The 57,671-nt window shown below is 41.5% G+C and carries 54 protein-coding genes, 1 tRNA gene and 4 pseudogenes (2 of these 59 cut by a window edge); 32 read left to right on the forward strand and 27 right to left on the reverse strand.

Features of this window, described 5'->3' with window-relative positions; translation table 11 throughout:
* The 6 genes from AAEY88_RS10505 to AAEY88_RS10530 all read left to right on the forward strand — a co-directional run.
* Nucleotides 1-933, forward strand: partial view of a TerC family protein gene (locus tag AAEY88_RS10505; RefSeq protein WP_350562181.1) — the 3' portion only. It extends 624 nt beyond the left edge of the window; 933 of the gene's 1,557 nt are visible here — the last part of the coding sequence; the start codon falls outside the window, past its left edge; the stop codon is at nt 931-933.
* A 438-nt stretch (nt 934-1,371) separates the two neighbouring features.
* Nucleotides 1,372-3,132 (forward strand): potassium transporter TrkG, encoded by a 1,761-nt coding sequence (locus tag AAEY88_RS10510; protein ID WP_350562183.1) that lies wholly within the window; start codon nt 1,372-1,374, stop codon nt 3,130-3,132.
* 53 nt (nt 3,133-3,185) lie between these two features.
* Complete coding sequence (locus tag AAEY88_RS10515) at nt 3,186-3,887, forward strand: TrkA family potassium uptake protein (protein ID WP_350562185.1); 702 nt, start codon at nt 3,186-3,188, stop codon at nt 3,885-3,887.
* Nucleotides 3,888-3,985: 98 nt separating this feature from the next.
* Nucleotides 3,986-4,528, forward strand: coding sequence for a DUF3124 domain-containing protein (locus tag AAEY88_RS10520; protein ID WP_350562187.1), 543 nt, complete (start codon nt 3,986-3,988; stop codon nt 4,526-4,528).
* A gap of 192 nt (nt 4,529-4,720) precedes the next feature.
* Nucleotides 4,721-5,068 (forward strand): extracellular solute-binding protein, encoded by a 348-nt coding sequence (locus AAEY88_RS10525; protein WP_350562189.1) that lies wholly within the window; start codon nt 4,721-4,723, stop codon nt 5,066-5,068.
* 569 nt (nt 5,069-5,637) lie between these two features.
* Entirely contained in the window at nt 5,638-5,883 is a 246-nt protein-coding gene (locus tag AAEY88_RS10530; RefSeq protein WP_350562191.1) for a hypothetical protein, read from the forward strand.
* Nucleotides 5,884-6,302: 419 nt separating this feature from the next.
* Here AAEY88_RS10530 and AAEY88_RS10535 read toward each other — a convergent pair whose 3' ends face one another.
* From AAEY88_RS10535 to AAEY88_RS10585, 11 genes are all read right to left on the reverse strand, one after another.
* On the reverse strand, nt 6,303-6,512 hold the full coding sequence (locus AAEY88_RS10535; RefSeq protein ID WP_350562193.1) for a hypothetical protein: 210 nt from the start codon (nt 6,510-6,512) through the stop codon (nt 6,303-6,305).
* Nucleotides 6,513-7,572: 1,060 nt separating this feature from the next.
* Nucleotides 7,573-7,812 carry a hypothetical protein gene (locus AAEY88_RS10540; protein ID WP_350562195.1) on the reverse strand — a complete coding sequence of 80 codons (240 nt, stop codon included), beginning with the start codon at nt 7,810-7,812 and terminating at the stop codon, nt 7,573-7,575.
* 1,040 nt (nt 7,813-8,852) lie between these two features.
* Nucleotides 8,853-9,521, reverse strand: a complete 669-nt coding sequence (locus AAEY88_RS10545; RefSeq protein ID WP_350562197.1) for a YceI family protein — start codon at nt 9,519-9,521, stop codon at nt 8,853-8,855.
* A gap of 236 nt (nt 9,522-9,757) precedes the next feature.
* Nucleotides 9,758-10,456 carry a VIT family protein gene (locus tag AAEY88_RS10550; protein WP_350562199.1) on the reverse strand — a complete coding sequence of 233 codons (699 nt, stop codon included), beginning with the start codon at nt 10,454-10,456 and terminating at the stop codon, nt 9,758-9,760.
* Nucleotides 10,457-10,542: 86 nt separating this feature from the next.
* Entirely contained in the window at nt 10,543-11,280 is a 738-nt protein-coding gene (locus AAEY88_RS10555; protein ID WP_350562200.1) for a ferric reductase-like protein, read from the reverse strand.
* A 95-nt stretch (nt 11,281-11,375) separates the two neighbouring features.
* Nucleotides 11,376-12,524 (reverse strand): FAD:protein FMN transferase, encoded by a 1,149-nt coding sequence (locus AAEY88_RS10560; RefSeq protein WP_350562202.1) that lies wholly within the window; start codon nt 12,522-12,524, stop codon nt 11,376-11,378.
* 60 nt (nt 12,525-12,584) lie between these two features.
* Nucleotides 12,585-12,905 (reverse strand): hypothetical protein, encoded by a 321-nt coding sequence (locus AAEY88_RS10565; protein WP_350562204.1) that lies wholly within the window; start codon nt 12,903-12,905, stop codon nt 12,585-12,587.
* The gene (locus AAEY88_RS10570; RefSeq protein WP_350562206.1) at nt 12,898-13,491 is read right to left on the reverse strand and encodes a hypothetical protein; all 594 of its coding nucleotides are present in this window, start codon (nt 13,489-13,491) and stop codon (nt 12,898-12,900) included. The genes AAEY88_RS10565 and AAEY88_RS10570 overlap by 8 nt, the downstream gene beginning before the upstream one ends.
* Nucleotides 13,492-13,572: 81 nt before the next feature.
* The gene (locus tag AAEY88_RS10575; RefSeq protein ID WP_350562208.1) at nt 13,573-15,063 is read right to left on the reverse strand and encodes an ATP-binding protein; all 1,491 of its coding nucleotides are present in this window, start codon (nt 15,061-15,063) and stop codon (nt 13,573-13,575) included.
* A 160-nt stretch (nt 15,064-15,223) separates the two neighbouring features.
* On the reverse strand, nt 15,224-15,898 hold the full coding sequence (locus AAEY88_RS10580) for a response regulator (RefSeq protein WP_350562210.1): 675 nt from the start codon (nt 15,896-15,898) through the stop codon (nt 15,224-15,226).
* Nucleotides 15,899-15,917: 19 nt separating this feature from the next.
* Nucleotides 15,918-16,526, reverse strand: a complete 609-nt coding sequence (locus AAEY88_RS10585; protein WP_350562212.1) for a cytochrome b/b6 domain-containing protein — start codon at nt 16,524-16,526, stop codon at nt 15,918-15,920.
* A gap of 162 nt (nt 16,527-16,688) precedes the next feature.
* Here AAEY88_RS10585 and AAEY88_RS10590 point away from each other — a divergent pair.
* A pseudogene (locus tag AAEY88_RS10590) lies at nt 16,689-17,168 on the forward strand (manganese efflux pump MntP family protein); the annotation flags it as partial.
* 5 nt (nt 17,169-17,173) lie between these two features.
* Here the strand turns inward: AAEY88_RS10590 and AAEY88_RS10595 are convergent.
* Entirely contained in the window at nt 17,174-17,923 is a 750-nt protein-coding gene (locus tag AAEY88_RS10595; RefSeq protein WP_350562214.1) for a PAP2 family lipid A phosphatase, read from the reverse strand.
* A 341-nt stretch (nt 17,924-18,264) separates the two neighbouring features.
* The gene (locus tag AAEY88_RS10600; RefSeq protein WP_350562216.1) at nt 18,265-19,257 is read right to left on the reverse strand and encodes a glutathione S-transferase family protein; all 993 of its coding nucleotides are present in this window, start codon (nt 19,255-19,257) and stop codon (nt 18,265-18,267) included.
* A 108-nt stretch (nt 19,258-19,365) separates the two neighbouring features.
* Here AAEY88_RS10600 and AAEY88_RS10605 point away from each other — a divergent pair, with 108 nt between their 5' ends.
* From AAEY88_RS10605 to AAEY88_RS10615, 3 genes and pseudogenes are all read left to right on the forward strand, one after another.
* On the forward strand, nt 19,366-19,767 hold the full coding sequence (locus tag AAEY88_RS10605; protein WP_350562218.1) for a DUF2511 domain-containing protein: 402 nt from the start codon (nt 19,366-19,368) through the stop codon (nt 19,765-19,767).
* Nucleotides 19,768-20,165: 398 nt separating this feature from the next.
* A complete protein-coding gene (locus AAEY88_RS10610; RefSeq protein WP_350562220.1) occupies nt 20,166-20,597 on the forward strand; it encodes a hypothetical protein in 432 nt (143 codons plus the stop codon).
* A gap of 329 nt (nt 20,598-20,926) precedes the next feature.
* Nucleotides 20,927-21,380, forward strand: a pseudogene (locus tag AAEY88_RS10615) (transposase); the annotation flags it as partial.
* 1 nt (nt 21,381) lies between these two features.
* Here the strand turns inward: AAEY88_RS10615 and AAEY88_RS10620 are convergent.
* Nucleotides 21,382-22,088, reverse strand: a pseudogene (locus AAEY88_RS10620) (IS5 family transposase).
* 118 nt (nt 22,089-22,206) lie between these two features.
* Between AAEY88_RS10620 and AAEY88_RS10625 the strand changes: the two are divergent.
* Both AAEY88_RS10625 and AAEY88_RS10630 read left to right on the forward strand, forming a co-directional pair.
* Nucleotides 22,207-22,921: pseudogene (locus tag AAEY88_RS10625) on the forward strand (IS3 family transposase); the annotation flags it as partial.
* A 92-nt stretch (nt 22,922-23,013) separates the two neighbouring features.
* Nucleotides 23,014-23,763, forward strand: coding sequence for a DUF2334 domain-containing protein (locus tag AAEY88_RS10630; protein ID WP_350562222.1), 750 nt, complete (start codon nt 23,014-23,016; stop codon nt 23,761-23,763).
* On the opposite strand, the gene AAEY88_RS10635 is transcribed toward AAEY88_RS10630, so the two are convergent.
* Together AAEY88_RS10635 and AAEY88_RS10640 are read right to left on the reverse strand one after the other, a co-directional pair.
* Nucleotides 23,729-23,974 carry a hypothetical protein gene (locus AAEY88_RS10635; RefSeq protein WP_350562224.1) on the reverse strand — a complete coding sequence of 82 codons (246 nt, stop codon included), beginning with the start codon at nt 23,972-23,974 and terminating at the stop codon, nt 23,729-23,731. The two genes, AAEY88_RS10630 and AAEY88_RS10635, sit on opposite strands and share 35 nt — an antisense overlap.
* Before the next feature lie 469 nt (nt 23,975-24,443).
* Nucleotides 24,444-24,534 (reverse strand) — tRNA-Ser (locus AAEY88_RS10640).
* A gap of 306 nt (nt 24,535-24,840) precedes the next feature.
* Between AAEY88_RS10640 and AAEY88_RS10645 the strand changes: the two genes are divergently transcribed.
* The 3 genes from AAEY88_RS10645 to AAEY88_RS10655 all read left to right on the forward strand — a co-directional run bounded on the left by AAEY88_RS10645 (nt 24,841) and on the right by AAEY88_RS10655 (nt 26,589).
* On the forward strand, nt 24,841-25,662 hold the full coding sequence (locus AAEY88_RS10645; protein WP_350562226.1) for a DNA/RNA non-specific endonuclease: 822 nt from the start codon (nt 24,841-24,843) through the stop codon (nt 25,660-25,662).
* Between the two features lie 96 nt (nt 25,663-25,758).
* Nucleotides 25,759-26,022 carry a hypothetical protein gene (locus AAEY88_RS10650; protein ID WP_350562228.1) on the forward strand — a complete coding sequence of 88 codons (264 nt, stop codon included), beginning with the start codon at nt 25,759-25,761 and terminating at the stop codon, nt 26,020-26,022.
* 183 nt (nt 26,023-26,205) lie between these two features.
* Nucleotides 26,206-26,589 (forward strand): DUF2147 domain-containing protein, encoded by a 384-nt coding sequence (locus AAEY88_RS10655; RefSeq protein ID WP_350562230.1) that lies wholly within the window; start codon nt 26,206-26,208, stop codon nt 26,587-26,589.
* 119 nt (nt 26,590-26,708) lie between these two features.
* Here the strand turns inward: AAEY88_RS10655 and AAEY88_RS10660 are convergent, their stop codons facing one another.
* The 4 genes from AAEY88_RS10660 to AAEY88_RS10675 all read right to left on the reverse strand — a co-directional run bounded on the left by AAEY88_RS10660 (nt 26,709) and on the right by AAEY88_RS10675 (nt 31,444).
* Nucleotides 26,709-27,962 (reverse strand): ammonium transporter, encoded by a 1,254-nt coding sequence (locus tag AAEY88_RS10660; RefSeq protein ID WP_350562232.1) that lies wholly within the window; start codon nt 27,960-27,962, stop codon nt 26,709-26,711.
* A gap of 90 nt (nt 27,963-28,052) precedes the next feature.
* Nucleotides 28,053-28,391 carry a P-II family nitrogen regulator gene (locus tag AAEY88_RS10665; protein ID WP_350562234.1) on the reverse strand — a complete coding sequence of 113 codons (339 nt, stop codon included), beginning with the start codon at nt 28,389-28,391 and terminating at the stop codon, nt 28,053-28,055.
* Between the two features lie 536 nt (nt 28,392-28,927).
* A complete protein-coding gene (locus tag AAEY88_RS10670) occupies nt 28,928-29,782 on the reverse strand; it encodes a universal stress protein (RefSeq protein ID WP_350562236.1) in 855 nt (284 codons plus the stop codon).
* 162 nt (nt 29,783-29,944) lie between these two features.
* Nucleotides 29,945-31,444: a SulP family inorganic anion transporter gene (locus tag AAEY88_RS10675; protein WP_350562238.1), complete on the reverse strand. Its 1,500-nt coding sequence runs from the start codon at nt 31,442-31,444 to the stop codon at nt 29,945-29,947.
* Between the two features lie 616 nt (nt 31,445-32,060).
* Between AAEY88_RS10675 and murD the strand changes: the two genes are divergently transcribed.
* Both murD and ftsW read left to right on the forward strand, forming a co-directional pair.
* Nucleotides 32,061-33,482 (forward strand): UDP-N-acetylmuramoyl-L-alanine--D-glutamate ligase, encoded by a 1,422-nt coding sequence (murD, locus tag AAEY88_RS10680; protein WP_350562240.1) that lies wholly within the window; start codon nt 32,061-32,063, stop codon nt 33,480-33,482.
* Nucleotides 33,483-33,839: 357 nt separating this feature from the next.
* Entirely contained in the window at nt 33,840-35,036 is a 1,197-nt protein-coding gene (gene ftsW, locus AAEY88_RS10685) for a putative lipid II flippase FtsW (protein WP_350562242.1), read from the forward strand.
* An 85-nt stretch (nt 35,037-35,121) separates the two neighbouring features.
* Here the strand turns inward: ftsW and gluQRS are convergent, their stop codons facing one another.
* The 6 genes from gluQRS to AAEY88_RS10715 all read right to left on the reverse strand — a co-directional run bounded on the left by gluQRS (nt 35,122) and on the right by AAEY88_RS10715 (nt 40,904).
* The gene (gluQRS, locus tag AAEY88_RS10690; RefSeq protein WP_350562244.1) at nt 35,122-36,162 is read right to left on the reverse strand and encodes a tRNA glutamyl-Q(34) synthetase GluQRS; all 1,041 of its coding nucleotides are present in this window, start codon (nt 36,160-36,162) and stop codon (nt 35,122-35,124) included.
* A 260-nt stretch (nt 36,163-36,422) separates the two neighbouring features.
* Nucleotides 36,423-36,863: an RNA polymerase-binding protein DksA gene (gene dksA, locus AAEY88_RS10695; RefSeq protein ID WP_350562246.1), complete on the reverse strand. Its 441-nt coding sequence runs from the start codon at nt 36,861-36,863 to the stop codon at nt 36,423-36,425.
* A 534-nt stretch (nt 36,864-37,397) separates the two neighbouring features.
* Entirely contained in the window at nt 37,398-38,276 is an 879-nt protein-coding gene (locus AAEY88_RS10700; protein ID WP_350562248.1) for a metallophosphoesterase, read from the reverse strand.
* 286 nt (nt 38,277-38,562) lie between these two features.
* On the reverse strand, nt 38,563-39,396 hold the full coding sequence (locus AAEY88_RS10705; protein ID WP_350562250.1) for a metal ABC transporter permease: 834 nt from the start codon (nt 39,394-39,396) through the stop codon (nt 38,563-38,565).
* A 71-nt stretch (nt 39,397-39,467) separates the two neighbouring features.
* Nucleotides 39,468-40,217, reverse strand: a complete 750-nt coding sequence (locus AAEY88_RS10710) for a metal ABC transporter ATP-binding protein (RefSeq protein ID WP_350562391.1) — start codon at nt 40,215-40,217, stop codon at nt 39,468-39,470.
* Nucleotides 40,218-40,337: 120 nt separating this feature from the next.
* Nucleotides 40,338-40,904 (reverse strand): transcriptional repressor, encoded by a 567-nt coding sequence (locus AAEY88_RS10715; RefSeq protein ID WP_350562252.1) that lies wholly within the window; start codon nt 40,902-40,904, stop codon nt 40,338-40,340.
* 216 nt (nt 40,905-41,120) lie between these two features.
* Here AAEY88_RS10715 and AAEY88_RS10720 point away from each other — a divergent pair, with 216 nt between their 5' ends.
* The 12 genes from AAEY88_RS10720 (at nt 41,121) to AAEY88_RS10775 (ending at nt 53,822) form a co-directional block, all read left to right on the forward strand.
* The gene (locus AAEY88_RS10720) at nt 41,121-41,972 is read left to right on the forward strand and encodes a metal ABC transporter substrate-binding protein (RefSeq protein ID WP_350562254.1); all 852 of its coding nucleotides are present in this window, start codon (nt 41,121-41,123) and stop codon (nt 41,970-41,972) included.
* A 347-nt stretch (nt 41,973-42,319) separates the two neighbouring features.
* A complete protein-coding gene (locus AAEY88_RS10725) occupies nt 42,320-42,718 on the forward strand; it encodes an ATP synthase subunit I (RefSeq protein WP_350562256.1) in 399 nt (132 codons plus the stop codon).
* Between the two features lie 708 nt (nt 42,719-43,426).
* A complete protein-coding gene (atpB, locus tag AAEY88_RS10730) occupies nt 43,427-44,296 on the forward strand; it encodes a F0F1 ATP synthase subunit A (protein WP_350562258.1) in 870 nt (289 codons plus the stop codon).
* Nucleotides 44,297-44,329: 33 nt separating this feature from the next.
* The gene (gene atpE / locus AAEY88_RS10735; protein WP_025651437.1) at nt 44,330-44,578 is read left to right on the forward strand and encodes a F0F1 ATP synthase subunit C; all 249 of its coding nucleotides are present in this window, start codon (nt 44,330-44,332) and stop codon (nt 44,576-44,578) included.
* Nucleotides 44,579-44,671: 93 nt separating this feature from the next.
* Entirely contained in the window at nt 44,672-45,142 is a 471-nt protein-coding gene (locus tag AAEY88_RS10740; RefSeq protein ID WP_350562260.1) for a F0F1 ATP synthase subunit B, read from the forward strand.
* A gap of 17 nt (nt 45,143-45,159) precedes the next feature.
* Nucleotides 45,160-45,783, forward strand: a complete 624-nt coding sequence (locus AAEY88_RS10745) for a F0F1 ATP synthase subunit delta (protein WP_350562262.1) — start codon at nt 45,160-45,162, stop codon at nt 45,781-45,783.
* Nucleotides 45,784-45,866: 83 nt separating this feature from the next.
* Nucleotides 45,867-47,411: a F0F1 ATP synthase subunit alpha gene (gene atpA, locus AAEY88_RS10750; RefSeq protein WP_350562264.1), complete on the forward strand. Its 1,545-nt coding sequence runs from the start codon at nt 45,867-45,869 to the stop codon at nt 47,409-47,411.
* 254 nt (nt 47,412-47,665) lie between these two features.
* The gene (gene atpG / locus AAEY88_RS10755) at nt 47,666-48,547 is read left to right on the forward strand and encodes a F0F1 ATP synthase subunit gamma (RefSeq protein WP_350562266.1); all 882 of its coding nucleotides are present in this window, start codon (nt 47,666-47,668) and stop codon (nt 48,545-48,547) included.
* Nucleotides 48,548-48,585: 38 nt separating this feature from the next.
* Entirely contained in the window at nt 48,586-50,019 is a 1,434-nt protein-coding gene (gene atpD / locus AAEY88_RS10760; RefSeq protein ID WP_350562268.1) for a F0F1 ATP synthase subunit beta, read from the forward strand.
* Between the two features lie 131 nt (nt 50,020-50,150).
* On the forward strand, nt 50,151-50,567 hold the full coding sequence (locus tag AAEY88_RS10765; protein WP_350562270.1) for a F0F1 ATP synthase subunit epsilon: 417 nt from the start codon (nt 50,151-50,153) through the stop codon (nt 50,565-50,567).
* Nucleotides 50,568-51,091: 524 nt separating this feature from the next.
* Nucleotides 51,092-51,808 (forward strand): response regulator, encoded by a 717-nt coding sequence (locus tag AAEY88_RS10770; RefSeq protein WP_350562272.1) that lies wholly within the window; start codon nt 51,092-51,094, stop codon nt 51,806-51,808.
* A gap of 325 nt (nt 51,809-52,133) precedes the next feature.
* Nucleotides 52,134-53,822 (forward strand): ATP-binding protein, encoded by a 1,689-nt coding sequence (locus AAEY88_RS10775; protein WP_350562274.1) that lies wholly within the window; start codon nt 52,134-52,136, stop codon nt 53,820-53,822.
* A gap of 246 nt (nt 53,823-54,068) precedes the next feature.
* On the opposite strand, the gene AAEY88_RS10780 is transcribed toward AAEY88_RS10775, so the two are convergent.
* The gene (locus AAEY88_RS10780) at nt 54,069-55,553 is read right to left on the reverse strand and encodes an ATP-binding protein (protein ID WP_407074450.1); all 1,485 of its coding nucleotides are present in this window, start codon (nt 55,551-55,553) and stop codon (nt 54,069-54,071) included.
* A 399-nt stretch (nt 55,554-55,952) separates the two neighbouring features.
* Here AAEY88_RS10780 and rpsP point away from each other — a divergent pair, with 399 nt between their 5' ends.
* The 3 genes from rpsP to trmD form a co-directional block, all read left to right on the forward strand.
* Nucleotides 55,953-56,222: a 30S ribosomal protein S16 gene (rpsP, locus tag AAEY88_RS10785; protein WP_350562278.1), complete on the forward strand. Its 270-nt coding sequence runs from the start codon at nt 55,953-55,955 to the stop codon at nt 56,220-56,222.
* A 181-nt stretch (nt 56,223-56,403) separates the two neighbouring features.
* Nucleotides 56,404-56,937, forward strand: coding sequence for a ribosome maturation factor RimM (gene rimM / locus AAEY88_RS10790; RefSeq protein ID WP_350562280.1), 534 nt, complete (start codon nt 56,404-56,406; stop codon nt 56,935-56,937).
* A gap of 59 nt (nt 56,938-56,996) precedes the next feature.
* Nucleotides 56,997-57,671 carry the 5' portion of a tRNA (guanosine(37)-N1)-methyltransferase TrmD gene (gene trmD, locus AAEY88_RS10795; RefSeq protein WP_350562282.1) on the forward strand. 90 nt of this gene lie beyond the right edge of the window, so only the first 675 of its 765 coding nucleotides appear in the window; its start codon is at nt 56,997-56,999; its stop codon lies beyond the right edge, outside the window.

A 57,671-nucleotide genomic window follows, 5' to 3' on the forward strand; every position in this document is an offset into this window, starting at 1 on the left:
CATATTCCTAAAGGTTACTTATATGCTGCCATTGGTTTTTCTATTCTTATCGAAGCCTTTAATCAATTTGTCCAACGGAATCGTACCAAGTACGAAGATCAAATCCCCTTGCGAGATCGAGCAGCCGATAATATCTTAAAGCTAATGGGCGGAAAAACACAAGAAAACAATCATGATGATACCTTAGTAGAAAATAATACCTTGGTACCACCTTTGCCTTTTGCTCAAGAAGAGCGCTATATGATTAGTGGCGTTCTTGCTCTTAGTGAACGAGATGTACAAACCATTATGACCCCGCGCTCAGAGGTATCTTGGGTTGATATTACTGGTAATTTAGAAGCGATTCGCCATCAAGTATTGGCGACCCCGCATAGTTTGTTACCTATCTGTCATGAACGGTTAGACAAGGTCTTAGGGGTGGTGCGTGCTAAAGATATTTTAGCAGCACTTAATAACAACCCTAGCGATGTTCATGCCGCGTTGCAGCCTTTACTCACCAAACAACAACCAGTTTTTGTCTCTGATACTATCGACAATTTACGTCTTATCAATCTATTAAAAAATGCTAAGGGTAACTTAGCAGTAGTGATAGATGAATATGGACAACTGGCGGGGTTGGTTACGCCCTTAGATTTGTTTGAAGCCATTGCCGGTGAGTTTCCCGATGAAGATGAAACCTTAGAGATCGTACAACAAGAGGACCACTGGATAGCCGAAGGTACTGTCAGCTTAAACCAACTACGCCTTGAATTACATGAGCCTGATTTACTATGTAATGTTGAACAGCTAACGATTGGTGGCTATATAAACTCGCAACTAAAAGGTGCTGCCCAAGTTAACGACCACATTAGTACTGAAGGTTATAATTTTACAGTTTTAGAAACCCTATCATCAAGAATTTTATTAATAAAGATTGAAAAAATAAGCCTATAAGTATGGACCAAAAACACAGTCAGCCTAATATAAAATGGTTGCAAGCAAAGAGACAGTTAATACAAAATAAAATAGATACACTAATAATTACCTGTGGCTGGTAAAAAAATTCTTGCTTGCTGTGCGGCTTCACCACTCCAGAGGCGGTAAAAATTTCTTCTAGCCACACCGTATCCGTTTTAAAATGAATCAACTATAGATACTGAAGCTAAACGACCCCAATCATATTGAAGACTGTCTTATTGTGGTCAGGCAGCAAACAAGGCTCTCTTATAGTGATCATTTCTTATAGTGGGATCGATACGTTTATATTATTACTGCATTATGTTTTATATATATAGCTGAACCAGCAGTATACTGCCAATCGTTTTATCTTAAGAGCCTATACTATCTCAAAAGTCTAGTTGGAATTAACCACCCCTTTAAGGGACTCAGGCTATGCACGCAGCCCTACCGTATCGGTTGTTAAATAAGTTTACCATTGTCATTAGTATCATCGGAGTCGGGGTCGCCTTAGTCGATAGTGGTTTTACGCTATCGACGTGGTTACAGCACATCTTTCATATCTTCTATTTAGCCATTATTTTATTAGGGTTTGTCGCCACAGTAGGGCGTTATATTCGCTCAAAAACGCCGTTAGTAGTCAATAAAGTAGCGATTTTTGATTCGCTAACGGGTTTGGCGATCATTATTTTGCTTTTAGTTCATTTTACAGCTTTACTGCAATCAGGACTATCGATGCCAGTTGATGGCTTTATTGCTATTAAAATTGCGGTATTCGTCACTTTTATCCGTGAAATATCCGATAACAACTTTAGTCTCAATCGTGCTTTTTTAAACCCAGGTCAATTTTTTATCTTGAGTTTTTTATCGGTGATATTAGTGGGGGCGTTGCTACTAATGATGCCCAATGCCACCACCCAACCCATATCATTTGTTGATGCCTTATTTACCGCCACCAGTGCGGTCTGTGTCACCGGCCTTATTGTGGTAGATACAGCGACCCGTTTCACTACCTTTGGACAAGTAATTATTATAGGATTGATTCAAATTGGTGGCCTAGGTATCCTAACCTTTGTGACTTATTTTAGTTATTTTTTTAAGGGCGGTGTCAGTTATGAAACTCAGCTAAGTATGGGCGAGATGACGTACTCAAGGCGGATGAGCGATGTGGTTACCACCCTTAAGTCTATCTTATATGTGACCTTTGGGGTTGAGGCGCTGGCCGCCATCTTGATTTATATTAGCATTTATGACTTACCGGGAATGACTCTAACTGACCGCCTGTTTTTTTCGGCTTTTCATGCGATTTCTGCGTTTTGTAATGCAGGGTTTTCTACCTTTAGTGCTGGTTTATATGATGATTCGCTACGCTTTAATTATCCTCTCCAACTGATTATTAGCACTACCTTTTTGTTTGGCGGCATGGGCTTTGTGATTGTGGTCAATCTGCTGCGCTACCTGCGTCACCGTACCCAGCAGGCGCTCTATCGCAATGACCAGCGTTATACTTATCAGCCGTGGCTACTCAGTATCAATAGCCGTATCACCTTAATTACTTCCGGTGCTTTACTGTTAATAGGGCTAGTGGGGGTTATGATGTTTGAATACCACGGCATACTTGCTGAGCATCGTAGCTTTTATGGCAAGCTAATAACAGGGTTATTTACGGCTGCCACGCCGCGAACTGCTGGGTTTAATATTGCCGATATGGATGCGCTGGCGTTCCCAACCATTATGTTGACGATATTTTTGATGTGGATTGGCGCATCTCCAAACTCGACGGGCGGCGGTATCAAAACCAGTACCTTTGCGATTGCGCTATTAAATACCTTGAGTCTTGCACGCGGTCAGGCTAGAGTTGAGGTGTTCCAGCGTGAGATTGCTGACATCTCCATTCGTCGAGCGTTCTCTATTATGTGGCTATCATTATTGGTAATTGGTACGGGTGTGACACTGATCAGCTACGACCAGCCTGAGCTTGATTTGATTAAAGTGGTTTTTGAGTGTTTTTCTGCTTATAGCACGGTGGGACTCAGCTTAAATCTGACTGCTGATTTATCGACCTTTAGTAAACTTGTGGTCTCAGGGATTATGTTTGTTGGGCGGGTGGGCATGCTGACTATTTTTATTGCGTTACTCAAAAATATGCGTCAACGTAATTATCGTTATCCCACTGAAGAGATTACGATTAACTGATCACGCTGTTGTTATCGCTATACGCTACCGCTGCTTTATGCACAAGGAACATTATGAAATATATTATTGTGGGTTTAGGAAGTTTTGGCTCATCATTAGGCATAGCGCTCACCAGCCAAGGCCATGAAGTGATTGCTATCGATAGCAGCATGCAAAAAGTTGAAGCTTATAAAGAGGTCATCTCGCATACCATCTGTATGGATGCGACCGATGAGTATACGGTCAAGGGCTTACCAATTATCGATACGGATATCGTAGTGGTGGCGATTGGTGAAGACCAAGGCGCTAATGTCATGGCGACTGCACTATTTAAAACCCTAAAAGCACAGCGCTTAATCAGTCGCAGTATCAATCCTTTACATGAAACGGTCCTACAAGCGATTGGGGTCGATGACATCTTTCATCCCGAAAAAGAATCGGCGATACGCTGGGCCAAACGGCTATCGTTACGCTATTTTGTTGACTCTTTTTCTTTGACTGATACCTTTAGTATGGTCGAGATTAGTATTCCAGCTGCCTTGATTGGCAAAACAGTTGATGAACTACAGCTGGAACCTAAGTTTAATATTAAGCTGCTGAGCACCATGCGCTATGAGCACTATGAAGACAGTTTTGGTCGCGCTCAAAGTAAGCCCAGTATTCAAGGCTTAGCTGCTCCTGAGCAAGTGTTACAGCATGAGGATGTGCTGGTTGTCTATGGTGCTAACAAACATATCAATCAGTTTTTACGTAGTGTTGGGGTCAAAGTACATTAATTGGCTGGCATGTTAATTGATAGCTGTTTGAAATAATAGCTGTTCGACCTAACGGTTATTTGAAACAATAGATACATAAACTGATAAAGGGGAACGTTATGAACAAGTGCCGCGTATCCGTCCTATGTATTGCGGTCTTGGCATTATTGTCAGGCTGTGATCAATCGGTACAAAACCCAAATACTATGTTTTCGGAGAAGCATCAAGACCCTATTAAAGAGCTTGAAGTGACTACTAAGATCGATCGTAGCCAGTTTCGCTATAAACAAACTTTTTATGTACCGATTTACTCAGATATCTATACCGATAGAGAAAATCGCAAAGTCTTGCTATCGGCCACCTTAAGCGTACGTAATACCACTCTAAAAAAATCACTATATATTAATAAAATCGATTATTACGACACCGATGGTGACTTTGTAAAGTCGTATGTCAAAAATCCAATTGAGCTACCAGCAATGGCAACCCTCAATTATATCGTCGAAAAAGAAGAGGATAAAGGCGGCTCAGGTGCAAACTTTATCATTGAAGTCGAAGGTATAGATGATACGGTTACTCCCGTTATTGAGGCGGTCATGATCGGTAATTTTAGTAATAAAGCCTTTTCATTTAGTACAGAAGGGACGCCGGTTGTGCATTGATTGAGATGTAATTATTAAGAGCGACAGGGTTACGTCAAAAACTAAATTAATTCAGGTAGTTGTCTTCTAAATGTTGATTGTTTTCTAAATGATGGTTGTCTTCTAAATGGTAGTGTAGACTAAATACAGCACTATAATCGACTATGTCCTGGGTCGATTGTCTATCTGTTTGTCTTATCGAGGAGAGATATCGTGCTATATCTACCATCGTCCCATTTATCTGCTCGCCCCTTTGGCCATACTTCTATTCGATTGATCTCAACAGCATTATTATGTACGGCTATGGGGTTGACGCTCTCCAGCTGTAGCAACTCTAATAATGCGACTCCTGACAGTACCGCTACCAGCACTGAAGCCCTCAATATCATTCCCAAAAATGCTAAGCAAGTAGAGGCAGCACATCAGTTTATCAATTACTTAATACGCCCTGAAAATGCCAAAATCGTTAGTGAAGAAATTGGTTATGCCTCTCCTAATTTAGCAGCCCGCACGTTGATGATTGCAAATAAGAGGAATAATTCGGTAATTTATCTCAACTAAGATATTGTAGACAAAGGCGAATCGTTAACTGCGCTATATTAAAAAATGAAGGCAATATGATAGGCTCAGTTCTTAGTATAGTCAGTTCAAAATAAAAGGAAGTTGTTCATACCAGCAGCACTATATTGTTTTTAAATTGGAGCGACTATATGGTCTTTAGGATTGGCTCTATTAATTTGAATCGTACCCACTATGTAGAAGCGGCGCCTTTATATTCAATCATAGCTATTTTTACAGGGAGTGAGTAATTAAAAGCGACACTCTTTACCCATCAAAAATCTTGAAATAATACAAGCTGAGGTAGCGTTATAAACAGGTCATAAGTTTGTTATTGGACAATTTGTAATCGTACAATAATTGTACCGTTCATCCTAAAAATAAGGCTATTCGTATAATATTTACTAGATAGAGTAGCAAAGTTTATAGAATATAGAGCGATACCCATTTGTCGTACCGTCATAATCGGTAACGTTTCAGAGAGGGTCAAGGGATTACATCTATAAAAAGGCTTTATTATCGACGCTCTTTTATAGTTTAATAATTATAGCCAGTCATTAGGAGTTATCAGGGTGAATAATAAACTAACAGGCAGTGATTTAACTCGTGCCATGCTAAAACGTGGCGATCAACAAATATGGTGCGCCGTAGAGGATAGTAGCGATGAGGAAGCGATGGCCGATCAAATCAACAATGATTTCACCGCTCGTATTGTGTCTTTTACTGATGGCAGTTTTTTCTGTACCGGTGGTATGGCATGGTTGTTCGCGGTACCGATTAAGATAAGCGCAATGAGCTTAGGTGAGGCAGGGTTCTAAATAGCTTGCATGAGTAGTTAAAGGTTAAGACCTATAATCTATAATAATCATCGACAACAAAGTTACTTTATGTCTGACTTTCTCAAGTTTTTGCATACGGAGCGTTTCTCTACCGTAGGGCACATGCCCCCTATTTTTTCTTAATTCTACGACAACAAACTTAAAAATTTTGGTTGGCCTATAATTATGAAGTCAGTTTTGGCTCGCCTTAACCAAGACAACAAAGCGTACATTTATTCCTAATCGCTACTAAGATGAACGTCAATAACATCAAAAGCATTATCTCAAATCCGTTATATTTATTTTTAAAAGAAAACTAAAAAACCTGAACCTATTAATATAATTTGAACGACAGTCGATCGCTTAATGTTTCGTAGAGGTATCAATCTTATAGATAGACACACATCTCTAATCTCGATTTAAATCTCCGATAATTTTTTCTGAATTGAATCAATGGCACTTAATTGTATTTTGTCATAATCACCAACCCAAATTTCATCCCCTTCTGCAGTGACTTCTTTTAGAGATCTAAAACGATTGACTAAATCTCTTTGCAGGTTATTTAATGAGGTATGTATCAGTGATACTTCGTGATCTGTTAATAATATACCATGCATATTTTTTTGCATTTTCTTATATTCCTTTATTAAATTTATATAAGTGAATATACACTATAAGAATGCGTATAGGAACTGTCTTATATAACTAATCTACTAAATTATATCTTCGACTACTGCTTATACGCATACTTTAGAGTATAGACACCAAACCTAAAGTCTGTCAAAAAATTTGTATACACAAATGTAGTGACGAATAGCTATTAACCCTTCAATCATAGTCAGACAGATAACCACCAGGTAAAAATAGCCGTTAAAGGTACGGGTATCAAGCTATAGAAATTACCTCTTAAGATAACCATCATAGCGCTCTAAGGCTAAGGTAATATAAAGGTAGCAGGCAAGCCTTAAAGACACTCAGGCGACAACTGACAGTGAGCGATAGACATTGGTATACGAGCCCGCTATATTGATTACAACAGCAGGTAGTTTGATATTGCTTATCACGATGACATAATACAAGATTTTAACTGACTGTTACCAATGAATTTGTTGGGAGTAACCACACTATTTAGAGAGGTATGTATCTTAGACAGGCATATATCAGAAATGTTCAATGGTCAGCGAGCAGTAAACTTCGCATTCTTTTATACACTCTATTAGTTGAATATCTGATATTAAAAATATAATTGATAATAGTAGGAATATAAAAATATGGTATTAGAGGAGATTTGACTGATCAGTTAAGCATAAAATAGTGCATTAGAACGTGAGCATGAAGGGTATTCAGAATGCTGTGTATATAGTACATACTAAATAAAACAGAGTCAGCATATCAACTCATAAGGCTAACAAAATTTTCTCGCTTGCTGTGCAGCTTAGCCATTCTAGAAGCTTAGAAAATCTCCCCTAGCCATGCTTGCTGTAGTGATTTTAGAGTGGATTAATTATAGTATATCAAATCTTCTTGATGATTTTCTCTGTTAAATATTGGTAGGTTTACTGCTATAACACTCATAGTAAAAACATCAAGGGTAATGAAAAGATGACTCAGTGCAAAGCTAATGCAAGAATAAGTCATCATAATTTCTAAGCAATTGAATAGAATTAATTACTATTGCTACCTTTGTTTTTAGGTATAAATATCGTTATCTATCTGATTAAACCAAGCATCACTATAATCATCTTTCATAATATTAAAGCGGACATGGATACCCTCATCATCCATGGTGGCATACCAATGATCGTCAGCGCAGCCCGTCAATAATTCAAAGTATTTTCCATTGACAAAACTGCCTACCGTGTAGGTTTTCCCTTCTACATAACAATCATTGCCATCCGTACATAGGAGTTTATCGCCAGTTTTTATCATATTCTTTTTCTTCAATTTATTTAGTGAATAAGTATTTAAATAATTCCACATTATGGATAGAGACTTTTAAACATGAATATTTTCTTAGGCACAACAGGACATAGCCGATTATCTTTCAGCATACATTTTGAGTATATATTTATAGGTATTTAAAATTCTATAGCGTTATTTTGCTTTCTGCATATTAAGTAAAAAAAGAAGGCTACCAAATATTATTTTGCTTGGCGAGTTTGGAGATGGATGGATATCCATTTATCTAATAATTAAGGCAATGTTGTCTCTAATTGTTTAATTATAATTGCCAAGTATAAAACCAATTCAGTTAAGGTTAATAATCAGATCCTGATAAACGTCGCCACTGAGTTTGACGAAATACCATTAAGTGCCATTATCCGCAAGATGAAAGTAGCCATCAACTGACAGGGTTTATAATAAACGACATTAAAATAGGTAAATTGAAGCGTCAAGAAGACTTAGGATAAGCCATTTGCTTACAAAAATAAATTAAGAAGATGATGAACGGTCAAAAATTCATACTCAGCGGTATATTACTAATTATTGCATTTAGAAACTACAAGATTTTCATCTTAAAGTTTGATATTGGTGAACATCAAGATCGTCCTGTGTAGAGGGCGCCATCGGTGAGAATTTAAGTTAGAGCGATAAGGAATAAACCAGTAATCAAAAATACGATGGCCGGATATATAGCATGGTTTTTGAATGCGTTTTGAATAAAAAACAGACGTTATTGAAATCTAATTATCTGATAACCTCGTTATTAATGGCTTTAGCCCAGTCTTTATAGTTTCTAAGGTTTGGCCTGTACATAGCTGTCTTTAGTATTTTCAACACATAGAGACGCTCAATGCTTCAATAAGCATAAAGGTGCGCGCTCTTTAATCTCAGGGTAGTTTCGTGCAGTCTAGTAGAATAAGATCATAACGGCCAAATTATTGAACTGGTGTCAGCCATACCGATTTGATAAATCAGATAAGGTTTTTGTGTCTCCAGTCCATGTCTATCAAACCAGTGTTTTTTAGCTATAGCTTAGCCGCTTCGACTTGGATATTTAAAGTCAGGTTTTTAGTTATTCCCAGTAGGGTATATTTATTGATATTCCATTTCGTCCGATCAATCGTAGTAATAAAATCCCCACCGCAGACTGATTTTTTGACAATCGGACTAAGATAGCAATTAAATTTGGTCGCCGTTAAGGTAACCGGATGGGTCTCTCCATGTAGGGTTAGTTTGCCATCAACTTGTGTGACCTGCGGACTCGCTTGGTCATTAGTAAAATACCATTTGGTAGATTTAAAATAAGCCAGTGGAAATTGCTCCATATCAAAAAATTTAGAGCTGGTTAGCTTAAGGTCGAACTTTTTATTACCTGTACTTAAGGAGCTTATGGGGATAACCAGGGAGATATTGCCTATTTTTGCGCGCGGGTCATATTGCAGCTGCCCTATGACGTTGTAGACGCCACCGGTATTGGTAGCGTTTTTGAAGTAGTCAATAGTAAAGCGTACATTAGTACGAGCAGGATCGATGACGTAGTTGGCGGCATAACTACTAGCAGCACAATTTACCATCAATAACACTACTATTAGAGGGGAACGAGGATAGGATACGACTTGGTTAAACAACAAACGATTCATCGCTACATTCCTTTGCTGGATGTTCCCTGTAGGAATATCTTCCTTGACCATCATGATTTCTGCCACTACATAGTGGCGAGTAAATAGCCATGAATCAATTTATATTTTGTTTTTAAATATTCAATAAAGTGAGTTTGTTAGTACAATAAATATTGGATAATATTTAAATGTCAGTATCAAGTTCTAGCTAAATCTCTACTACTATAATTAGCCAGCCGTTAAGATAATGTGAAGACAACGGGACAATACGAGACGATTTCACGAGATAATTTTTAAAAATAAAATATAGGCTAAACAGCCACACCAAATAAGCGCCCAATCAAGGAGGTTGCAAGCATTGCTAAAACCCCCCAGACCACTACCCGAGTAGTAGCAGGGATAACAGGCGCACCGCCCAAGCGTGCGGAAACTATACCAAGCAGGATTAAACCGACTACGGTCAACGATGCTAGTGACCAAATCAGTGTCTGCGCTGGTAATATCAAAATACCAATAACTGGCAATATGGCGCCAGCAATGAATGATAATCCCGAGGCCACTGATGCGTGAATCGGTTTTGCTTGGCTGAGGTCCGTCAAGCCTATCTCGTCACGGGCATGAGCTTCAAGCGCATCGTGCTCGGTCAAAGCCACCGCAACTTGATGGGCCAAAATAGGATCAAGTCCGCGTGTCTCATAAATTTTTGTCAGCTCGATAAGCTCACGCTCAGCATTATAAGTCAGCTCATGAAGTTCTTTATCCAAATCTGCCTTTTCGGTATCCGCTTGTGATGATACCGAGATATACTCACCAGCAGCCATCGATAAGGCGCCTGCTGTTAACGCTGCCATCCCTGTCAGTAGTAATGTTTGGCTACTTGGATTTGCTGCAGCGACACCAACTAATAAACTGGCCGTTGAAATCAGTCCATCATTCGCACCTAATACAGCTGCTCTTAACCAATGATTACGATTGCTCAGATGGGCTTCGTCATGAATAGAATGGTGCATATATACCCCCAAACGGTGTCGACATGAATTAGAATAGGTCAGTGTAGCCTATAATGTCACACCATTTCATACAACTTGATATACGGTCACTTGGCTTGTTTTAACGCTACTAATCGATAGGTCATCAATAAAAAAACCAACGTCTGACTACCAGCATAAAACAATAATAAAGGCAGTGCCCGACTGTCCGATCCGACCATAAACACGTGAATACTAATGAACATATAAGCCATAAAAGTTAAAAAGTGTAGCCATCGCCATACTGACTGACCAATATATTTTTTAATATAAAAGCTAAATGCGCAGATAAGTAATAGCCAAAACCCTAACTGCCCTAATGCAACACCCACACGGTCAGTCTGAAAACCAAAGGGTAATAAAATTTGCCATATACTGAGATTAAGATAGTTATCCGCTAATAAAATACCCGCATGAAAAGCGGCAAAACCTACTGCAATCAGACTTAAGTATTGATGTAAGGCAAATACCCTGGCAGCATTAAAGTACTTGCCTAGACGCGTACTCAACAACAAGCCAAAAACGACTGCTAACCAAAATAAAGTATACGCAATAACACCGCCTGCACGTGATAAATACCAAAAGTGTTTATCAGTGGCTGTCAATAGTTGAGAAACTGTCTCTCCCCACATTAAAAGCGCATAGCTGCCAACTCCAATAGCAATACTCAAGATTAATACAATTCCTAGAGCCTGAGCAATTGTTTTTGTCAATTTGGCTGTCAATGTAGTGGCTCGCTTATTAGGCTTCAGAAGACGCTGAGTATTAGAGTCAGTATGATTGTCGGTAGAAATGTCGGTGTGCATGGCTAAGCTCCTATGAATGCCTCTACTTGACGTGTTTGTTTTTGGAATGCCTATCTTTTAGCGCCCCTATTCTTTAACGTAGTCATTTTAATAAGTTAAATAGCCATTAAGTTTGGCTGGACTAAATTTGGCTGGATTAAATTTAGACGGATAGCAGGGGATGCCATTACCTTATTATCCGTATCGATCAAAATCGCAGCAATATGATGCTTGTTAAGCCATGTCATCGCTTCCTTAACCCCAAGGAGTACGCAATATTTAGCGTATACTTCCGCCGTCATGGTGTCGGTAGCCAGTACGGTTGCGGTTAGGACATCGCTTGTTACCGGACGATTGTAATGAGGGTGAATCAAATGATGTTGCCAGCGGCCTTCATGCCACCAGCGACGGTAGTCTTGCCCAGATGTGGCGACGGCGCCAGAGCTGAGAGTAAGGATTGCGACATCTTCTTCATCTTGAACCTGCTCACCATCAATGAGGCAAGGTTTAGCGATAGCAACTCCCCAAACAATTGGGGTAATTGGTTTATCTACGTTTTGATTTTTTGGAACACCAATGGCCATATCACCGCCCATATCTACTAAGCAGGGGAGTTGCCAGTTATGAACTTGACTGATCTGTTCAGCCAACTGCATAGCGCACCACCCTTTAACATACCCATTCAAATCCAGCGCTATGCCAGCTGGAAGATATATTTGATGCTGCCCGCCAGCCAATGTACGAAGCTGAATATCTACTATGTGCTGACTGGCTTGATTCGTAATGGGCGCATCTTGCAAATTTGGAGTGGCATTTGAGGTAACACTTGAGGTGGCATTTGAGCTAATAACGGGTGCGGATGGCATAGACACTTTCGGCAAGGTCTCAAATGACTGTTTATAACCAGCTGCCCAAAGGGATTTTAGTAAGGTCGGTGTTACTAGACCTTCAGTCTTTGAGACGAAGTGAATAGCACGCTGTAAGACCTCGAATAATTCTGCACTCGCCTCAGTCCATTGGTCGGTATGATGGTTGAGTCTCATCAGCTCACTGGTCTCATCAAAACGACTAAAGATGCGCTCCCAGTAAGTTAGCCGCTGCTGAACGTCGCTTGTAAGCAAGGCAATCTGTTGGTCTATTGTCGCCTGTGAATACTGCAGGTGCAGTTTTGTGATATTCAAGCTGATTTGAATGTGGCAACCCATCGCCGACAGTTTAAAGGTCATTAGATGGGGCGTAGTTGTATTAGGTGCGTCATTTTTCATTCTAAGCCCTTACCTTTTTAAGAGAAAAACTAAGCTTATTATCCGTTAGCTTTTTCTCATTTATTGAGAAGAACGCGTACGGGCGACCACCCTTATAGCCTCAACAGGTGCGCTTGCCACTTCATTGACCTGTCGCAACTGGTTAATATCAACAATTGGCGTTGGCGCAATAGCCATCTCACCATTCTCAGAAATCGCAGTGCTTAAAATAGCGGTGTTTACAGGTGGACTGTTTGTTTCTTGATTAAGTAGTAATAGCCATCCCGCCATGGTGCCAGCGATCGAAACCATCATAATGCCGCTTTTAAGAGAGGCAAAAGGATCCGCTTTTTTAGCAGTCTTAGTAGTGACTTTAATCGGATGTGATTTGGTATTAATCATCGTATTCATCCTCATCATGCTGCTGATAGCTCGTAGCGATTAAACGACCCTTCTCTTTATAACGCTTGTCGTCGTGTTTTTTGCTGCTATGTTTATCCTCCTTATGTTTGTCGTCATCGTGATGATCATCTTTATAATCGTCGTCATCAAAGCCCTCAACACGATAATTATAGTTAGCGACTGGATTTAGGATGGTACCGAGGTTGGCGTCAATATAAGTAGTGCCGCTGTCTAATCTCACCTCATAAGCAACCGTACCGTTATAGTTGATGAGCTCTGGGGCAGACTGCAATAGCGCATTAGGAGCGTCTTGTTTGGCAAGCATGGTTGCTTGCACGGCTGTGAGTGCAGCCAGTGATGACGGCTGAGCAGATGGAGATGACGTGAAAGGATTTGCGACGGCTTTAAAAGACGATAGATAAGACGAAGGAGAGGCAATGTCAGTACTTTGACTCATAGAGTCCGCTGCTGATAAGGCGCTAGCAGGCTTAGGCGCCTGAGCAGACAAGGCAATGACCCCGCCAAAGAACACTAATGAAGTAGCACCAACAGTCAATAACAAAGGTTTTAGCAAGGGTAGGCTCATAGGTTGTACTCCGTATAATATTATTAGGGAATACAAGTAGCATACGCAATGAAGATTAACTCAAGCTTAAGACAGTGCCGTTTAATTTTTGATGGTGTTTTTGATAGTATTTTTGATAGTGACGATGAAGCCCGTTTCCGGTGCAGAGCGGTTGGTAAACGCTAACGTAAGACCATGAAGCTCGGCAATTCGATTGACGATTGATAAACCTAAGCCGCTACCCAATTGGCTTTGACCGGCTGGACGGTAGAAGCGTTCGCTTAGCCGCGCTAACTGCTGAGGTTCTACGCCCATGCCATTATCGACCACTCTAATGGCATTGGTGTCTAACTGCAGTTCAATCAAAGACCCCTCTGGACAATAGCGAATGGCATTGTCTAAAAGGTTGCGAATTAATAATTTGAATAAGATTGGATTGATAAGGATGGGTAAAATATCGGCAGGATTGTCGCAATGTACTGTGCGCTTTAATTGAATATGCTTTTCACGAGCCAAACGGTTAACGTCACTGAGCACAACGTCTGTTAGCATAAGCCAGTCTACTTTTTCTAATTGCTCAGGAGGTAATTGTTGTTGCGGCTCTATTTTGGCTAAAATTAGTAATTGTTCGACCAAATGAGTGGCGCGCTCAATGCCTTTGCTAATCTGTTGGGTATGATAAAACAGCTGGCTATCATCTTCTATGCCTGATAGCTGTAATATCTGCTGCTGCAACAAGTCAGCTTGTAATTTTAAGGCGGCAAGCGGGCTTCTCAGCTCATGCGAGGCATCAGCGGTAAAACGTTGCTCGCGCGCTAGGGTGTCAGCTACTTTCACAAATAAGATATTTAAGGCAGTTACCAAAGGCTGAATCTCTTTTGGCACCTCTGCTGTGACAGGGCTATCATCTTGCGGCTGACGTTGTTCAAGCTCAGAGCTAATCTTGGTTAAGGGCCTAAATCCGCGTCGAATCAACCAAACAACCAAACCTATAAACGCCAGTAGCCCCACTAGCATCGGCAGTACCTGCACGGACATAGCATCGACAATCATTTTCTGGCGAGAATCAAGGTTCTGACCGACGGCAATCACCCGACTTTCATGCTTATGGGAGTGTTCATCGTGAATATAAAACAAACGCCAGCGTTTACTAAAAGGATTAAGGCGCTGATAGGTATGATCATCTTCTTCTAAAAACCCGTGCTGGTCGGGCAGAAAAGCAAATGACTGACCATTTTCATCGGCCATTAATAGGCGTCCCTCCTTATCCCAGATAGCAAAGCCCATATAGTCATCTTCAGCATCCCCAAGGTCGCCTGACAGCTGCTTACTTTTTAGGTTATAAATTTTGGCAGTGTGCTTTTCTTTATTTTCACCCTGTTTATCATCATAGTCATAATCGTCTTTATCATTATCATTATCTTCATCAGCGGATACGCCTATTAAGTAACGGGCAACTTGCGTGATTTGGGTGTCATTCATCTCATTGATTTCATGCCACAGTCGCCACGCAATAAAGCTCGATGTGAGTACCCATAATAGAGGTAGACCAATCAATAAGGAGGTTAATAGCCGTTGCTGGATACTTTTCATAGGCTCACAAATTAGGGAATAAAGTGAATGATCTAAACGTAGACATGCAAATTACGATACTGTCGGTTCAAAATAATTTGGCTATCAGAAAGACGAATGACAGTGCCACAAACAGTAGACTAAATGAGCATGACGTCGTAGCCAAATTATATTAGATTGACTATAGACGATTATATACTGGATTGAGATAGTAGCCGACGCCGCGTTTGGTCAAGATAAAGTCATTGCCCAGCTTCTTACGTAAATGATGAATATGCACTTCAATGGCATTACTTTCGATGTCTTGTTGCCAGCCATACAGCTTGTCCTCTAAACTCGCTCGGCTATGGATTTGCTTAGGATGGGTTAGCATTTGTTCTAATATTGCCACTTCTTTGATGGTCAATTCAACGATTTGGCCTCGATGCGAGACTTGCTGATTGTGTGGCTGATAGGCTACCTCGCCATAACGAATCTCAGGTTGACTACGTCCCTGACTACGCCGCATCAATGCTTGCAAGCGCGCGATAACTTCGTCTAATGCAAATGGTTTAACCAAATAATCATCAGCGCCTGCATTGAGTCCGGCCACGCGATTGGCAATTGCATCGCGCGCAGTAATAATCAATACGGGCGTATCTATCTGTTTAGATCGCCAGTTTCGGAGCATGGTCATACCGTCACCTTTTGGTAAGGTTAAATCAAGCAGTACTGCATCAAACATACCGTCTTGCAAGGCCATTTCACCTTGCTTGGCATCACTAAACCAATCGACCATCATGCCATGGCTTTTTAAGCCAAGGATTATGCCTTCAGCGATGGTACTATCGTCTTCTATTAATAATATGCGTGCCATATTTATTCCATTGCCATGTTTATTGTAAATTGGAAGGCTTATCTGTCACTGTTTTATTGCCGGTTATCATCGATTTAATCAAATTCTGCCGCTGCCAATAACTCATAGCAATGGCAGCTATGATATGTAGAGGCACGAGCAGGTACAAACTATTTGCCAGTAACTCATGCGCTTCTTCAAGCAAGTCTTTATTACCGAGGAGTCCTGATTCCATCAAATAACCTGTTATCCCTAAGCCTATAATAACGGCCCATAACGATAATATCATAATGGCTGCTAATGGATTATGACCAAGATGCTGCTTATCAACGTGGCGGGTACTTAGCTCAGACAAGTGGCGCTTAACACGCCTAGGTGTGGGGAAAAAATCGCTAAAGCGGGCATAGTGAGTCCCGATCAAACCCCAAAGCAAGCGCGTGACTACTAAGCCTACAACGGTATATCCTACGTATTCGTGCAGCTCGCCACCGTCTTCTGTAAAGAGTAAATTTGCAATAATACCAGCAGCGACTGCCCAATGGGTAATCCTTACTAAAATGTCCCAAACCCTCACTTGCCTAGTTTTAGGATTGTTTGAAAACGGTATACTAGAGCTGTCGATCAAACTAGTCGTGTGTTTTTGGCTCATGGTCGTCACTCGCTTAACAGTATGTTTAACCGTTATTACAACAAATAAAACTTAAGGCGAGCTTAGGGAGCTATAAATTTTTAAACACTTAAACAGTAAGTGATAGGTAATGACATCTACAGAAAGTACTACTATAGAGAAGACTATTTTATTATGTTATAGATACTATTGTTAGCTTTAGCACTCGTAGCCAATGCATTTATAGCATCAATTGGTCTTGGTTCTACGCATCGGCATGATGCTAAGCTACAGTTTCTAAAAATAGCCTTACTCATTGGGGTGTATTTTGGTTTTGCTTAGGTAGTGATGCCGCTGATTGGTTACGCGCTGGGGTATACTATGCTTGGCTGGTTTGCTGAAGGGGCTTCTTGGGTTGCTTTTTTAATACTGGTAGCGCTTGGACTCAAGCTACTCTATGAGTTGCGCTCCGATAATGACGATGATATTTGAATTAATGTGAGTCATCGAACGTTGCTGCCTTGGGCTATAGCTACCAGTATTGATGCCATAGCCGCTGGTTTTACGTTAAATCTATTGGCAATTAATGCTTATCTGGCCTGTCTGATTATCGCGCTCACGACAGGTGTTTTAAGTATGGTAGGTGTTTATATAGGACGCCAGTTAGGAACCTGGTTTGCTTCAGTGTGTCATACCGCTGCATTGAGTATCTCCGTATTTTTTACCTCAGTTTTAGTAAAAAAAATGATAGCGATTCCGCAAGCTAACGTCCACGATAGCAGCATCGACACTAAGGTATGACTAAAAAAATGATCACCAATGAACATTTTGTAAAGCCCCATAGTCCAGCCTAAAATACTCGCTACGACAATGACGTTACCTCGGTGCCGCCGTAGACTTGGCAAATATGCAAATCCGTATAAAGCAAATCCAGCACTAGCGTGGGCAGCAGGAAAGCATTTTGCGTCAGTTTTAGCGAGGATATTCTGCCAAATACTGAGATACGGTAAATCACCATTAAACAAATATAAATGATTGGGACAACTGACGTGAGTAACCCCTTTAAGCGATGCAATAATGGTAGGTACAGCTATTAATGTGATTAACAAATAGCCTATCTCACGACTGGACAAAATTGTAAGTAGCCGTGAAAAGGTAGATTTTGTAGTGGCAGTCATCGAATTCTGGCTTTGCCTATATTTGACGATTAAGGCAATTAATAAGTAAATACCGAATAATATGAGTAATGCTTTGGGGAAATCGTAGAAGATAAAGGCGTAAGGTTGGGCGTCTTTTTCGAGCAGCCAGTGACCATTTTCATAAAAAATCTCACTGATGCGAAGGTCTAATTGACTGTGCTCAAACGTCAGCGTAGACAGGATAGCCAGCGTTAATAAGGTCAGCCATTGCCTAAACAGCCGCGTATTCATTTGATTCATTGACACACCTTATCATCCACCATATAAATCTCGTTACACCAAAAATAACAGTTGGTATCAGCTGTGATGCAGAACAGCCCAACCGTTATTATTAAGTTTTGGCGATATTTATGTCATCATAACGTAGGGGGGCGTTAAGATAGTGTGAAGACAATTAATGCTATTAACGTTATTTTAAAGATCCTTCTGTTAGGGTAAGTATTTCATACTAAGTTTAGGCGCGCTCACATAACGAACACAGGGTGGCCCAAGCGCTCGTTATCTAAGTATCAAATTAGCTTGGACTATCTGATTTTTTGACCACTTAGCACTAACTAATTTACCTATGATCAATGCGCCTGTTATTTACTGAATACTGATAACTTCTCGCGCTCATGGAGCGCGTTAAAATTAATATCAGGGCCAACAGGTATGACGCGGGTTGGATTAATAGTGTCATGGCTGCCGTAGTAATGCATTTTGATATAATCTATCGCCACGGTCTCGGCAACACCGGGTACCTGATATAAATCACGCAGATAACCCCAAAGATTGGAATAGTCAACGATACGGTGTAAATTACATTTAAAATGACCCACGTAAACGCTATCAAAACGTACTAAGGTGGTAAATAGTCGCCAGTCTGCTTCGGTTATCGTGCTACCAGTCAAATAACGACAATTTTCTAATCGCATCTCTAACGTATCTAGCGCACTAAATACCTCAATCACCGCTTCGTCATAAGCATCTTGAGTGGTGGCGAAACCAGATCGATAGACGCCGTTATTGATGGCAGGATAAATGAACTCATTGAGCGCATCGATTTCTGCTAACAACTCTGGCGGTGAAAAATCACCTGCTGATGCACCAACCTCATCAAATGCCGTATTAAACATGCGAATAATCTCAGAGGATTCATTACTGACTATAGTATTTGTTTTTTTATCCCATAAAATCGGTACAGTCACTCGCCCGGTATAATCCGCTTGGGCTGAGGTGTAAATCTCATATAAGTGCGTGGCATTAAAAATAGGATCAGCTATAACACCTTCACCAGGATTAAAGGTCCAGCCTTCATCGCGCATAATAGGATTGACTACCGACATGGTAATCATGCCCTCCAAGCCTTTTAACTTACGATAGATGATAGTACGGTGTGCCCAAGGACAGGCCAAAGAGACATATAAATGGTAACGATTGGGCTCCGCTTTAAAGCCGCCAACCCCAGTTGGACCGGCGCTACCGTCTGTGGTCACCCAACTTCTAAAACTAGAGGCTTTACGCTCAAAACGGCCGCCACTAGATTTTGTATCGTACCATTGGTCTTGCCATTGACCGTCGACTAACAAGCCCATATTAATCTCCTGTTTACTTTAGTTTTAATTACGGTTTTAATCTAAAAATTGCTACGATCAAATTGTTAGTAGATAAAAAATTCACCTCACTATGCAAAAGAAGCACTTATGTCTAAGCTGAAATCTCGCTTTTTAATAGCAGCCGTCATCATTATTGCTCTAATCTTGGCTGCCATAACCGTCAGTATCATTAATATTAGTGTAATCACTGATCCCTATATGAATGAGCAAATTATTGAGAAACACACTTTTAAAGGTCAATGGCCTTTTACGGTGGAAGAAGGAAGCATAAAGTGTGACAACATTGATGATAATAAAGCGCTCTCTTTTAATACTTTTGACGGTATAACTTATGCGTTGAATGATGATGCACAGGCGTACTCCAATGATAAAAATTTAGGCTGGCAGCCTCTTAACACTGGGAATATTGAAAAGCCCGACGTTAGTATGACCGATATTAATAAAATGGGCTTAAAGTTATGTGAACTGGAGAAAACTGCAAATTTTTAGATTGGAAGTTTGTCAGTATCATTAATATTCTGTCTATTAAACAAGAGCTTTATAGACATCCTAACAAAACGCAAAAAATTCTAGAATAACTATCCAAAAAGCAGTACGTTTAACCTTGTCCCAAAATTTGTATTTATAAAAGCGACTGACAGTGAGGGTTGGCTGTTCTAAAGTATCGACTACCTACTAAAAATGAGCCATGCTATGTTCTATAAATATTTCCCCGTTGAGTAATATTTACTCATATACCCATATATTTACTTATTAAAGCTATAGAATACTAATGACACTAACGTACTGGCACACTATAAAACATAGTTGATTCCCATAATTATGAGGAACAGGCCAGCCTACGAAGCCTTAACTATATAAACTTTAATGACAAAGGATATTAAACCATGAAATCTAAAACCAAAATAAAACCGCAACAAGAAACCTTCATTAACATAGTACACAGTAAGAGACTACAGCCTCTAAAGAAGCAACCGGCTGTAAACTGTGTTGAAGCCACAAAAACGATTGATAAAGCCTATCTTGCTGAGCTAGCTGGGTCTGATGAGTATGTATCCATCGCCTTTTGTTATAAAAACTATAACGAAGAAACGAATCCACGTTTAAGTGAGAACGAAAGCTGTGCTGTTATTAGTGTGGCTAAAGCTAAAGAGTTATTGCATACTGAAGAGTTAGCCGAAGAAGCTTTAACCTCAGTCAGTATTATTTTATTCAGTGCAGTATCGCAAACATTTGGTGGTTTCTTGACTGATGGGCAAACGAGCAAGCGCTATGTGCTTTCTAAGGGCACAGAGTATGCTGGCTTATCATCCATTTAGAAACCGCCCATAATAAGCTGCTTATTTCTAATATACATGACGGCATAGCAGTACTGTTATAAAAAATTTTGTCATCATTTTTCGTTTTAATTTATAATTTTTTCTGATGATTTTGATGACTTGTACACGACAGTATGCTGAAGGTGGTAGGTTATTTTAAATTATTCACTATTCTGAACGAATATAATATTCAACTGCGACGGTAAAACATAAAAAAATAAGCCACTTAAAGTGGCCTATTTTTTTATCACTATCTAGCTAACCTGAGCTATGCTGAAGAAACCGTAGAGATAAACTTGGTAAACTAACCACTCGACAAGAAGTTTACCATGACCAAGAAAACACCAAGCTACAGTGCAGAATTTAAAGCAGAAGCCATTAAAAAGATAGCTGATAACAACGTCAGTCCCAGTGCCACAGCAAGGCACTGGGACTGTCTATGCAAACCCTGTCTAACTGGCAGAACAAAGCCAAGCAAGGCAAACTTGTAGGATCGGAACAATATGATTCACAGCTCATGTCTATCATAGAAGAGAATAAGCGTCTGAAGCGAGAACTTAAAGTAGCTTGCGACGAGCGAGACATTCTAAAAAAGGCGACGGCGTACTTCGCGAAGCACAGTCAGTGAAGTATGCCTTTATTGAAGACAACTAGAAAGTCTTTAGCATCACCCGAATGTGCAAAGTATTAGATATTAAGCCATCGAGCTACTATGACTGGGCGAGTCGTGATATCAGTGACCAGCAAATACACCGTAATCAAAGTGAATTACTAGGGCGTGTCATCAATTAAGCCAGACAACCGAAGCTACCAAATGAATAGCGCTTAGGAAATGACTCGACAACTTATCATATCGCGTTGCAATAGCACGGTACTGCTTAATTTTCGCGAAGAAATTCTCTATCAAATGCCGTGCCTTATATAACTCTGCATCAAGCACTCTAGGTTCTAGACGGTTACTTTTAGAGAGAATAATAGCGTCCCCTGTCACTGCTTTGATAGGCTCAAGGACTCGGGAATCCGCATCATAGGCTCTGTCAGCAAGCTAAATTTTACTAATAGTGATATCTAACAGCTCATCTGAATCACATAGATCATGAGCGGCACCACTTGTTAGGTAAGAGCCTGTAGGGTTGCCTAAGGTATCAGTACGGGTGTGTATTTTAGTGGTCAATCCTCCTTTACTATGTCCGATGGATTGATCCCTTTTTTTCCAGTGCTGCGCTGGTGCGCTTTGACGATGGTTGAATCTAACATCGCATACTCATTGTCAGGCTCTTTAGACAGACAATCAAAGATATGCGCCCATACACCTTTCTTTGACCAACGACTAAACCGAGTGTATATAACTCTAAAGTCTCCAGAGAGTTCAGGTAGGTCGTGCCATAGTATGCCTGTCTTGTAGCGATACAAAATCGCTTCAAAAAATAGACGGTTGTCCTTAGCAGTAGCACCTGCATCGCCTTCTTGACCTGGTAGTAAGTCTTTAATTTGTTCCCTCTAGTCGTCTCGAAGTGCATGGCGGCGAGTCATGGTTATCTACCTAAATAGTGTGAATTTATTATAGTATAATGTATTCTAAGCGATGCTTTCTAATTGATGACACGCCCTAGTCAGAGTGGCGCATAATGAGACTAAACAGCGTTACGCGTCTGCACGCACATTTGAGATCTCAAGGTCATCACATCAGTAAATATATGGTTAGAAGCCTTAAAGAAGAGCACGGCATCGTATGTCGTCGTCATAAGCGCTTTAAAGTTACCACTAACTCAAATCATAATAAGCTGGTCTATCTAAATCTGTTAGAGCAGAAGTTTGACGCCAATCGCCCTAATGAAGCTTGGGTTAGTGACATCATCTATATCTGGACTCTTGAAGGCTGGTTGTACTTAGCAGGAGTCAAAGACCTCTACACTAAAGATCTGGTCGGCTATGCCATTAATAAGCGTATGACGGCTGATTTAGTTTGCCGTGTATTGAACATAGCGATTAAGAACAAAAGACCCAGTCAAGCACTGATTGTTCATTTTGACAGAGGCAGTCAATACTGTAGTCATGATTATCACAAGATCATCACGCAGCATAAGTTTAAAGGCTCAATGTCACGACGTGGCAACTGCTTTGATAATGCACTGATAGAGAGTTTCTAGGGCATATTAAAGAATGAGTTGGTATATCATCAAGACTATACAATAAGATTCGAAGCTATCAGCGATATCATTAAGTATATTGAGTTGGATTACAACCAGACTAGAATTCAGAAGGATTTAAGCTATAAAGCGCCAAGACAGATGTGGTTTGGCTTTTACCCTCAGACTGCTTGATTAAAACTTCCCAAGTTAGTTTCAGTGATATTGACAGCATAGGTCAGGTTGACCTATGCTGTCAATATCATTGAAAAAAAGAGGTGTGGCCAATGTCTAAATATTTAATGCGTTTTGACGATATTACTGCTGATATGGATTGGGATAAATTTCTTTCTATAAAAAAAGTACTCGAAAAATATAATATATATTCAGTTTTAGGCGTTGTTCCTAACAACGAGGACCCTGTTCTCAAAATCAAACCTAGTTTATCTGAAGAGCAATTCTTTCTAAAAGTAAAAGAATACAAAGAGTATGGAGATACTATAGCTCAACATGGTACCCACCATACTCTTCAGAAAACTAAAAGCTTTGGGTTATTAGATATAGGCGTATGGTCGGAATTTTCTGAACGCTCTTATGACGAGCAACTTAGCAATCTCAGTATCGGTAAAAAAATATTAGAAAAATATGAGGTTTGGCAACCATATTTCATGGCTCCTTATCATACATTTGATATTAATACTCTTAAGGCTCTCAAAAGCTTAGATTTTAAAGCTATTACAGATGGATATGGTTTTTATCCCTATCAAGTAGAAGGTATTACTTTCGTTCCTCAGCTTGTAACTAATCCCGTTCGCTTAATTCCTTTCGGTATACAAACTTTTTGCATACATACAAACAATATGGATCAGGCATCTCTCGATAGCTTAATTAGTTTTATCAACAAGAATCACAATAGTTTCATCAGTTTTGAAGAAGCCTTGGATATAGAAGTTCCAAACAAGTACTTTAAATCTGTAACATATAAGACATCTAAGGAATTGATTAAATTTTCAAGAAAGATAAGGGGTCTGTCTTAATCAAGCGTTCTCTTTTAGCTCTTTTAAGAATATTAGATACTAGGTCAATGGTGCGTTTTGTGGCTTCTCTTGGTGGCACACCTTTAGCATTGATTCGGCTTTCAATTCGATCTGCCATCAATTTGCAGTCTTCAAACATCACGTTTTTAAGCGCAATATTATTAAAGCTAAGAATGACATCCTTAGATTTTCTAGCTTCTGCCAAACCCATTTGTGGATAAATACCTAAGGTGATTCTACTTTCCTTTTCTTCAAAACGATAAGCAATTACCTAGGTTCTTGTTCCTGAGCTTCTTACCAACAGCTGTAGTCCTAGCTGGTCGCTATATTTATCTGGACGAGAAGGAGTACATTTTCCAGTCGGTTTTAGCTTACGAATTTTGCTATCAATTAACATGTTGGTCTATTCCTTATACCTACGAGCTATATGTTTAAAGATCTAAGACGATCATGTTAGTCTAAGGCGTATAAATCTAGATCGAATGTTGGTCTATTTACGGTGTATATGAATAATAGACCATCAATTAGACCAACACAATACGTGGGATGCGTAGGTCTTAAAAGGAATAGTTCAGACAGCAATAGATAATAAGCATAGACTGGAAGTCTTGCTATTAAAGGTTTTAAGGGGTGTTTAGGAGATGGTGGGACAAGATAGGAAAACTAGGATATCATAAGATTGGCGGTGAAGGAGGGATTCGAACCCTCGATACGCTATTAACGCATACACACTTTCCAGGCGTGCGGTTTCAGCCACTCACCCACTTCACCGTTTTTGACCTTCAGCAAACAGCTTTCGTACAGTGTCATCAGAAGATGACAGATTGTAATTGGCTGCTTGTTTATTTTAGACGGCTTAGTATAGCGGATACGAATTAAAATGTCACTGGTAAAAAAAACTGTCTTGTACAGATGTTTTATTAGCGTGCCCACTGTCTTTATTTATTCATGGACGCCTGCTAGGATAGCGTATGGTTACGAGCAGGCATAAATGATTAGATGATGATTAAAAGTGAAATAATGAGTTTTAAATGTCTTAAAAGTAGTACGTTAACGGTAACAATTGTTGTTATATTGATGACATCGCTTACCCACGCTGATGATTTGAGCGATTGTAGCCAGTCTTTTTATGGTGGTATTTATCCTGAATTTACCAACACTAAGCTGAATAAAAACACCCAACCACTATGTTTAGATGGTTTTGCAGTCATGTACTCTGGAGTCTCGCGCACACCGCTGTGGTCAGCGGAGTATTTGACACGGCAGCGCCTGCAGCAAGCCAAGCAAATCGATCGTAACGATAGTTTTCACGAAGAAAGCCGGTTACCTAAGTCAATGCGGGCTTCATTATCAGACTATTCAGGATCTGGCTATGATCGTGGGCATTTGGCCCCTAATGCAGACATGGCAAATCGTAGCCAGCAGTACGATAGCTTTAGCCTGGCCAATATAGCGCCGCAATCACCGCGTAATAACCGCTATATTTGGCGTAATATCGAGTCTGCTACTCGTTATTTGACTCAGCAATATGGCGAAGTCTATACGGTTACTGGCGTGGCTTTTACTAATAAAAAAACCAAACGACTTGGTGGACGAGTATTGGTACCGAGTCACTTTTTTAAGGCGGTCTATATTCCAGCGATTAACCAAGCCGGTGTCTATTATGCGCCCAATGACGAGTCGGAGCGTATAGAGGTTATCAGTGTTGACGAGTTAACAGAACAGACGGGGATCGATGTATTGCCAGGGCTTGATCGCTCTTCTAAAGCGCAGGCATTGGCGCTACCATTAGAGGCTGGCGAGCAGATGAATATGCCGGTTACTCCGAGTGAGGAGCCTACTTGGATGCTATTCGTAGTCGCTATTATCGATTGGTTGATGGCACAGCTACAAGCGTAGAGGCTAATTATTCGCGCCTTGATAACTAAAATAATCGCTAAAACTATAAATATATTATAAATATCGCATTGTACTGTTGATAAATAGGAGGATCAGATGATTGAGCCATTTGCCAATAACCACCAAAGCATGCAAATTGGTGAGCTGGTGATCGAGAATCAAGAAGATAAAATTATTATCTACGGGGATATTGATCTACATCTTAATGCGGCAGGGTATGAGCAAGCGCAGCAGTTGCACGAACTGACCACTAAAGTACTGCAAGCCTTTGAAAAATCTACTGAGTATAGTAATAAATCCTTGCCGTCAAAGCTAAAGAGTGACCAATCAGATGAAAATATAGACAATCCTTTCCTGTAACTATTTGATATAGTTTTAGTTATTATAGAAATAACATGCTGTAAAAAAATTACTAGTCAAAGTTTATATTTTGCCTATAATGAGACAGAACCGTGCTTATCTGGTTTGGGCTGTTAATTATGACAACAGATAAGCACACAAATATAACGTTTTGAGTAATCATCGCACGAAGGGAGTCGATCTATGAAATTATTTACAAAAATGACGTTAGCAGTTGCCGGTATTAGCATGGCAAGCATGGCATTTGCCGCTGACCCACTTGCCAATACCACTTGGCAGACTTTTGATGAAGGCAAGCCTAAAGGTCTGGTAAAAATTACAGAATCCAATGGGGTACTTACCGGCAAGCTCATTGAGGCCATGACAGAAAAAGGCAAGCAATACGTCGGTATGACCATTATCTCTGGTCTTAAAGCTGATGGTAGTGGTAAGTATAGTGGTGGGACGATTACTGATCCTGCAAAGGATAAAACCTATCGTATGACTGCAGATTTAAGTGGCAATACCCTCAATATCAAAGGCTACATAGGTCCATTCTCACGCAGTCAAACCTGGAAAAAGAGATAAGCCAACATTTTAATTATTAAGAATCTATTTTTGCTACAAAATGATTAATAAGATCCCGCATTACTGGACAGTTTTGCGGGATTTTCTATTGTACCGGCTTATTTAACTACTCACACCAATTAGCGTAAAAATTCAGGATAGGCTTCTTGTCCACATTCTGAAATATCCGCACCTTCATATTCCTCATACTCACCAAGACGAATGCCGATAACGAATTTAAGCAGACCCCAAACGATCATACTAGTGACAAAGACCCAGCTAAAGATAACTGCCGCGCCACCAAGCTGACCAAGTAAGCTGGCCTCAGCATTGGTAATCGGTACCAATATCAAACCAAACAGTCCACCTACTCCATGTACGGAAACCGCACCAACAGGGTCATCTAGTTTTAGCTTATCCATTCCTATAATAGAGAAGACCACTAAGATACCCGCTACTAGACCAAATAAGGTGGCGAGTAAGGGTGAAGGCGTTAGCGGCTCTGCGGTAATAGTTACCAATCCTATTAGTGCACCATTTAATAGCATGGTCAAATCTGCCTTGCCAAATATCAAGCGAGCGGTGACTAAAGCTCCAATGGCACCGCCTGCGGCGGCTGCATTGGTATTCAAAAACACCATCGCAACGGCATTGGCGCTATTAACGTCAGCCAGCTTTAAAACGGAACCTCCATTAAAGCCGAACCAGCCCATCCATAAGATGAAAGTGCCGAGCGTCGCTAAAGGCAAATTGGCCCCAGGGATAGCACGTACTTCACCATTTTCTCCGTATTTGCCGCGCCGCGCCCCAAGTAGCAAGATACCAGCAAGCGCAGCAGTTGCGCCCGCGAGATGTACGATGCCCGCACCTGCAAAATCATGAAAGTTTAATGCACCAATAAGTGGCACATCTTTACCGCCCCAGGTCCAACTGCCCTCAATCGGGTAAATAAAGCCAGTCATGACAATAGCAAATGCAAAGAATACCCACAGCTTCATACGCTCAGCAACCGCACCGGATACGATAGACATGCAAGTTGCGACAAATACCACTTGAAAAAAGAAATCGGAAGCTTGAGAGTAGACCGCATCACCGTTGAAGCCATTAGCTACTGAGTCACTGATAGCGTTGGCAGCCAGGCTACTGTCACCGGCTATATTAATTAAAAATAAATTACCGTCATACATCAAATAATAGCCGCAGATAAGATACATAGTGCAGGCGATAGCAAAAAGACCAATATTTTTGGTAAGAATTTCAGTGGTGTTTTTGGCGCGCACGAGGCCAGCTTCTAACATAGCAAAGCCAGCTGCCATCCACATGACTAGCGCCCCGCATACCAAAAAATAAAATGTATTGAGTGCGTACTGGATCTCAAAAATTTGACTTTGCATCTTAATTCCCCCTTGAATTGACAATGCAGATATTGATGTGACCGATAGATAGACGCGCTATGCAGTTAAGCTATCAGGTGGTTTCTAACTTTAGATAGCGTCAGGACCTGTCTCACCGGTACGAATACGAATGACTTGCTCAAGAGCAGTAACAAAGATTTTGCCATCACCGATTTTACCAGTACTAGCAATACGAGTAATGGCTTCGATAGCAGGTTCAACCATCTCATCAATAACTGCTATCTCTACTTTTACTTTTGGCAAAAAGTCCACTACATATTCTGCACCGCGATAGAGCTCGGTATGTCCTTTTTGGCGGCCAAATCCCTTAACCTCCGTGACAGTGACACCTTTAACGCCTATGTCAGATAGTGCTTCACGCACATCATCGAGCTTAAATGGTTTTAAAATCGCAGTGATTAGCTTCATAAAAAATTTCCTTATATGAGTGATATCGCAGGTTGACAATTACACTGTGGTGCATCGTACCGCTGCCATACTTATAATAAGTCATTCAAGAACTGTGCCAAACGTACTCAAGGGGGTAGGTATGATTGGGCTTATTTACTCATAAATGACGATTATTATGACAAAGGATGATGCTCATATTATCGGGACAAACATGACGATTATCCTGATAAAAAAGATGCATCAACTTGTAACGTTAGATCAACGAAGACTTTATTATAACGAACTTTTTAGCTTTACGGGGAGGCTATCCTGTGATGATTTACTAAAACATGACGCCGAGTAACGTACAACGAACTAAAAACGATAGCCGTAGAAAAGATGGGGGTTTTGAGGAGGTTTTAGGCAAAAAATGATGGTTTAAGCATTTAGATGATGGTTAATTTAAAATATGCCTTCCATATTCAAATGCAGTTTATACGCATAGCTGCTAAGGCCTACAACTTAACAGTGGTAGCGCTTAGTGTTAAAAATACTTTAAACTTTGAGAAAGGGCTCTAAACTTTGGGAAAGAGTAGATAAGGAGTTTTGGTACTGCCCAATAGCTTTTTGGTATCGCTACCTTTGAGCAGCTCGCGTAGCCGTGATTGGCCGAAGGCACCTGTTATTAGTAGACCAATATTGTGCTCATTTTGATAATAGTTTAAGGCCGCACTGACATCGCGGCAATCTAATAAACTTTTTTTACAGCTGATGCCTGCTTGTTTGAGGCGGGCGTAGGCTTCACGTAGCGCATCACAATTTTCGGAGTTTTCTTTACCGACCATGACTATATGAATGGTTAGCGTACGCACAAGAGGGGTTTTACATAACCAATTAAGCAGCTTATGAGAGGTAGCACGATTATCAAAGGCCAATAAAGCAGTAGTTGGGGTCGAAAATGGTGCATGCGTCACCAAAATAGGGCAGTGGCTAAGGCGGATCAGCTGGCTTAGATTCGATTTGCAGGTGACGCGATGGCCAATAACAACCAGTTGTGCTTTGTCATTCACATAATCAATGCTGTCACTAAGCTGTTCGTGCCGATGTAAGGTATAAATTTTATGCTTATGTCGATATTGTGCGCAGTAGGCCGCTGCTTGATGGAGTAGCAGTTTACCTTGGACTTTTAATTCAGAGTTACTTAAATGCTCATGACTGGTAAATTGATCTAACAATGCATTTTCGTCATCAATATTTAAGCAGCCGGAGTAATCAACTGCTGCTTTTTGTTGTAGGCTTGGGACTGCATGCAGTAGACCGATAGGTGCTTGCAGGCGCTTCGATGCCCACATGCTAGCATCCAATACCGCTTGCACGTGATTAGGGCAGTCTAAACAAGCAATTACACTATCTAACTTCAAGTTACTCATAGGGCAACCCCATCATCTTAATAATGAAAATACAATCAAGCTTAGGCAAAAGACAAAACGGCTCACATCAGCAGATAAGGCTACACTCATTTAACGAGGCCTCTATCTGTTAATGTGAACCTATTGTCAAGGTAAATCTAATAGTGCGAACAATCACTCAATCTAATCCAAGAGCCCAATATCTCGGCGATCATGGATAGAGAAGCGGTCAATCAGCGTGCGGCTAGCACTGTTCAGTCCTACTACTTTGACATCAATCCCCTCGCGTTGCAAGCGCATGACCAGCTTGTCTAAAGTATCAACGGCGCTAATATCCCAAAAGTGGGCTTGGCTAACATCAATCTGAATGCTATCTAGCGCCTCTTTAGTATCAAAGCTATTTAGAAACTGTGTGGTAGAGGCAAAGAATACTTGGCCTTGGACGTAGTAATAACGGCTATTACTGCTGTCATCATATTCACTAAATACAGTTAAGAATTGGCCTATTTTATTAGCGAAGAATAAGGCTGACAATAGTACGCCAACCCCCACGCCATAAGCTAAATTATGGGTAAAGACAGTGGTCAGAACGGTGGATAGCATCACAATATTAAATGACATTGGATGGGTTTTAAACTCACGGATAGATTGCCAATTAAAGGTCCCAATTGACACCATAATCATCACTGCTACTAAGGCAGCCATTGGAATTTGGCTGACCCATTTGCTTAAGAATACCACCATAATCAGGAGTACCACACCGGCCATTAGAGTTGACAGTCGCGTACGGCCACCGGATTTAACGTTAATCATAGACTGACCAATCATCGCACAACCTGCCATACCACCAAAGAAGCCTGAGACTACGTTGGCTATTCCTTGACCACGGCATTCGCGGTTTTTATTACTGGGCGTATCAGTCAGCTCATCCACGATAGTCGCGGTCAACATTGACTCAAGTAAACCGACGATAGCAAGCGTAATAGAGTAAGGCGCAATGATCAGCAAAGTATCTAGATTGAAAGGAATATCAGGCAGCAAAAACATCGGTAGTGAGTCAGGAAGGTCGCCCATACTACCAACGTTACGTATATCTAAGTTCATATACATTGCCACGATGGTTAAGCCAACGATACAAACCAGTGGCGATGGCAGAATACGACCAATCTTTGGAATCAGTGGAAATAGATAAATGATGGCCAGACCTGCTGCTGTCATAATATAGACGGTCATGCCAACGCGCTCCGTCATCGGATTCAGTTCGGGTATTTGGGCAGCGAATATCAAAATAGCCAGCGCATTGACAAAACCAATCACCACTGAGCGCGACACAAAGCGCATTAAGTTACCCAGCTTTAAGACACCCATCACAATCTGAAACGCACCGCACAATAAGGTAGCAGCCAATAAATACTGCAGTCCATAATCAGCGACCAGATCGACCATCACCAATGCCATTGCGCCTGTCGCCGCTGAAATCATCCCCGGACGCCCACCGACAAAACTGATGACCACTGCGATACAAAATGAGGCGTATAAGCCTACCTTGGGATCAACCCCTGCGATAATAGAAAACGCAATAGCTTCTGGAATCAGTGCTAGGGCGACCACAATACCCGATAAAATATCGCCACGTACATTAGAAAACCATTCGTCACGTAAGCTATCAAAAAAAGATGTCATAAGTAAACTGCATAGGGTTAGAAGCGAAAAAAGTAATCACTAGCCAATAGTTGTGTTATGTATTGACACTACTATTGAGTGAGAGCGTTACTGCGACGCTACGACAGGCTCCTGCCGTTAAGCGATCTTACACTTGCCAATGACTAAAAATCAAAGCGTTAACGGTCAAAAACAAGCAGAGCTATCACTTTATTTGAAGCAGTGCTTGCAGTATCGTCCACAGTAAGATTCGATGAAAAGACCTAAGATGTTGCACAATTGGCCACGATAATGGGTCGCGGCGGGAAGGGGGGTCAGGTAAGATGAGCACAATGATTAATGTTTCAGATAAAGTCGATCATTGATCATCATAATGACGGTAAGCGTGGCTGTTGAATATAGCGTGACAATAGCATGATAGAGGACACAACATGCTAAACTAAAATGCTGTATCGACATATAAGCAAAGCGCCAACCACTTAATATAAAAAACATGCGCATAATAGCACAAAGTGATAAAAAAGCAGTACCGAAACATGAACGATACCGTTATGATGCTCTCTATCATGACCGTTAGCATCGTTCGTACCGCGCGTCTGCTTAATGCCGTTTTGCTCGTTTAATAAAAGGAAGAGATATGACCACCCTTGCCGCAACAGAAACCTTACTCCATAAAGGCAGTGGCCTGCAAGTGGTGGTTGGTTTAGGACAGTCAGGGCTATCAGTAGCGCACTATCTGAGTAATCAAGGCTACCGCGTGGCAGTGACGGATAGCCAGCCAGCTCCAGCATTAGCGAATCAGCTGCCTGAAGCTGTTGCAATTCGGCAATTTGGCTCGATTGACGCTGATCTGTTGCAGCAAGCAGCACGTATTATTATTAGTCCTGGAATATCCCTTGATACCCAGGCAGTTGCAGCAGCACGTCAAGCCAACATACCAGTGGTCAGTGATATCCAGCTATTTTGTGAGGCCTGTAATGTTCCTATAATTGCCATTACGGGCTCTAATGCTAAAAGCACCGTGACTACTTTAGTGGGGCAAATGGCCGCTGATGCTGGGTTCGATGTTGGCGTTGGCGGCAATATTGGCGTGCCAGCACTAAGCTTGCTTGCTAATACTAATATGCAATTGGCAGTGCTTGAGCTATCGAGCTTCCAGCTAGAGACAGTCACTAATTTGGGCGCGCAAGTTGCTACTGTTCTTAATATGTCGCCTGATCATTTAGATCGTCATGGGGATATGCTCGGCTATCATCAAGCAAAGCATCGCATCTTTCAAGGTGCTAAGTCCGTGGTCATTAATCGTGAAGATGCATTGACCCGTCCTTTAGTGGCAGACAATTTGCCACGACTCAGTACCGGTATCCATGCGCCTGATAAAGGCCACTATGGTTTAATCACCGATCCTAATGGACAGATTTATTTAGCGCGCGGTACAGAACGCTTATTGTCAGCAGATAAACTGCTGATTAAAGGACGTCATAATCTGCTTAATGCGCAATCAGCTCTTGCTCTTGGTGAGCTTGCAGGTCTACCGTTAGATAGTATGCTTGCCACGCTACAGCAATTCACCGGACTTGATCATCGTTGCCAGTATGTGACAACGGTAGCCGGCATTGATTATTTCAATGACTCTAAAGGCACTAATATTGGCTCAACTATGGCGGCTATCGAAGGGCTAGGGGCGGTATATGCCCCCAAAGACGGCAAGCTGTTATTAATCTTAGGGGGACAAGGGAAAGGTCAACAATTCGGTGAATTGACCCCTTTTATTAATCAGTACGTTAGCCAAGTGCTATGTATTGGCGAGGACAGCCAGCAGATTGAGCAGCATCTGCGCGCCGCAAAACTCAGTGATGAGGTGATGCTACATCAGTGTCAGACACTAGAAGGCGCGTTTGCTACTATTAAACAGGTTACTGCTAGCAGCTTATCCCAAGTACAAGCAGTATTGTTGTCGCCGGCGTGTGCCAGCTTTGATCAGTTCAATGGCTATAGCGCGCGTGGAGAGTATTTTAGCCAGTTAGTGGCGCAATTGGATACGATGACGGTCAGCTAAATGCTGACGTAGATCAATCAATAATTGACAGCATTTAATAAATGGCAGTATCGCACTGATAAATGATTGTTTTGCCTACCAATTACTGCTACTGTCAGCAATAATTAATCAGCTCAATCGACCGCTAAGTGGTACTCAATGCTGCGAAGTAATATCAGGCGCTGAACCAGGCGTTATTAGTTATACTATTTAGCAACTTGACTTGTTATTTGGGTTTAATTTTAGCTCAATATAGAGTCGCAGCTGGTTAGCATTATCCAGTTACCACTATTTTTTCTGTACGGTCTCCTTTATTTTGTTTAAACGGTGGCGTTGAATAAACGCCGTATTTTTTGTTTGTTAGTGTATTTAAAAATTATGGCGCTCTCTTTTCTCTCTCGCTCGTCTCAAAAGTCTCAGCCAGCTATTGGCTCAGATGGTGTTCTCTCCTTCCCGTCAGCACGTGCTATTTTACTGGCCAGTGTTGGCTGTATGATGGTGCTCAGTTTACTGATGGTCGCATCAGCCTCTATTCCTTTTGCGCTCAGTCGTGGAATGACAGAGCTGTATTTTTTTGAGCACCAACTTACATATATGGCTATTGGGCTCGTTGTGGCCGTGATTCCTTATTACTTCGTTCCCCTACGAACATTATATAAAACGGAAACCCAATTTATACTATTGGCAATTACTGGGGTGTTGTTGTTTTTAACCTTACTTGGGACGCCTATTAATGGCTCTAAACGCTGGCTCAATCTAGGGCTTATTAATTTTCAGGTAGCTGAACTGGCAAAGCTCGTCATGATTGTGTTTGTTGCCGATTTTGTGGTGCGTCGCTCTTTCGAGGTACGTAATGGCTGGGATGGTTTCTTACGAATCTTCTTAGTCGTTGGCATGATCACGATGTTATTGTTATTGCAGCCAGATTTTGGCTCATTGGTTGTGATTGTGGGCACTGTGTTTGCTATGTTCTATATTGCTGGCGCGCCTTATAAACAGTTTTTAGCATTGGGAGTGTTGGTAGCGGGCTTAGCTGTGCTGGCAGTGACGCTGGTACAGTACCGATTGACTCGTGCTTTGTCATTTATAGATCCTTTTGATGACATTCAAGATACCGATTATCAGCTGGCACGTAGTTTAATTGCTTTTGGTCGAGGGGAGTTTACGGGGGTTGGTTATGGTGAGAGTGTGCAAAAACTATCGCATCTACCTGAGGCTCATACCGATTTTTTATTAGCGATTACGGGTGAAGAATTGGGCTTTATCGGAGTAACCCTAGTGTTACTGCTTGAGGCACTGATCATTGGTAGCGCCATGCGTATTAGCTATAATGCTCTGAAACGTCGACAGATGCGCATGAGTTATACCGCCTTTGGTATTGGTATCGTCTTTATTGCCCAAACAATTATTAATGCGGCGATGAATATGGGGGCAATTCCTACTAAAGGTTTGACCATGCCATTCTTTAGTTATGGGGGCTCATCAATGCTGATCAGCTTAGTAATGGTAGCGCTGTTGCTGAAAATTTATAAAGAAAGCCCTGAGATAGAAAAGAGTCAGTGTCGCTACTATTAATAGTTATTAATAACTATTAAATCTAATGACGAAACTTAAAAATTAACCAATAAAAAGCGTCGCCAGCAGCGGCGCTTTTTATTGGTTAAAGACCGCCTAGATCTAGGTACCTCTTACCTTGCAAAGGCGTATTGTCCCACTGAACAATCGCTTGCTTAAGCATGCGCGCTGGGGTGTCAATATTAACAGGCGGTTGTTGTAGCAGCTGTAAAGCGGTTGCCAGCAGCTGACTGGGTTTACGAGTATCAATCGGCTGCGCAAGGTTTTGTTTCGAGAGTTTTTGTCCATCAGGGTTGCATAACAGTGGTAAGTGATACCAATGGTCAATAGCAGGTAGGTTCGCAGCATGCATGATGCTAATCTGAGCAGTGGTCATCGGTAAAATATCTAATCCACGCATGATATGGGTGACCTGTTGTAAACCGTCATCAATACTGGCCGCTAAGATATAATTGATCATTCCATCCTGACGCCGTACCACCATATCGCCTAGCGTTTGCTGTGGATCACTCCATTGCATCCCCTGAATACCATCAATAAAGCCAATCGTATAATCGGGCAGCTGTAGGCGCAGCTTATGCTGTTGCTTATTAAGGTTAGCGTCTATACAGCAGCGTGGATAGCGTTGTCTATTAAGGGTTAGCTGGTTTGCTAATGCTTGGTTCTCAAATTGATGGTTGTCGAACCCCTTGTTATTAGCGGTATGATCGCTCGCTTTATGTTGTTGTTGCCGATGCTTTTGCTCTAAATCTTGTTGCTGCCAATACTGCGCTAGACTTTTACGCGAGCACTGGCAGGCATAAGTTAGCGGACGTAGTGTTGTCGATAAATAATTATTGTAGATATCGGTACGCTCAGATTGATAAATGACATCACCGTCCCAGTACAGACCAAGGGCTTCTAAATCTATTAATATCTGTTCGCTAAATTGCTGATCACAGCGCTGGGTGTCCGTATCCTCGATACGTAATAGCCAGTCTCCTCCTAACGATTTGATATGGCAATAGCTGGCCAGTGCCGTGGTTAGAGAACCAAGGTGGAGCTCACCAGTCGGTGAGGGTGCGAAACGGCCGATTGGGTGTATTTTCGGCGGCTGCGTGTCGGTAGAGTTGCGAGTAGTTATCAAAATAGACAGTTATTGAAAGTAGAGGAATGGGGATAGGATAAAGAAAGTGACTATGAAAAGATATTTATTAAATGAATATAATTCTTTAGTAACCATCTAATTTTTTAGTAAATAGCCAACAAACATAAAGCGGTTCACTAAAATGCAACGAGCGACCAGTGCTAGGGTCGCTCGTTGTTGTATTTATACTAAGTATGTTTAATATCCAAAAACTAAGTGTGTTTAATATTTACAAATAAGTATCGACATTGAACGCGCGTTTAGGTATGACCTTGATTTTGGCGTTCTTTCATTTCAGATAAGGTTTTACAATCAATGCATTGGGTCGCGGTTGGTCGTGCCTCTAAACGACGTAGACCAATTTCTACCCCGCAAGTCTCACAAAACCCATAGTCATCATTTTCAATTTCTACCATGGATTTATCAATTTTACGAATGAGCTTACGTTCACGGTCACGCGTACGTAGAGTTAATGCAAACTCTTCTTCTTGAGTGGCGCGGTCATTAATATCAGGCATCGCGCTGGACTCATCTTGAATATAAGTCTTAGTGCGGTCAGCTTCGCCAATCAGCTGATGCTTCCAGTCTAATAAGATGGCCTTAAAATGCTCTAACTGCGCATCAGACATATACTCTTCGTCTTTGGCAGGCACATAAGGGGTGAACTTAATATCACTCGGATTCGTGGTCAGGGTGCTCATATGGGTATCCTACTTTTTCAAATTAATTCAACAAAACGACATCTCAAAAGACAAAACGTTATAAATTGTCCTTTTACAGAACGTTTCACCACTTGGTAACGCAAGTAACACAGCCGATCTAATAGTACATTTATGATGATACTTATACCGATATTTACGATATCAGTGCTTATAGTGGTACTTACATCAACACTAAAGCTGTCGTGTATATTGTCATACACATTTTTATTTAAATGGTACTGCTCAAATAATGCTACAAATTACTGATTGCGAAAACTTAGCTGGTGATCAGTTTATCTATCTTAGTTGTTATCATTGCTATTATAATTTTGCCTGATATCAAATTTTGGGCAATACTGAAATATTAGATGCGACTGTTTTTCTTCCATTTTAATAATATCGTCGCCTTTTTTATTAATAATAAAGTAAGGGTTAACGTTGGTAGTGCTCTATATAGAGTGATTTATCTTCTATTGAAACCGGTAGTCTTGTCTATAATTGATACTATCATTGTTTACGCAACAAAACTGGCCGTCAAGTATCTAATCTTTTAACCCAGCTTGCAACCTGTCCATTGTTGGCTAATTGCAACCAACGATAACCGGGGCGTGCATTTTTATCAACAGCAAAATAATCTTCGTAAGGTTTAAATTGGTAGCAGGTAGAGGGCGTGGTATAAACAGTGACGCCGTTTCGATAGCGAACTTGCTGTTGATGAGTATGACCACTAATGACGACACGTAGCTGCACGAATGCCGCCATGCGTTGCCAAAACATATCGGTATTATCAGCAATATGAGCATCTATCCAGTTGGAATTCATTGGTAATACATGATGATGTAATGCCAACAAAGCCGGTTTGTCACAGTTGCTGAGCTGCTGACACAACCAATCAATATCAGACAGAGTAATCTTTCCTGCTATCTTGCCAGGAATAGCGGAGTCCAGCAGTAGTATTTGCCAATATTTAGTATCAATCACATGGCGGCTGAGTAGACGCTTATCTGCAGGCTGAGCAATCAGCTGCCACTGCTCAAAAGGCAGCTCATGACCAGTCTCATCAGTCACATCATGGTTGCCAGCAATACAGACAAAAGGGATCTTTGTTGCGTGTAATACCTCAAAAATATAATCATAGATAGCAGGCTTTACTTCATTGACCAAATCGCCGGTTACTACTATCAAGTCACAGCGGATATCTTCGCTTAATGCCTGCTGGAGGACGGCTTGAAAACTGTGCTGGTAATTATCCAGACATCCTAAATCATGATCAGCATTGATGTCGGCCATCGATAAATGTAAATCAGTAATCTGCAAGACATTAACTTTCCCATCTGGGCTAGTGATTTTACGAGCAGGATAATTTACTTGATGAGCCTGTAGGTTTACGTCATGAACAGGATGATTTGGCATAGGATCAGTCTCTTATCAAACCAAAATAGTGGATGTTATTAGAGAGTAACTATTGATAAGTAAGTGGCTGGTTTTACTTATCATTTCTAATAATATTTATCCTAGCTATTTATACCACTATTTGACGCGTCAGTAAGCTATATCGCGCTTGATTATATTAAGGCGGGTTTATAGCATAAAATTTACAAAATCTCTAGTAATATTTATCAAATAAAGTTTGGTAAAATTAAGTAATAGTAAGCTATATGACAAAAATCACTATATCTCGATGATAACTTACCCATTATTAACGGCGTGCTGACCAAAATTTTGCAGAGATTAGTTTTGAAGTCGTTAGTTTTGAGACAATGAGCGCGACGAAAAATAAAAGGGCTAGTACCAATACAATCGCTAGTCCAGTTTGAATATCAAGCCAAATACTGCCCCAAACGCCTAAGGTCACCCCCAGTTGTGCAATGAGTAGTGAAAAAATAACCATCTGTTTGGGAGCTACCGACCACAAGCGGGCAGTGAGTGCTGGCAGCACTAATAGGCCGCTGATGAGCAAACTGCCTACTGCCTGCATAGCAATAGCACAAAATCCTGCGAGCACTCCCATAAAAAACAACCGTTGGCGTGTCGGATTAATGCCTTGAATGCGTGCCAACGCCTCATGAGTCGCCAGCTTAACTTGCGCGGGCCAAATATAAAACAGGACTCCTAACCCTAAGAATACACTGCCAGCGAGGAGGGGTAAATCTGGCCAATCAAGTTCCAGCAGGTTACCAAACAAAAATCCTAGCACATTGGCTTGCTGATTCGTAAGCTGGGTCAAGGTTAATAGCCCCAAACACAGCAGCGACACCGCGACTACTGCCAGCACCGCATCGACGGGAAGACGGTCATCATCGATCAGTACCAGCCCAATGACTACCAGGATACTCACCAATGCAATACCAATGCCCATTGGCAACTGCCACCATACCGCTAGGGCCACTCCAAGTAAGGTTCCGTGGGCTAACGCATCAGCGAAAAACGCCATGCGTCGCCATAATACCAAACAACCAAGAGGGGCAGAGAGCAGTGCTAAAATACTGCCAGCAATCCAAGCAGGCGCGATGATGGCTAACCAAGCAGTCATAACTGATATCCGTTAAATTTTTTATAGAGAGATAAGTGCGGTAATGGCCAGTAGTTTACTGGCCAGCAAATTTATAATAACTCATTTGGTGCTTGATGCTCGCAGGCGTGTGGCTGATGCACATAGGGTTGCTCATAATGATGGCCAAATAGTTTTTGAAACTCAGTGCTAATAGCAAGCTCGCTGGGTTGGCCCTCGCAGCAGATGTGTTTATTAAGACAAATCACCCGCCGACTGCCTTTCATCACCCAATGCAAATCATGAGAGACTACCAGCATGGCGCAACGTAAAAAATCGGGTAACTCATCAATAAATTGATATAGCCAAACTTCTGTATCAGGATCCAGACCTTGCATTGGCTCATCTAAAATCAGCAAATTGGGCTTGTCTAATAAGGCACGTGCTAGCAACACCCGCTGGGTCTCACCACCTGATAAGTGCAGCATTTGCCGCGTGAGTAAATGAGTCAGCGATAACTTATCAAAAATAAACTGGCGTTGCTCATGAGTTAAACGGTGCTTATCGGCTTGCGCTAATAAGTCTTGTACCCGTAGCGGCAAGATAGGTGGCACTGCAAAACGCTGCGGCATATAGCCCAATTGTAAGGGTTGGTGTGCAGTAATCTGCCCTTCAGTTGAGTTAATCAAACCTAATATAAGCTTGACCAGTGTCGACTTACCGGCACCATTAGGTCCAATAAGACTGACAGTCTCATTGACCGCAATATCGATATTAATATGCGATAGCAAACGCTGTTGGCCGACATGGTAGCTGACATCATTTAAAGTAAGTAATGGCTTTCCATTGTCAGCGGTAAACATAGGCGTCTGCTTAGATAACAGTTGTTTAGATGGCGATACAGAATGCTTCATGAGTTGGCAGCTAATAGTTTAAAAATTAATGAATTAGTAGAAAAGTCTTTTCGTCTGATTTGACTAACTTTATTGGCAGGCTTGGCAGCGACCGCTCAGCTCAATGACACTACGAGCAACAGTAAAGCCAATATCTTGCTCAGCGAAGCTCATCATTTCTTGTACCGGCAAGCTGCTACATTCTTGCACACGCTGGCACTGATCACAGATTAAGAAGGCTGCCGCATGATGGGCACGCGGGTGACAACAAGGGACATAAGCATTAATAGAGGTCAGCTGATGAATCAAGCCTTCCTCTAATAAAAACTCTAAACTACGATAAACCGTCGGCGGTGCTACGTTTTTTGCGATATCAGTCTTATTATCGCTGTCTAATAAACGTGCTTGCTGTAGTTGAGTGATTAGATCATAAGCGCCAACGGGCTTATTGGCTTGTAATACTAGCGCAAATATCTGCTGACGTAAGGGCGTAAAGCGCACACCACGTATACCGCATTGATCTTTTGCTGCAGCCAAGCGTTCGGTCACATCATGCGGCGTAAAGTCTTGTACATCGTGCACATGACTGTCATGTGCGTGACTATCGTCTAGGTGGTCATTGGCAGATGACTCACAAGCTGATGGAATAGTGGACATCGTGCAAGCTCCAAAAAATAAGTTAGCGCTTTTAATTGTTATAGTATAACATAATGAAAGTTAGAAAGAACTTATCTCTATCATTTTCATTTATTTGATTAACAGGATTACCCAAACATGACCGCTCACCGTCACAATGCCGATAATGCTATAAATAATGTCTTATACACTATAATTTCCTTTAGCACTTCTTTTTTTAATAAATTTTGGCACTCAATGATACAGTCGCAACGTCTGCTAACCGCGGCACTTATGATATTAAGTTTATTAGCGATGAGTGCACAAGCCGCTACAGTGAGCGTCAGTAACTATCCTCTGTTCTTATTAAGTCAGGCAGTGACTGAAGGCGCACCGTCAGCAAAGCAAATATTAGATCCAAGTGAAGTAGGGCACCATGGCAGCATCAGTCCCGGTGATATCAAGGCGATTCAGGACAGCAAATTTGTGGTGTGGTTTGGCGCACCATTAGAACACAACTTAGCTACAAGTTTAGATAAAGCGCCTAATGCCATCTCATTATATGCCTTTGATGCTTTTAGTCGGCTTCCATTACGCGATGTCAAAGGCCAGCCTATCAAAGGTACATTAGATCCACATATTTGGCTCGACCCTGAGAATGCTAAAGCTATCACGCGTGCCCTTGCCGTTATTCATAGTCATGCTAATCCAAAATATAAAAAGCTTTATCATGCTAATGTACAAAAATTTGCTCAGCGAATGGATAGGGCAGTGGTTCAAGTTCAGCAGCAAAAGAAGCAAAAATTACTTCCTTATTGGGCCTATCATGATGCTTATCAGTACCTAGAAAGCGCTACTCAGTTACAATTCGCAGGTAGTTTGAGTATTGATGAAGATACAGCACCTAAAGCCAGTCAATTGCGTTGGCTCAACGAGCAACGTCCGTCCAAAACGATGTGCATAGTGACGCAAAGTGAACCGGCCAAAGGCTTGCTTGCTAAGTTACAACCAGTGAATAGCACAGTACAATCAGAGGACATGAGTGCCAGTAAAGACTTTGTTAGTGGTTGGAGTAGTATGGCGCAGCAGATTCGTCGTTGTATTTCGTAAAGACGTAGCGTTTAATGAAAAAATTATAAAGTGGTTCGCTTACACTCTTCCCTCTAAATGACTCATTATTAGCGTTAAGCGTGCCATGGTTTTACTGACAAATAAATAACTGGCGTCTTTTGAACTAAATGGTTGACAAACGTCACATTTTACTTGCTTAACGGTCAATCGCTCCCTATAATAAGTGGCGTTTTATTTTGGCAAAAAGTGCTATCTCTGAAGTGACATTACTGAATGACGTTGCTGAAATGACATGAGTATAATGAGCCACTTATGGATAAAATTGTCGAAAATATGCTACCTTACCCTAACGCGGTGGTTATTATACCAATGCTATAGGATAGCTAATGACCAAACCTGCCAAACGCACGCAAAAAGATAAAATTGGCATCTATCTCAAGCGTCAAGCATGGATATTATTTATCCTAATTGTGATTGCTTCGCTGTTAGATGTCTTTTGGCTACATAGTGAGCTTATCGTGGCAAAGAGTACCGCCATCGGTGCGTTATTAAGCTTTGCTACTCAAGCTATATTTGCTGGATTTATTTTTTGGCATACGGGATATCGTGCGCGTGGGCGTATTGTCAGCCAGCTATATCGAGGTCAGATGTTTAAATGGCTACTGACGGTATTTGGTTTTGCACTGATTTTTATTACCATACGACCCTTAGCCGCACCAGCATTGTTCATCGGTTTTATGATAATGCAAATCAGCCACAGTTGGATGCTGTTGCATATCCGTTAATAGTAATATTTATTAAATGTATAAACGATAGGGTCGTCAATAGCGCTAAATAAATTATCCTATCGTCCAATTTCTCAACGGTTGGTTCAGTAAAGCCAGAAAATAATAAACAATAGATTCTAACTAATAGTGTGAAAAATCGACTTTAGTTAAAACAGAAGTAGATAGACCTGTGAAAGGCAGCAGAAAGTCGAAGTAACCAATGAAGACGATATAGATAAGACCATAGTTACTGCATAGAAATAAAGTCTTACAATTTAATTATAGACTCAAAGCTATACTACTAAACACTAGTAGCTGTAATCTTACTTATACCTTGAACAAAATATAGATAATTGACTTTACACGAATACAACGCTGCATTAAGATAGACAGTTAATTATCTTGCTTATGTGCGCTATATTGAGCGCCTACCTTTTTGATAAGGTATAAGCAAACACAAATATGAACACTTTACGTGTAGGTACCAAGGGCTGGTAATGAATACTCATAAGCCCTTTTTTGATAGCTAAAATTTATTAAAAGCTAATGAAATCAGGTACTTGCATAAGTTCTATGGGTTGGATGTTGTTGGTTACATGGTAGCTTTAGCACAATAAGTTTGTAGCAATTTTAAACGCTGCAAATCGATATGCTAACCTACTCATCAGATGACAACCGTTTTTTTTGGTAGTTGATTAAATCGTTGATTAATAAGAAGCTTACATTATGGCAGCCGAGCAACAAACATCATCAGAATATATCTCTCACCACTTAACGAACTGGACGTATGGCTATCTGCCTGGCGAAGGCTGGACAGTGGCAAATACTGCTGAAGAAGCGGGACAGATGGGCTTTAATGCCATTCATCTCGACTCTATGCTATGGTCAATTAGCCTGGGTATTTTATTTTGTGCCGTCTTTTGGAAGGTTGCCAAAAAAGTCACCTCAGGCGTGCCAAGTAAAACTCAAGCCGCCGTTGAGATGATCGTTGAGTTTGTTGATAATAACGTTCGTGATTCGTATAGCGGTACCTCGAAGTTGGTAGCGCCACTAGCGTTGACCATCTTTGTATGGATCTTTTTAATGAACTTGATGGATTTATTGCCCATCGACTTTATCCCAAGTATTGCTGGACAAATTGGCGCGGCGATGGGTTATGATCCGCACAATGTCTTTATGAAGATCGTACCAACCACTGACCCTAACGTTACGCTTGGTATGTCATTCTCTGTCTTTGCCTTGATTATCTTTTATAGTATTAAGGAAAAAGGCCTTGGTGGTTTTGTTGGCGAGTTAACGTTACATCCGTTTAGTGCCAAAAACCCTATCGCAAAGATTGCTCTACTTCCCATCAACTTTATCCTAGAGTTTGTTACCCTGATTGCAAAACCTATCTCATTAGGTCTGCGTTTATTCGGAAACATGTATGCTGGGGAGCTGATTTTCGTATTGATTGCCCTTATGCCATTTTGGATTCAGTGGGCGTTATCGGTACCGTGGGCTATCTTCCACATTTTGATTATTACACTTCAAGCGTTCGTATTTATGATGTTAACGATAGTTTATCTATCACTCGCATCATCAACTGAACATTAATTAGACATTCAATAGGTAAATGAGGATACATCAATGGATCCAGTATTAGGTGGTTACACAGTTATCGCAGTAGCGTTGCTTATCGGTTTAGGCGCACTTGGCACAGGTATTGGTTTTGCTATCTTAGGTGGCAAATTCTTAGAAGGTGTTGCCCGTCAGCCAGAGCTTGGCTCACAGTTGCAAACTCGTATGTTCATCGTAGCAGGTCTACTTGATGCCGTACCGATGATTGGTGTTGGTATTGCTATGCTATTGTTATTTGCAAACCCTCTAGCAGGTTAATCTGAAGGCTCAGTTGTAAGTGTTTGATGGTCAGAGCTTGACCGTCAAACATGGTCAATGAAACTGATTTTTCATTAACAAAGAGGTGATCACGTGAATATCAATTTTACCCTGATCGGTCAAGCCATTGCTTTTGCAATCTTTGTGATGTTCTGCATGAAATTCGTGTGGCCACCACTTATTGGCGCAATCAATGAGCGTCAGCGTAAGATCGCTGATGGCCTAGATGCTGCCGAAAAAGCAAAAGCAGATTTGGCGACCGCAGAGCAAGATGTACAGCAGGAGCTTAATGTTGCTAAGACAAAAGCTGCTGCTTTGATCGAGCAAGCGAACAAGAGTGCCAACCAGCTCATCGAAGACGCTAAATCACAAGCCCAAGTGGAAGGTGAGCGTATTCGTCAGCAAGCACAAGCGTCTATCGATCAAGAAATCAATCAAGCACGCGAGTCATTACGTGCTCAAGTCGCTGAACTGGCGGTACTTGGTGCTGAAAAGATTTTGCAAGATAGAGTCGATATGCAAAAACATGCCAGCATGTTAGACCAACTGGCGGCGAAGCTGTAATTGTGAGGATGTAATTAATGGCTGACTTATCAACCTTAGCACGACCCTACGCTAAAGCCGCGTTTGACTATGCTAATGAACATGGGGTAGTAAATGAGTGGGAAAACTTCTTGTTTATTGCCAGTACGATTGTCAATGACAAATCGTTCCATACATGGCTAAACAATCCAGCCGTTTCTGCTGAGCATAAGTCAGCCGCTTTGGTCGATCTTTATGATACACAAGTAGCTAGCGATAACGATTCTGCCTTTAAGCAGTTATTGGGTAACACCCAAGGGCATCGTCACGACAGCAATGTAAGCTACCCAAAAGTATCAACAGCGCTTAGTAACTTCGTTAAACAGTTATCAGAACAAGAGCGTCTGGCGCTGCTTCCTGAAGTTTATGAGCACTATCGCCGTCATAAGGCAGTGAGCTTAAAACAGCTTGACGCTTATGTGACCTCTGCCTATCCATTGACCGATGCCCAGCGCGAGCTGTTGCAAACGCGTCTTGCTGCCTCGCTAAACGCCGATGTAGTAATTCATGAATCGGTTGATCCAAGTTTAATGGCAGGCGCTACTATCAAAATCGGTGACAAAATCATTGATGATTCTGTGCGCGGCAAGTTACAACAGTTAAAAACACAGCTAACGGCCTAATGCGATACACGTAGCCAAGTCTGCGTGATATAACAGCATTTAAGTCAGTGGGCGGGTTATCATAAATTAAAGGAAACCAGGCAATGCAACAATTGAATCCAGCGGAAATCAGTAATCTGATTAAGCAGCGTATTCAAGACCTTGATGCGGGTGCAACTGCAAAGAATGAAGGCACGATTGTCAAAGTATCTGACGGTATCGTGCAGATTCATGGTCTTGAAGATGCCATGTATGGCGAAATGATTGAGTTTGAAGGCGAAATCTACGGAATGGCTCTAAACTTAGAGCGTGATTCTGTCGGTGCGGTCGTGCTTGGCGATTATCTAAAATTGCAAGAAGGCCAAAAAGCCTATTGTACTGGTCGTATTCTTGAAGTACCCGTAGGTCCTGAGCTGCTAGGCCGTGTTGTTGATGCCTTAGGTAATCCTATTGATGGCAAAGGTCCTATCAATGCTAAAATGACTGATAAAGTCGAAAAAATCGCCCCAGGTGTTATTGAACGTCAGTCAGTAGATCAGCCAGTAATGACCGGTTATAAAGCGGTTGATACCATGATTCCAATCGGTCGTGGTCAGCGTGAGCTTATCATTGGTGACCGTCAGACTGGTAAAACAGCCATGGCTATCGATGCCATCATCGCGCAAAAAACGTCTGGCATTAAGTGTGTGTATGTGGCCATTGGCCAGAAACGCTCTACTATTGCTAACGTGGTGCGTAAGCTTGAGCAAACTGGCGCGCTTGAATACACCACAGTAGTGGTTGCTTCAGCTTCAGAGCCAGCAGCACTCCAGTATATTGCACCGTACTCAGGTTGTACGATGGGCGAATACTTTCGTGACCGTGGCGAAGATGCATTGATTGTATTTGATGACTTATCAAAACAAGCCGTTGCATATCGTCAAATCTCACTGCTATTACGCCGTCCACCAGGCCGTGAAGCTTATCCTGGTGACGTATTCTATTTACATTCACGTTTACTTGAGCGTGCATCACGCGTTAACGCGGCCTATGTAGAAAAATTCACCAATGGCGAAGTAGTCGGTAAGACCGGTTCTTTAACCGCGTTACCGATCATCGAAACCCAAGCGGGTGACGTATCAGCATTTGTACCAACCAACGTGATTTCAATTACTGATGGTCAGATTTTCTTAGAATCAAGCTTATTTAACTCAGGTATCCGTCCAGCAGTAAACGCTGGTATTTCGGTATCTCGGGTTGGCGGCGCGGCTCAAACTAAGATTATCAAAAAGCTTTCTGGTGGTATCCGTACCGCTCTAGCACAGTATCGTGAATTGGCCGCCTTTGCTCAGTTTGCATCCGACCTTGATGATGCCACTCGCGCACAGCTCGATCATGGTGAACGCGTGACTGAACTGATGAAGCAGAAGCAATATCAGCCGATGTCTATCTCTGAGCAAGCCGCGGTTATCTATGCTTCAAACGAAGGTTTCTTATCAGACGTTCCTATTGATAAGATCGGTTCTTTTGAAGAAAGCTACTTACGTTATATGCATGACGAGCAAGCCGACTTGATGAAAGAGATTGATGACACTGCAAATTATAATGATGATATTGCAGGTCGTTTAAAGTCAGCGGTTGAGACTTTTAAACAAAACCACAGTTATTAATTTAACGGGTTAAGCCGGTTTGGTTGGTTGTAGCTGTAGTGTTATAACTAAAGAGCTATTAATTTAAAGTCTATTTAGTCTAGAGGCTTTTTAATTTAAAGTTTTTAAAGCGGTGCGGTGTCTTAAAGAAGAATGACACTCGTGTCGCTTTAGCCACAGCCAATGGTATGTAACTGCATAGTGCTGAACAATAGTGCCCCAAATTATTGTTGCATTCGCCAATGCTTTTTTAACCCTCTTATATTGGAATCATTATGGCAAGCTTAAAAGAAATACGTGCCAAAGTCACCAGTATTAAAAGCACCCAAAAAATTACTCGCGCCATGCAAATGGTGGCTGCGAGTAAAATGCGCCGTGCCCAAGAGCGCATGGTTGTGGGTCGCCCGTATGCTGATAGTATGCGCCGGGTTATTTCACATTTGGTGCATGCCTCATCAGACTACAAACATCCGTATATGGTATCGCGTCCGGTCAATAAAGTGGGCTATATTGTCATTACGTCCGATCGGGGCTTGGCGGGTGGTTTGAATATTAACTTATTCAAAGCGTTAAGCAAAAGTATTAAAGACTATAAAGACCAGTCTGTACAAGCTGAATTTGCAGTCATTGGCGCCAAAGGTGTCAGTTTCTTTAAGAGTTTTGGTGGTAAAGTGACTTCAGCCGTGACTAACTACGGCGATAAACCAACATTTGAACAGCTAAACGCACCGGTTCAAGCCATGCTTGACGATTATGAAAACGGTAAAATAGACCGTATCTATGTGGTGTATAACCAGTTCGTTAATGCAATGACCCAAAAGCCAACCGTCAATCAGCTGGTACCTTTACCAGAAGGTACGTTTAGTGATGAAGACAGTGGCATGCAGACTGAGCTGAGCTGGGATTATATCTATGAGCCTGATATCGAGACTTTGATCGATGGTTTACTTGGGCGCTATATTGAGTCGATTGTCTATCAAGCGGTAATGGAAAATATTGCCTCTGAGCAGTCGTCACGTATGGTCGCTATGAAAGCGGCGACAGATAATGCTGGTGACCTAATTAACGATTTACAGTTGGTTTACAACAAGCTGCGTCAAGCGGCGATTACCCGAGAAATCTCGGAAATCGTTGGCGGCGCTGCTGCTGTTTCATAATTGACTACACCTATATATAGAAGTTCAAGGAGAACGCAATGAGTAGCGGTCGTATTGTACAGATTATTGGCGCGGTTCTTGACGTTGAGTTCAGCCGTGACGAAGTACCTCAAATTTATGATGCTTTGCAAGTAGATGGTACCGAAACTACCTTAGAAGTACAGCAACAAATAGGTGATGGTATTGTACGTACTATTGCGATGGGCTCAACGGAAGGCCTAAAGCGTAACCTAACCGTCACGAATACTGGTGCCCCTATCTCTGTGCCTGTAGGCGTGGGTACGCTTGGTCGTATTATGGATGTTCTTGGTCGTCCTATCGATGAAGAAGGTCCCGTAATCGCTGACACTAAATGGTCGATTCACCGTGAAGCGCCAAGCTATGCGGACCAATCAAACAGTACTGAGCTGTTAGAGACTGGTATTAAAGTAATCGATTTACTTTGCCCGTTTGCGAAAGGTGGTAAAGTTGGTTTGTTCGGTGGTGCTGGTGTTGGTAAAACCGTTAACATAATGGAATTGATTAACAACATCGCTCTTAAACACGAAGGCTTATCAGTGTTTGCGGGTGTTGGTGAACGTACGCGTGAAGGGAATGACTTTTATCACGAAATGCAAGAAGCGGGCGTTGTGAATACTGAAGACTTTAGTAAATCTAAAGTTGCGATGATTTATGGTCAGATGAATGAGCCACCAGGTAACCGTCTACGTGTTGCCCTGTCTGGTCTTACCATGGCTGAGTATTTTCGTGATACCAAAGATCCTGAAACGGGCAAAGGTCGTGACGTTCTATTCTTCGTTGATAATATCTATCGTTATACGCTTGCCGGTACTGAAGTATCAGCCCTGCTAGGCCGTATGCCATCAGCGGTTGGTTATCAGCCAACACTTGCTGAAGAGATGGGTATGCTACAAGAGCGTATTACTTCAACGCAATCAGGTTCAATCACGTCAATACAAGCGGTATATGTACCAGCGGATGACTTGACAGATCCATCACCGGCGACTACCTTTGCTCACTTGGATGCAACGGTCGTACTGAACCGTGATATTGCCTCACAAGGTATTTATCCTGCGGTTGATCCACTCGATTCAACTTCACGTCAGCTAGATCCACAAGTAATTAGTGAAGAGCATTATAATGTGGCTCGCGGTGTGCAAGAAGTATTGCAGAGCTATAAAGAGCTGAAAGACATCATTGCCATTTTGGGCATGGATGAGCTATCAGAAGAAGACAAACTAACCGTTTATCGTGCGCGTAAAATCCAGCGCTTCTTATCACAGCCTTTCCATGTGGCTGAAGTCTTCACTGGTGCACCTGGCAAATATGTGGCACTACGCGATACCATTGCTGGCTTTAAAGCAATCATCGCCGGTGAATACGATGATCTACCAGAACAAGCGTTCTATATGGCTGGTGGCATCGATGAAGTGGTTGCTAAAGCTGAAAAAATGAAAGCTGCTTCAGCGTAATTTGACTACCAACATCATTTAAATAACAAATAGGTTATTATTAATCTATTTGTTATTGCACATCGTACAGCAGTTACTATAGTCGCTTTAATAACCGCTTTGATAGCTGATTTAACAGTAAGGAGAGAGGGATGGCAACGTTTCAATGTCGCGTCGTAAGTGCCCGTGAAGAGTTATACTCAGGGGAGATCAGTATGTTGATTGCTACTGGTAGCGAAGGTGAAGTTGGTGTCCTACTAGGCCACACACCGCTCATTACTTTGCTAAAACCTGGTCCGGTACGAGTGCAAACACCAGACGGCGCAGAAGAAGTTATTTACGTATCCGGTGGGGTATTAGAAGTCCAACCGAAGATGGTTACTGTCTTAGCAGATACTGCAATGCGCGCACACAACCTCGATGAAAGTAAAATTGTCGAAGCCCGCAGAAAAGCGGAGCAAATGCTGGTCAACCAGTCTGATACGTTACATACCAACGCGGCCTTAGCCTCATTGGCCGAGTCAGTGGCGCAGCTACAAACTATTCGTAAGTACAAAAACCGTGCTTAGAAATTTGCTTTTAAGATTAGATTTTTATATTCCGATTTCTAAGCTTAAAATAAATTTGATGCTTGATAAAAAACAGTCCGTTATGGGCTGTTTTTTTTATTATTTATAGTGATGAGAGTTTACTATTAGAATTTTATTTGAAGATTAGATAACCCTTAATAGAAGAATTAGCACCTGCTACGAAAGTTGCTAGCGATAGTGGTTATATTTAGTTATATTAAGAGTGTCAGCAGTACTTACACAATCAATAAGCATTTTTGTAGCTAGAGTTATATTATAGTCAAGCGCAGCTACCGCGCCTCTTTCTGTATATGGTTAATGCAGGAATTTTGGACGAGAACTAAAGTTTTAGCAGGGATTGTTTATAGGTTTTGTTAACGACAATAAGCTATAGTATAGCAAGCGGTGCGTTTGATAGTATACTGTGCCACCACGTTTTCCCTATTTACACGAATATAAATTTGCTACTTTATTATACTATTACTTCCCCTGCTTTTAATTTTTCTATCTTAGAGGACATAACAATGACAACGATTGAAGATGATAATACCCCCCGAATTTTGATTGTTGAGGATGATGAACGCCTGGCGATGTTGACCCAAGACTATTTGGTTAAAAATGGTCTAGAAGTGGCAATTGAAACGGACGGTAATCGCGCTATTCGCCGTATTATCAACGAACAGCCAGATTTAGTGGTACTTGATGTAATGCTGCCGGGTAGCGATGGCTTGACGGTATGCCGTGAAGTGCGCTCACATTATCAAAACCCTATTTTAATGCTTACTGCCCGTACTGAAGACATGGACCAAGTACTCGGTTTAGAGATGGGGGCGGATGATTATGTCGCTAAGCCTGCCCAGCCGCGTGTATTACTAGCACGTATTCGTGCTTTACTGCGTCGCTCAGAAAATGCCCCATCAGAAGATGTACCCCAGCGTTTAGAGTTCGGTGAACTGGTTATCGACAATGGGGGTCGTTCAGTAATGCTAAGCGATGAGTTAGTCGACTTCACCAGTGCTGAATATGATTTACTATGGTTGCTAGCTTCTAATGCGGGTCGCATCTTGTCACGTGAAGATATCTTTGAGCGTCTACGTGGTATCGAATATGATGGTCAGGATCGCTCTATTGACGTGCGTATTTCACGTATTCGTCCTAAAATTGGCGATGATCCAGAGAATCCAAAACGTATCAAAACAGTACGTAGTAAAGGCTATTTATTCGTAAAAGAAGGTAATTAAGTCTATCTGATTAGATCAGATAATTTAATAACCATTAATAGCTCAAAGAAAAAACCAGCAGTAGGCTGGTTTTTTTGTGGATGATTTTTAAGTTTTTAAACTCAAATACAGCATTATGTGGTTTAATTGAGCAATAATAGCGACAATTGCCTTAATAAATAGGTTATAAGTTTAGCTTTCGATTATAGTCATATATATTTCTAGTGTATTTAGAACGTTGTTAACTTTATTTATATTAAAGTGAGGGCGATCTCGATATCTTTATATGTTGATATCAGTAAGATATTATTCACAGTTTGCATTCAACGGTTTGGTCACGGCACGTATGTCACTAGTCTCTTCTTTAAAACACAGTATTTTTGTTCGTATCTACGCTGGACTGTTAATAGTTTGCTTGTGCGTGGCATTATTTGCCCAGCTATTGATGGATACTATCAATAAAGAGCGTGTGCAGTCCTATCGCGAAAATATGGCAACCGGGGCCTTCTATTTAGTCAGCGAAGGGATAGCTCACCAAGATAACGAGACCCAGCGTGAATACTGGTTGTCTGATGCCAGCAGCTTATTTGGCTCGACTTTTCGCATTTTACCTATTAGTGATGTGGATTTTAGTTCAACGGAACTACGCCGCTTTGATAACAACGAAACCGTGGTCCGCTATGTCAGTAATCCTATGTATGCTGATGTTTATCATCGATTGCCAGATGGCAAAAGCGTTTTAACCTCAAGAATATTACAGGTCAGCGAACAGCAAGTCCGTGCAATGGCGGTATTCTTACTTGATGACTTATCCTACTATACGACCTTATCTGCCAAACGGGAACGTTTGGCTGAATTAGAAAAAAAGTTCTCCTTTCCTTTAGCACTCAAAGGAATGAATACTCTTAATTTAGATAGCGATCAAATGTCGCGCCTGCGTCGTGATGAGGTAGTGATTCTATTACAGGATACGAGCACCAGTAAAAGTAACTCTGCTGTCAAAATAGTTGTGCCGTCTGAAATTAATGATATGGCGATTCTGATGGGTCCAGTGCCATTGTTTAACTGGTTTCCATTGAACTTGATTATTAGCATGGTACTCATCAGCATGTTTTTGATCAGTTTAGGCGTGTATGCGCTGATCTTTCCGCTTGAGCGTAAATTACAACTGATCCAAGTAGGGGTCAATGAGGTCAGCCAAGGTAACCTTGATATTCAAGTTCAGGTCATCGGTCAAGATGAGATCGCGCGCTTATCAGCGACTTTTAATGCCATGACCGAGCATATTAAACGCCTGATTGAATCACAACGAGAGCTGACTCGCGCCGTATCGCATGAACTGCGCACACCAGTTGCGCGTATTCGCTTCGCGGTAGATATGCTTGCTGATACTGAGGATGAGGAATCGCGTTTTACGCAGCGTGATTACATTGATGAAGATATTGAGTCGCTTAACGGGTTAATTGATGAGATTTTAACCTATGCAAAGTTAGAGGAAGGCTCGCCAAAATTAGACTTAGAACCGGTAAATCTTAAAGAGCTGGTTGAGCAAATTGAGCGTGAAACCAATGGATTAGGTAAATCTATTACTATCGTTGCCAATCCGCCAAATGCTAAAGTAACGGCAGTAGCGGACAGACGCTATCTACACCGCGTTATCCAAAATCTTGCGGGTAATGCGTTACGCTATGCAGAGACCACTATTATTATTAGCGCTGGGGTCAAAAAAGGTAATGCCTTTGTGAGTGTCGAGGATGACGGACATGGTATTGCAGAGTCTGATCGTGAAAAGGTTTTTATTCCCTTTTCGCGCCTAGATGATAGCCGGACAAGAGCCTCAGGAGGTTACGGGCTAGGATTGTCTATCGTGTCGCGGATTGCGTTTTGGTTTAGTGGCAGTATGAAAGTTGATGAAAGCCCCGAGCTTGGTGGTGCAAGATTTGTAATGACCTGGCCTATCAAGCCATTGACTCAAACGATTGCTGCTGATCAATTGACCCAAGAAAAAAGTGATCGCGACTTCGATCTCGAATAAGATAGGGTATAAATTGACCTACGTAAAGTCAGGAGCAAATAACTATAAGTAACTATCATATGAGTAACTATAATATGAGTAACTATAAATAATCATCATAACGTTCGGCCACTATCTATTTGCCCACCAGCCAGCCACTACGCAAAGCGTAAAGACTGCGCAAGCTGAGCTGCCGCGTTCCATTTCTTCTACTAATAATTGAGTACACTTCGTTATTCATTGGTAGCAAAAACTGACGTTTATTTTCTAGTAATCCTCACCATCTACTGTATTATTAGGTGGCGGTGAACCCTTAGCCTTAGTATCTAAGGTATCATCTCCAGTCACTTTAGAGATTAAAGGAATACGTACGCAAACTTGTAACCCACCTTGAGGGTGGTTGATTGCTTCGACGGTACCATGATGCAGTCGTGCAATACGGTTAACGATGGCCAGACCCAGACCACTACCCTGAGTCGTACGTGCTGTTTCCCCACGTTCAAAGGGTTGCATAATACGCTCTAACTGATCTTCCGCCACGCCGCTACCGCAGTCACGCACACATATCACTAGCTGCTCTTGCGCTTCTTTATTGACGTCGCTTTCAGTGACAATCTCGTTTTCTTCTACAGCATTTTCTTCTACAAACGTCGGTACAATCGTTGCTGACAGGTAAATCGGCGGTTTACCATAACGGTTGGCATTATTGACTAAATTAATAATCAAACGCTTGATTGATAGCGGGCGCACTGGTACGGCTTTGTTAAGCTCCGACTGATAAACAAACTTCATTGGCGCAAATTGCACCATAATTTCATTAAATATAGTATCCAAATTGGTCAGACGTACTGGCTCATCAGATCCGTCCTTCATAAATGAGATAAATTGCTCCAAAATCGCATCCATATCCTCAACGTCATATATCAGACCTTCACGAAAAAAATCATCCGGTAGCATCTCAGCAGTTAAGCGCATGCGAGTCAATGGCGTACGCAGATCGTGCGAGATACCAGCCAGCATGATGGTGCGCTCTTTTTGCGCTTGATTGAGGGTAGTAAACAGACGATTAAAAGCCATATTCACTTGGCGAATCTCAGTAGGACCGGAGTGTGTCGGTAAGGTAGTTGCGTGACCAAGACGAATATAATTGGTTGCGGCGCGCTGTAGCTTGCGTAACGGACGGTTTAATTGGCGTGCCAGCAACACAATGATCAGTAGCGTTAATATGGGCAGTCCAAACAAGAACGATATCAGCAGCGTTGGGCTGTATTGAGAATAATAAACCACTGATTCGCGAATCCAAAAACTGCTATCGCGGCTATCTTGTACCCACAGTTGCGGGGTGGGCTTAAACTTAAAATAGACTTCGACAGGTCGACCTAACTGCGTCCCAATCTCTTGTTGTAATACATCCGTAAAAATACCGACGAAAGCCTTGTCCTCAACCAGTGGAAAATCAATAGGATTATTGACTACTACGACATGTGAATGTTGATAAAACCACTGCTGTATCTCTAAATTATTCTGCCAGTCTTTTTTGACGGCACTCATCAAACGTAATTCGCTGGTCAGATAACGAGCATGGCTTTTAAGCTCTGGCAAATACAGACTACGCCAAAAAAACCAAATCGATAAACTCACGCTAATAATCACAATAAAGGTGACCATTAACATGGTTAGCCAACTATTAGAGTACGAGCGTAAAAGTTTGCCTTTACGGCGTACATGCGGGGTTGGAGTGATCATGAGCATCCAATATTTTGTGCTTATTAAGCAGAGCTAAGATAGATGATTAGTCATGTCTTGTTGATTAATGAAAGATTTGCATTCTTTAGTGTTAAAAACGAATAGTAAAATATTCTACTAAACGCTCTTATTTTGCTACAGCATAGCATAAATGAACAATAGCTCTGATATCGTTATTAATGATAAATCGAACAATTATAACGTTTGCTAAGTAGAGCGCTATGTCCTTTATTTCTTAGTAATTACTGCATAATGTTGATAGCAATTATCGATAGTATTTTATGTAGAAATCAATTCGAGCGGTTGTTATAAAATAATTAAATAAACACAGTTTATGTTTTCAATAAAATAAGACTGTGATATAATTATGGCCTTTTTGGTATACCTGCGAAAGAGAGAATTCACATGGTTGTTATTCGTTTAGCACGGGGCGGTGCCAAGAAACGCCCATTTTATCAAGTAGTCGTTGCTGATCAACGCCGCGCGCGTGACGGTCGCTACATCGAAAATATTGGCTTTTTTAACCCGCTTGCTAAAGAGTCAGAAGAAGCTGTACGCTTAAATATGGACACGTATAATGCGTGGATCGCAAAAGGCGCACAACCTTCAGACCGCGTTGCTTCATTAGTAAAAGCTTATAACAAGTCTGCGATCAGTACTGAAGCAACTGCTTAAGTATTGACCGTTTAGTACCGATGACGTGATTTTTGCGTTGATTGGTCGACTTTAGAACATATAGCGTAACTGGTCTAACCAGGGTACGCCATTAACTGTTTATCGCTGTTTTAATTGATTGTTTATGTTCTGACAATCGCCATTTATCTACTGCTATTTATATCATGTTAGGTTAGCCGTTATGTCCTCTGTTCCAGACGCCAGCACCCTTATGAAAATCGGTCAGCTCAAAAAGCCTTACGGCATTAAAGGTTGGCTTTGGGTGTTTAGTGACACCGATGAACATGCGGAAATATTTGATATTCAACCGTGGTGGATGAAAACGGCCACTGGTATGAAGCCATTGACTGTAAAATCTTGGCGTCAGCAAGGCACAGGACTTGTGGCTCAGTTTGAGCAAGTTCCTGACCGTAATGTCGCTGAGACTATGAATGGTGTTACCATTTGGGTTGCGCAAGACGTGTTGCCAGAACCAAGCGAAGACGAATATTATTGGTCGGATTTGGTTGGGCTACGGGTCGTTAATGAGCAAGACGAGTATCTTGGCGACATTACTGAGATGTTTGAGACTGGTGCCCATGACATTATGCGTGTAGCGCCAACCTCGGACAGTTTAGATGCAGAGGAACGTTTGATACCGTGGCACAAGCAAACCGTAATAAAAGTCGATATGGCTGATAAAACGGTAGCGGTCGCTTGGTTAAATGATTATTAGTTTAATCTAATATAGTGGTCTCAGTAGTCGTTATTTAGACGTATTTATGTAGGATTCAGATGTATTTTGCCGTGATTAGTATTTTCCCTGAGATGTTTGCCTCAATTCGTGAGTTCGGTATCACGGGTCGAGCGGTCACTCAGGAACAAGTCACGATTGAATGTATTAACCCACGTGATTTTACGACTGACAACTATCGCCGTATTGATGAACGTCCGTATGGCGGTGGTCCTGGGATGGTGATGATGGCTGAGCCATTATCACAAGCGATTGAGGATGCTCGCCTACGCGCCAGCCAACATGGTTGCCGTATAGACAAAGCACATTGTCCGGTGATTTATATGTCACCACAAGGGCAAACGCTGAGTGAAAATAGCGTGGTCAGCATGACTGAATATGATGGCATAATTTTATTATGTGGTCGTTACGAAGGGATTGATGAACGCCTATTATCGCAGTATGTCGATATGGAAGTGTCGCTTGGCGATTATGTGTTGACTGGTGGTGAGCTGCCAGCAATGGTGCTGATGGATAGTGTGATACGTCGTCTGCCTGATATTATGGGTGATGATAAATCAGCAGAGCAAGACTCGTTTGTCGATGGTTTGCTTGATTGTCCACACTATACTAAGCCGCATAATTTTGCTGGTATGGCAGTACCTGAAGTATTACTTTCAGGTCATCATGCCAATATTGATAAGTGGCGTTTTAGTCAGCAAGTCGCACGTACGCAA

The organism is Psychrobacter sp. CAL346-MNA-CIBAN-0220 (assembly GCF_040309805.1).
Taxonomy (GTDB): Bacteria; Pseudomonadota; Gammaproteobacteria; order Pseudomonadales; family Moraxellaceae; genus Psychrobacter.

Bases quoted from the DNA above. Each gene is read 5' to 3' on its own strand.
- AAEY88_RS10510 (WP_350562183.1), top strand. From the start codon at position 1,372: ATGCACGCAGCCCTACCGTATCGGTTGTTAAATAAGTTTACCATTGTC.
- AAEY88_RS10515 (WP_350562185.1), top strand. From the start codon at position 3,186: ATGAAATATATTATTGTGGGTTTAGGAAGTTTTGGCTCATCATTAGGC.
- AAEY88_RS10520 (WP_350562187.1), top strand. From the start codon at position 3,986: ATGAACAAGTGCCGCGTATCCGTCCTATGTATTGCGGTCTTGGCATTA.
- AAEY88_RS10535 (WP_350562193.1), bottom strand. From the start codon at position 6,512: ATGCAAAAAAATATGCATGGTATATTATTAACAGATCACGAAGTATCA.
- AAEY88_RS10540 (WP_350562195.1), bottom strand. From the start codon at position 7,812: ATGATAAAAACTGGCGATAAACTCCTATGTACGGATGGCAATGATTGT.
- AAEY88_RS10545 (WP_350562197.1), bottom strand. From the start codon at position 9,521: ATGATGGTCAAGGAAGATATTCCTACAGGGAACATCCAGCAAAGGAAT.
- AAEY88_RS10550 (WP_350562199.1), bottom strand. From the start codon at position 10,456: ATGCACCATTCTATTCATGACGAAGCCCATCTGAGCAATCGTAATCAT.
- AAEY88_RS10555 (WP_350562200.1), bottom strand. From the start codon at position 11,280: ATGCACACCGACATTTCTACCGACAATCATACTGACTCTAATACTCAG.
- AAEY88_RS10560 (WP_350562202.1), bottom strand. From the start codon at position 12,524: ATGAAAAATGACGCACCTAATACAACTACGCCCCATCTAATGACCTTT.
- AAEY88_RS10565 (WP_350562204.1), bottom strand. From the start codon at position 12,905: ATGATTAATACCAAATCACATCCGATTAAAGTCACTACTAAGACTGCT.
- AAEY88_RS10570 (WP_350562206.1), bottom strand. From the start codon at position 13,491: ATGAGCCTACCCTTGCTAAAACCTTTGTTATTGACTGTTGGTGCTACT.
- AAEY88_RS10575 (WP_350562208.1), bottom strand. From the start codon at position 15,063: ATGAAAAGTATCCAGCAACGGCTATTAACCTCCTTATTGATTGGTCTA.
- AAEY88_RS10580 (WP_350562210.1), bottom strand. From the start codon at position 15,898: ATGGCACGCATATTATTAATAGAAGACGATAGTACCATCGCTGAAGGC.
- AAEY88_RS10585 (WP_350562212.1), bottom strand. From the start codon at position 16,526: ATGAGCCAAAAACACACGACTAGTTTGATCGACAGCTCTAGTATACCG.
- AAEY88_RS10595 (WP_350562214.1), bottom strand. From the start codon at position 17,923: ATGAATCAAATGAATACGCGGCTGTTTAGGCAATGGCTGACCTTATTA.
- AAEY88_RS10600 (WP_350562216.1), bottom strand. From the start codon at position 19,257: ATGGGCTTGTTAGTCGACGGTCAATGGCAAGACCAATGGTACGATACA.
- AAEY88_RS10605 (WP_350562218.1), top strand. From the start codon at position 19,366: ATGTCTAAGCTGAAATCTCGCTTTTTAATAGCAGCCGTCATCATTATT.
- AAEY88_RS10610 (WP_350562220.1), top strand. From the start codon at position 20,166: ATGAAATCTAAAACCAAAATAAAACCGCAACAAGAAACCTTCATTAAC.
- AAEY88_RS10630 (WP_350562222.1), top strand. From the start codon at position 23,014: ATGTCTAAATATTTAATGCGTTTTGACGATATTACTGCTGATATGGAT.
- AAEY88_RS10635 (WP_350562224.1), bottom strand. From the start codon at position 23,974: ATGGGTTTGGCAGAAGCTAGAAAATCTAAGGATGTCATTCTTAGCTTT.
- AAEY88_RS10645 (WP_350562226.1), top strand. From the start codon at position 24,841: ATGACATCGCTTACCCACGCTGATGATTTGAGCGATTGTAGCCAGTCT.
- AAEY88_RS10650 (WP_350562228.1), top strand. From the start codon at position 25,759: ATGATTGAGCCATTTGCCAATAACCACCAAAGCATGCAAATTGGTGAG.
- AAEY88_RS10655 (WP_350562230.1), top strand. From the start codon at position 26,206: ATGAAATTATTTACAAAAATGACGTTAGCAGTTGCCGGTATTAGCATG.
- AAEY88_RS10660 (WP_350562232.1), bottom strand. From the start codon at position 27,962: ATGCAAAGTCAAATTTTTGAGATCCAGTACGCACTCAATACATTTTAT.
- AAEY88_RS10665 (WP_350562234.1), bottom strand. From the start codon at position 28,391: ATGAAGCTAATCACTGCGATTTTAAAACCATTTAAGCTCGATGATGTG.
- AAEY88_RS10670 (WP_350562236.1), bottom strand. From the start codon at position 29,782: ATGAGTAACTTGAAGTTAGATAGTGTAATTGCTTGTTTAGACTGCCCT.
- AAEY88_RS10675 (WP_350562238.1), bottom strand. From the start codon at position 31,444: ATGACATCTTTTTTTGATAGCTTACGTGACGAATGGTTTTCTAATGTA.
- murD (WP_350562240.1), top strand. From the start codon at position 32,061: ATGACCACCCTTGCCGCAACAGAAACCTTACTCCATAAAGGCAGTGGC.
- ftsW (WP_350562242.1), top strand. From the start codon at position 33,840: ATGGCGCTCTCTTTTCTCTCTCGCTCGTCTCAAAAGTCTCAGCCAGCT.
- dksA (WP_350562246.1), bottom strand. From the start codon at position 36,863: ATGAGCACCCTGACCACGAATCCGAGTGATATTAAGTTCACCCCTTAT.
- AAEY88_RS10700 (WP_350562248.1), bottom strand. From the start codon at position 38,276: ATGCCAAATCATCCTGTTCATGACGTAAACCTACAGGCTCATCAAGTA.
- AAEY88_RS10705 (WP_350562250.1), bottom strand. From the start codon at position 39,396: ATGACTGCTTGGTTAGCCATCATCGCGCCTGCTTGGATTGCTGGCAGT.
- AAEY88_RS10710 (WP_350562391.1), bottom strand. From the start codon at position 40,217: ATGTTTACCGCTGACAATGGAAAGCCATTACTTACTTTAAATGATGTC.
- AAEY88_RS10715 (WP_350562252.1), bottom strand. From the start codon at position 40,904: ATGTCCACTATTCCATCAGCTTGTGAGTCATCTGCCAATGACCACCTA.
- AAEY88_RS10720 (WP_350562254.1), top strand. From the start codon at position 41,121: ATGATACAGTCGCAACGTCTGCTAACCGCGGCACTTATGATATTAAGT.
- AAEY88_RS10725 (WP_350562256.1), top strand. From the start codon at position 42,320: ATGACCAAACCTGCCAAACGCACGCAAAAAGATAAAATTGGCATCTAT.
- atpB (WP_350562258.1), top strand. From the start codon at position 43,427: ATGGCAGCCGAGCAACAAACATCATCAGAATATATCTCTCACCACTTA.
- atpE (WP_025651437.1), top strand. From the start codon at position 44,330: ATGGATCCAGTATTAGGTGGTTACACAGTTATCGCAGTAGCGTTGCTT.
- AAEY88_RS10745 (WP_350562262.1), top strand. From the start codon at position 45,160: ATGGCTGACTTATCAACCTTAGCACGACCCTACGCTAAAGCCGCGTTT.
- atpA (WP_350562264.1), top strand. From the start codon at position 45,867: ATGCAACAATTGAATCCAGCGGAAATCAGTAATCTGATTAAGCAGCGT.
- atpG (WP_350562266.1), top strand. From the start codon at position 47,666: ATGGCAAGCTTAAAAGAAATACGTGCCAAAGTCACCAGTATTAAAAGC.
- atpD (WP_350562268.1), top strand. From the start codon at position 48,586: ATGAGTAGCGGTCGTATTGTACAGATTATTGGCGCGGTTCTTGACGTT.
- AAEY88_RS10765 (WP_350562270.1), top strand. From the start codon at position 50,151: ATGGCAACGTTTCAATGTCGCGTCGTAAGTGCCCGTGAAGAGTTATAC.
- AAEY88_RS10770 (WP_350562272.1), top strand. From the start codon at position 51,092: ATGACAACGATTGAAGATGATAATACCCCCCGAATTTTGATTGTTGAG.
- AAEY88_RS10775 (WP_350562274.1), top strand. From the start codon at position 52,134: ATGTCACTAGTCTCTTCTTTAAAACACAGTATTTTTGTTCGTATCTAC.
- AAEY88_RS10780 (WP_407074450.1), bottom strand. From the start codon at position 55,553: ATGCTCATGATCACTCCAACCCCGCATGTACGCCGTAAAGGCAAACTT.
- rpsP (WP_350562278.1), top strand. From the start codon at position 55,953: ATGGTTGTTATTCGTTTAGCACGGGGCGGTGCCAAGAAACGCCCATTT.
- rimM (WP_350562280.1), top strand. From the start codon at position 56,404: ATGTCCTCTGTTCCAGACGCCAGCACCCTTATGAAAATCGGTCAGCTC.